This window comes from Opitutaceae bacterium TAV5, from assembly GCA_000242935.3.
In the GTDB taxonomy this organism is placed as follows: Bacteria; Verrucomicrobiota; Verrucomicrobiia; order Opitutales; family Opitutaceae; genus Geminisphaera.
In genome coordinates this window covers 1,547,957-1,604,111 of sequence record CP007053.1, presented here as the reverse complement: position 1 = coordinate 1,604,111, position 56,155 = coordinate 1,547,957, and the positions used below count along the sequence as shown (strand labels likewise).

51 protein-coding genes (2 of these 51 cut by a window edge) are annotated in these 56,155 nt (G+C 64.4%); 19 read left to right on the top strand and 32 right to left on the bottom strand.

Going from position 1 to position 56,155, the window contains the following annotated elements; all coding sequences use genetic code 11:
- Positions 1-1,195 carry the 3' portion of an S-adenosyl-L-homocysteine hydrolase gene (locus OPIT5_07325; protein ID AHF90060.1) on the top strand. Its footprint begins 257 nt before the window's first position, so only the last 1,195 of its 1,452 coding nucleotides appear in the window; its start codon lies beyond the left edge, outside the window; the stop codon is at positions 1,193-1,195.
- A 64-nt stretch (positions 1,196-1,259) separates the two neighbouring features.
- Here OPIT5_07325 and OPIT5_07320 read toward each other — a convergent pair whose 3' ends face one another.
- On the bottom strand, positions 1,260-2,198 hold the full coding sequence (locus OPIT5_07320) for a serine acetyltransferase (GenBank protein ID AHF90059.1): 939 nt from the start codon (positions 2,196-2,198) through the stop codon (positions 1,260-1,262).
- Positions 2,199-2,422: 224 nt separating this feature from the next.
- Between OPIT5_07320 and OPIT5_07315 the strand changes: the two genes are divergently transcribed.
- Entirely contained in the window at positions 2,423-3,262 is an 840-nt protein-coding gene (locus OPIT5_07315; GenBank protein ID AHF94169.1) for a hypothetical protein, read from the top strand.
- Positions 3,263-3,313: 51 nt separating this feature from the next.
- Here the strand turns inward: OPIT5_07315 and OPIT5_07310 are convergent, their stop codons facing one another.
- Positions 3,314-4,120, bottom strand: coding sequence for an AraC family transcriptional regulator (locus tag OPIT5_07310; protein AHF90058.1), 807 nt, complete (start codon positions 4,118-4,120; stop codon positions 3,314-3,316).
- 95 nt (positions 4,121-4,215) lie between these two features.
- Here OPIT5_07310 and OPIT5_07305 point away from each other — a divergent pair, with 95 nt between their 5' ends.
- The gene (locus OPIT5_07305) at positions 4,216-5,547 is read left to right on the top strand and encodes a dehydrogenase (GenBank protein ID AHF90057.1); all 1,332 of its coding nucleotides are present in this window, start codon (positions 4,216-4,218) and stop codon (positions 5,545-5,547) included.
- Positions 5,548-5,835: 288 nt separating this feature from the next.
- Here OPIT5_07305 and OPIT5_07300 read toward each other — a convergent pair whose 3' ends face one another.
- Positions 5,836-6,666 (bottom strand): peptide ABC transporter ATPase, encoded by an 831-nt coding sequence (locus OPIT5_07300; GenBank protein ID AHF90056.1) that lies wholly within the window; start codon positions 6,664-6,666, stop codon positions 5,836-5,838.
- 203 nt (positions 6,667-6,869) lie between these two features.
- Between OPIT5_07300 and OPIT5_07295 the strand changes: the two genes are divergently transcribed.
- A complete protein-coding gene (locus OPIT5_07295; protein AHF94168.1) occupies positions 6,870-7,463 on the top strand; it encodes a hypothetical protein in 594 nt (197 codons plus the stop codon).
- 682 nt (positions 7,464-8,145) lie between these two features.
- On the top strand, positions 8,146-9,567 hold the full coding sequence (locus tag OPIT5_07290) for a hypothetical protein (protein ID AHF94167.1): 1,422 nt from the start codon (positions 8,146-8,148) through the stop codon (positions 9,565-9,567).
- A 45-nt stretch (positions 9,568-9,612) separates the two neighbouring features.
- On the opposite strand, the gene dppD is transcribed toward OPIT5_07290, so the two are convergent.
- The 6 genes from dppD to OPIT5_07260 all read right to left on the bottom strand — a co-directional run bounded on the left by dppD (position 9,613) and on the right by OPIT5_07260 (position 17,410).
- Positions 9,613-10,452 carry a peptide ABC transporter ATP-binding protein gene (dppD, locus tag OPIT5_07285; GenBank protein AHF90055.1) on the bottom strand — a complete coding sequence of 280 codons (840 nt, stop codon included), beginning with the start codon at positions 10,450-10,452 and terminating at the stop codon, positions 9,613-9,615.
- Positions 10,453-10,629: 177 nt separating this feature from the next.
- Positions 10,630-11,799: an ABC transporter permease gene (locus OPIT5_07280; protein AHF90054.1), complete on the bottom strand. Its 1,170-nt coding sequence runs from the start codon at positions 11,797-11,799 to the stop codon at positions 10,630-10,632.
- Positions 11,800-11,806: 7 nt separating this feature from the next.
- On the bottom strand, positions 11,807-12,781 hold the full coding sequence (locus OPIT5_07275) for an ABC transporter substrate-binding protein (GenBank protein AHF90053.1): 975 nt from the start codon (positions 12,779-12,781) through the stop codon (positions 11,807-11,809).
- Positions 12,778-14,784 carry an ABC transporter substrate-binding protein gene (locus OPIT5_07270; protein ID AHF90052.1) on the bottom strand — a complete coding sequence of 669 codons (2,007 nt, stop codon included), beginning with the start codon at positions 14,782-14,784 and terminating at the stop codon, positions 12,778-12,780. The genes OPIT5_07275 and OPIT5_07270 overlap by 4 nt, the downstream gene beginning before the upstream one ends.
- 289 nt (positions 14,785-15,073) lie before the next feature.
- Positions 15,074-16,660 carry a sodium:melibiose symporter gene (locus OPIT5_07265; GenBank protein ID AHF90051.1) on the bottom strand — a complete coding sequence of 529 codons (1,587 nt, stop codon included), beginning with the start codon at positions 16,658-16,660 and terminating at the stop codon, positions 15,074-15,076.
- Between the two features lie 333 nt (positions 16,661-16,993).
- The gene (locus OPIT5_07260; protein AHF90050.1) at positions 16,994-17,410 is read right to left on the bottom strand and encodes a glyoxalase; all 417 of its coding nucleotides are present in this window, start codon (positions 17,408-17,410) and stop codon (positions 16,994-16,996) included.
- 180 nt (positions 17,411-17,590) lie between these two features.
- Here OPIT5_07260 and OPIT5_07255 point away from each other — a divergent pair, with 180 nt between their 5' ends.
- From OPIT5_07255 to OPIT5_07235, 5 genes are all read left to right on the top strand, one after another.
- A complete protein-coding gene (locus tag OPIT5_07255; GenBank protein ID AHF90049.1) occupies positions 17,591-17,842 on the top strand; it encodes a hypothetical protein in 252 nt (83 codons plus the stop codon).
- Entirely contained in the window at positions 17,829-18,281 is a 453-nt protein-coding gene (locus tag OPIT5_07250; GenBank protein AHF90048.1) for a twitching motility protein PilT, read from the top strand. Before OPIT5_07255 ends, OPIT5_07250 begins: the two co-directional genes overlap by 14 nt.
- 68 nt (positions 18,282-18,349) lie before the next feature.
- On the top strand, positions 18,350-18,487 hold the full coding sequence (locus OPIT5_07245) for a hypothetical protein (protein ID AHF94166.1): 138 nt from the start codon (positions 18,350-18,352) through the stop codon (positions 18,485-18,487).
- A 118-nt stretch (positions 18,488-18,605) separates the two neighbouring features.
- A complete protein-coding gene (locus tag OPIT5_07240) occupies positions 18,606-18,824 on the top strand; it encodes a hypothetical protein (GenBank protein AHF94165.1) in 219 nt (72 codons plus the stop codon).
- A complete protein-coding gene (locus OPIT5_07235; protein ID AHF94164.1) occupies positions 18,821-19,171 on the top strand; it encodes a hypothetical protein in 351 nt (116 codons plus the stop codon). Before OPIT5_07240 ends, OPIT5_07235 begins: the two co-directional genes overlap by 4 nt.
- Before the next feature lie 1,031 nt (positions 19,172-20,202).
- Here the strand turns inward: OPIT5_07235 and OPIT5_07230 are convergent.
- From OPIT5_07230 to OPIT5_07215, 4 genes are all read right to left on the bottom strand, one after another.
- Positions 20,203-20,835: a hypothetical protein gene (locus tag OPIT5_07230; protein AHF94163.1), complete on the bottom strand. Its 633-nt coding sequence runs from the start codon at positions 20,833-20,835 to the stop codon at positions 20,203-20,205.
- A 38-nt stretch (positions 20,836-20,873) separates the two neighbouring features.
- Complete coding sequence (locus OPIT5_07225) at positions 20,874-22,469, bottom strand: endoglucanase (GenBank protein ID AHF90047.1); 1,596 nt, start codon at positions 22,467-22,469, stop codon at positions 20,874-20,876.
- A 56-nt stretch (positions 22,470-22,525) separates the two neighbouring features.
- A complete protein-coding gene (locus OPIT5_07220; GenBank protein AHF90046.1) occupies positions 22,526-23,215 on the bottom strand; it encodes an N-terminal cleavage protein in 690 nt (229 codons plus the stop codon).
- A 95-nt stretch (positions 23,216-23,310) separates the two neighbouring features.
- Positions 23,311-24,387 (bottom strand): glycosidase, encoded by a 1,077-nt coding sequence (locus tag OPIT5_07215; GenBank protein AHF90045.1) that lies wholly within the window; start codon positions 24,385-24,387, stop codon positions 23,311-23,313.
- 363 nt (positions 24,388-24,750) lie between these two features.
- On the opposite strand from OPIT5_07215, the gene OPIT5_07210 reads away from it, so the two are divergent.
- The gene (locus OPIT5_07210) at positions 24,751-24,966 is read left to right on the top strand and encodes a hypothetical protein (protein AHF90044.1); all 216 of its coding nucleotides are present in this window, start codon (positions 24,751-24,753) and stop codon (positions 24,964-24,966) included.
- Positions 24,967-25,025: 59 nt separating this feature from the next.
- On the opposite strand, the gene OPIT5_07205 is transcribed toward OPIT5_07210, so the two are convergent.
- Positions 25,026-26,063 (bottom strand): transcriptional regulator, encoded by a 1,038-nt coding sequence (locus OPIT5_07205; GenBank protein ID AHF90043.1) that lies wholly within the window; start codon positions 26,061-26,063, stop codon positions 25,026-25,028.
- Positions 26,064-26,307: 244 nt separating this feature from the next.
- On the opposite strand from OPIT5_07205, the gene OPIT5_07200 reads away from it, so the two are divergent.
- Both OPIT5_07200 and OPIT5_07195 read left to right on the top strand, forming a co-directional pair.
- On the top strand, positions 26,308-27,648 hold the full coding sequence (locus tag OPIT5_07200) for a hypothetical protein (protein ID AHF90042.1): 1,341 nt from the start codon (positions 26,308-26,310) through the stop codon (positions 27,646-27,648).
- Between the two features lie 67 nt (positions 27,649-27,715).
- A complete protein-coding gene (locus OPIT5_07195; protein AHF90041.1) occupies positions 27,716-28,492 on the top strand; it encodes a pantothenate kinase in 777 nt (258 codons plus the stop codon).
- Positions 28,493-28,526: 34 nt separating this feature from the next.
- Here the strand turns inward: OPIT5_07195 and OPIT5_07190 are convergent, their stop codons facing one another.
- From OPIT5_07190 to OPIT5_07140, 11 genes are all read right to left on the bottom strand, one after another.
- Positions 28,527-31,067 (bottom strand): histidine kinase, encoded by a 2,541-nt coding sequence (locus OPIT5_07190; protein AHF90040.1) that lies wholly within the window; start codon positions 31,065-31,067, stop codon positions 28,527-28,529.
- Between the two features lie 10 nt (positions 31,068-31,077).
- The gene (locus OPIT5_07185) at positions 31,078-32,586 is read right to left on the bottom strand and encodes a serine phosphatase (GenBank protein AHF90039.1); all 1,509 of its coding nucleotides are present in this window, start codon (positions 32,584-32,586) and stop codon (positions 31,078-31,080) included.
- A gap of 3 nt (positions 32,587-32,589) precedes the next feature.
- Positions 32,590-32,967 (bottom strand): chemotaxis protein CheY, encoded by a 378-nt coding sequence (locus OPIT5_07180; GenBank protein ID AHF90038.1) that lies wholly within the window; start codon positions 32,965-32,967, stop codon positions 32,590-32,592.
- 92 nt (positions 32,968-33,059) lie between these two features.
- The gene (locus tag OPIT5_07175) at positions 33,060-33,725 is read right to left on the bottom strand and encodes a phosphoprotein (GenBank protein AHF90037.1); all 666 of its coding nucleotides are present in this window, start codon (positions 33,723-33,725) and stop codon (positions 33,060-33,062) included.
- Between the two features lie 14 nt (positions 33,726-33,739).
- Complete coding sequence (locus OPIT5_07170) at positions 33,740-34,075, bottom strand: anti-anti-sigma factor (protein AHF90036.1); 336 nt, start codon at positions 34,073-34,075, stop codon at positions 33,740-33,742.
- 4 nt (positions 34,076-34,079) lie between these two features.
- Positions 34,080-34,616 carry an anti-sigma regulatory factor gene (locus OPIT5_07165; GenBank protein ID AHF90035.1) on the bottom strand — a complete coding sequence of 179 codons (537 nt, stop codon included), beginning with the start codon at positions 34,614-34,616 and terminating at the stop codon, positions 34,080-34,082.
- Positions 34,617-34,640: 24 nt separating this feature from the next.
- Entirely contained in the window at positions 34,641-35,039 is a 399-nt protein-coding gene (locus OPIT5_07160; protein ID AHF90034.1) for an anti-sigma factor antagonist, read from the bottom strand.
- 231 nt (positions 35,040-35,270) lie between these two features.
- Positions 35,271-36,083: an ABC transporter ATP-binding protein gene (locus OPIT5_07155; GenBank protein AHF90033.1), complete on the bottom strand. Its 813-nt coding sequence runs from the start codon at positions 36,081-36,083 to the stop codon at positions 35,271-35,273.
- Positions 36,084-36,088: 5 nt separating this feature from the next.
- Positions 36,089-37,021 (bottom strand): ABC transporter permease, encoded by a 933-nt coding sequence (locus tag OPIT5_07150; GenBank protein AHF90032.1) that lies wholly within the window; start codon positions 37,019-37,021, stop codon positions 36,089-36,091.
- A 5-nt stretch (positions 37,022-37,026) separates the two neighbouring features.
- Complete coding sequence (locus tag OPIT5_07145) at positions 37,027-38,262, bottom strand: anti-sigma factor antagonist (GenBank protein ID AHF90031.1); 1,236 nt, start codon at positions 38,260-38,262, stop codon at positions 37,027-37,029.
- 31 nt (positions 38,263-38,293) lie between these two features.
- Positions 38,294-39,334: an ABC transporter substrate-binding protein gene (locus OPIT5_07140; GenBank protein AHF90030.1), complete on the bottom strand. Its 1,041-nt coding sequence runs from the start codon at positions 39,332-39,334 to the stop codon at positions 38,294-38,296.
- Positions 39,335-39,538: 204 nt separating this feature from the next.
- Between OPIT5_07140 and OPIT5_07135 the strand changes: the two genes are divergently transcribed.
- Positions 39,539-41,260, top strand: a complete 1,722-nt coding sequence (locus OPIT5_07135; protein ID AHF90029.1) for a xanthine permease — start codon at positions 39,539-39,541, stop codon at positions 41,258-41,260.
- A gap of 10 nt (positions 41,261-41,270) precedes the next feature.
- Here OPIT5_07135 and OPIT5_07130 read toward each other — a convergent pair whose 3' ends face one another.
- The gene (locus OPIT5_07130) at positions 41,271-42,794 is read right to left on the bottom strand and encodes an L-threonine dehydratase biosynthetic IlvA (protein ID AHF90028.1); all 1,524 of its coding nucleotides are present in this window, start codon (positions 42,792-42,794) and stop codon (positions 41,271-41,273) included.
- A 499-nt stretch (positions 42,795-43,293) separates the two neighbouring features.
- Between OPIT5_07130 and OPIT5_07125 the strand changes: the two genes are divergently transcribed.
- A complete protein-coding gene (locus tag OPIT5_07125) occupies positions 43,294-44,847 on the top strand; it encodes a chloride channel protein (protein AHF90027.1) in 1,554 nt (517 codons plus the stop codon).
- A gap of 173 nt (positions 44,848-45,020) precedes the next feature.
- Here the strand turns inward: OPIT5_07125 and OPIT5_07120 are convergent, their stop codons facing one another.
- Entirely contained in the window at positions 45,021-45,578 is a 558-nt protein-coding gene (locus OPIT5_07120) for a membrane protein (GenBank protein AHF90026.1), read from the bottom strand.
- A gap of 136 nt (positions 45,579-45,714) precedes the next feature.
- On the bottom strand, positions 45,715-46,515 hold the full coding sequence (locus OPIT5_07115) for a TatD family hydrolase (protein ID AHF90025.1): 801 nt from the start codon (positions 46,513-46,515) through the stop codon (positions 45,715-45,717).
- Between the two features lie 201 nt (positions 46,516-46,716).
- Here OPIT5_07115 and OPIT5_07110 point away from each other — a divergent pair, with 201 nt between their 5' ends.
- The 3 genes from OPIT5_07110 (at position 46,717) to OPIT5_07100 (ending at position 50,493) form a co-directional block, all read left to right on the top strand.
- Positions 46,717-47,460 (top strand): N-terminal cleavage protein, encoded by a 744-nt coding sequence (locus tag OPIT5_07110; GenBank protein ID AHF90024.1) that lies wholly within the window; start codon positions 46,717-46,719, stop codon positions 47,458-47,460.
- A gap of 131 nt (positions 47,461-47,591) precedes the next feature.
- Positions 47,592-48,296 (top strand): hypothetical protein, encoded by a 705-nt coding sequence (locus OPIT5_07105; protein ID AHF90023.1) that lies wholly within the window; start codon positions 47,592-47,594, stop codon positions 48,294-48,296.
- Positions 48,297-48,375: 79 nt separating this feature from the next.
- Entirely contained in the window at positions 48,376-50,493 is a 2,118-nt protein-coding gene (locus OPIT5_07100) for a 9-O-acetylesterase (protein ID AHF90022.1), read from the top strand.
- On the opposite strand, the gene OPIT5_07095 is transcribed toward OPIT5_07100, so the two are convergent.
- From OPIT5_07095 to OPIT5_07080, 4 genes are all read right to left on the bottom strand, one after another.
- Positions 50,442-51,524, bottom strand: a complete 1,083-nt coding sequence (locus OPIT5_07095; GenBank protein AHF90021.1) for a LacI family transcriptional regulator — start codon at positions 51,522-51,524, stop codon at positions 50,442-50,444. The genes OPIT5_07100 and OPIT5_07095 overlap by 52 nt on opposite strands.
- A gap of 61 nt (positions 51,525-51,585) precedes the next feature.
- Positions 51,586-53,940 (bottom strand): glycosyl hydrolase family 39, encoded by a 2,355-nt coding sequence (locus OPIT5_07090; GenBank protein ID AHF90020.1) that lies wholly within the window; start codon positions 53,938-53,940, stop codon positions 51,586-51,588.
- A 268-nt stretch (positions 53,941-54,208) separates the two neighbouring features.
- Entirely contained in the window at positions 54,209-55,747 is a 1,539-nt protein-coding gene (locus OPIT5_07085) for a carboxypeptidase (protein ID AHF90019.1), read from the bottom strand.
- A gap of 14 nt (positions 55,748-55,761) precedes the next feature.
- Positions 55,762-55,854 carry a hypothetical protein gene (locus OPIT5_07080; GenBank protein AHF90018.1) on the bottom strand — a complete coding sequence of 31 codons (93 nt, stop codon included), beginning with the start codon at positions 55,852-55,854 and terminating at the stop codon, positions 55,762-55,764.
- Positions 55,855-55,976: 122 nt separating this feature from the next.
- On the opposite strand from OPIT5_07080, the gene OPIT5_07075 reads away from it, so the two are divergent.
- Positions 55,977-56,155: the 5' portion of an alkyl hydroperoxide reductase gene (locus OPIT5_07075; protein AHF90017.1), read on the top strand. Its footprint extends 439 nt past the window's final position; 179 of the gene's 618 nt are visible here — the first part of the coding sequence; it begins with the start codon at positions 55,977-55,979; its stop codon lies off the right edge, out of view.

Here is a 56,155-nt window from a genome sequence, read left to right as displayed (position 1 = left end):
CGTCCGCTGGGCCTCGTGCAACATTTTCTCGACCCAGGACCATGCCGCCGCCGCGATCGCCGCGACCGGCGTCCCTGTCTTCGCCTGGAAAGGCGAAACGCTCGAGGAGTACTGGGATCTCACCTGGCGCGCGCTCAGCTTTCCGGGCGGGCAGGGGCCGCAACTTGTCGTTGATGACGGAGGCGACGTCACCCTCCTCCTTCACAAGGGCTACGAGCTCGAGCATGGCAGCGACTGGATCCACACGCCCTCCGCCTCGCACGAGGAGCAGGTCATCAAAAATCTTCTCGGGCGTATCCACGCATCAGATACCGGCATCTTCACCCGCATCGCTTCCGCCTGGCGCGGCGTTTCCGAGGAGACGACCACCGGCGTCCACCGCCTCTACCAGCTCCACCAGCAAGGCAAGCTCCTGGTGCCCGCGATCAACGTCAACGACTCCGTCACCAAGTCGAAATTCGACAACCTCTACGGCTGCCGCGAATCGCTCGCCGACGGCCTCAAGCGCGCCACCGATGTCATGATTGCCGGCAAGGTCGCCGTCGTCTGCGGCTATGGTGATGTCGGCAAGGGGTGTTCGCATTCGTTGCGCGGTTTCGGCGCGCGCGTCATCGTCACCGAGGTCGATCCGATCAATGCCCTCCAGGCCGCGATGGAAGGATTCGAAGTCAACACCGTCGAGAGCACCCTGGGCGTCGGGGATATCTACGTGACGACCACCGGCAACCGCGACGTCATCACGCTCGAACATCTTCTGGCGATGAAGGACCAGGCGATCGTCTGCAACATCGGCCATTTCGACAACGAGATCCAGGTCGACCGCCTGCTTGCGTTGCCCGGCCTGAAGCGCATCACCATCAAGCCGCAGTATGACCAGTTCGTGCTGCCCTCCGGCCGCAGCATCTACCTGCTTGCCGAAGGCCGCCTCGTGAACCTCGGCTGCGCGACCGGCCATCCGTCGTTCGTGATGTCCAACAGTTTTTCGAACCAGGTGCTCGCCCAGCTCGATCTCTGGACAAACCGGGACAGCTACAAGGTCGATGTCTATCGCCTTCCCAAGCATCTGGACGAGGAGGTTGCGCGTCTGCATCTGGAAAAGATCGGCGTGAAACTCACCCGGCTCAGCAAGGAACAGGCCGATTATATCGGCGTTCCCGTCGACGGCCCGTACAAGCCCGAGCACTACCGGTACTGAGGCTGAGGCCGGACGTAGCTGCGAATTTACGTTCGCAGCTGCGGCTACGGCAAATGCACCCGTTTCAGATCGACCAGTTCCAGGCCTGCAACTCGTCCTGGGTGCGGGATTCGACGGCTTTTTCCTGTTTGCGGCGTGAACGGATCACGAGGTTCTCGCCCTTGTAGTACGCGATGCTGTGGGCGGGGATCGATTCGAGCAGCCAGACGTTGGCGCCGATGATGGTGTGCTCACCGATGCGTGTGTCGCCTCCGAGGATCGTCGCGTGCGAGTAGATCGTGACGTGGTCGCCGATGTCGGGATGGCGTTTCACGCCCTTGATCGGGTTGCCGTTGTTGTCGACTTCGAACGACTTCGCGCCGAGCGTCACGCCCTGGTAGATTTTTACGTGTTCGCCGATGGTGGCCGTCTCGCCGATGACGACGCCGGTGCAGTGGTCGATGAAAAAGTGCGAGCCGATGCGCGCGCCCGGATGGATGTCGGTGCCGGTTTTTTCATGCGCGTATTCGGTGAGCATGCGCGGGAGGAGCGGCACGGAGAGATTGTAGAGGATGTGGGCGATGCGTTGCAGCGAGATCACGAGCACGCACGGGTAGGCGAGGATGATCTCTTCCAGGCTGCGCGCCGCCGGATCGCCGTTGTAGGCGGCCTGCACATCGGTCTGCACGATGGCGCGCAATTCGGGAAGACGCCGCAGGAGCTGCATTGCCACGTGGCGGGCGTGGCCGGCCGGGTCTTCGTAGTTGGCGAAGCGCAGGCTCTTTTCGACTTCGATCACCAGCCGGTCATGGACGGCCCGGAGGCGGCGTGCGGTGTGCTCCGCGATGCCGTTGCGGCTGATGCCATCCTGCTCGAAGTAGCCGGGGAACAGCAGGTGCATGCAATCGACGGCGAGGCGGTTGACCGACTCTTCGGAGGGGAGGTTGACTCCGTCAAGGTGGTTGATGCCTCCGCTGGATTCGTAGGAGGCAAGGAGCGCCAGGGTGATGTCGTCGAGCGTCATGTGTACGATGTGGCAGCCGCCGGCCGGGGCGGTTGAGGGCGTCACTGTCGGCGGGAGCAGGCGGGGGATAAAGCCGATTTTTGCGGAAGCCTGGGGTGATTCTACCAATGGGCTACAGGGAAACAGGTTGCGTCTGAAGGTCAGATCGCTAACAGGAATGGCTTAGTGGCTGGCTCTGCTGTTGGCGGTGTCAGTCAGATTTTAACCCTTAACCCGAAATCCCGATGAAAACGAAAATCCGTACCGCTGGTATTGGTGTTGTTGCTGTGAAGGGTCTGTTTGGCGTGCTGGCTTGTGGCTTGCTGCTCGTGGTCGTGCCCTCTGCGATGTGGGGACAGGAGAGTGAACCCGGTTCGGAGAGCCAGCGAGTGGACGCAGAGCAGCGTCAGCAAGTCCGCGAGGAGGTGGCCCGACGACGAGCGGCGAGGCAGGCCGGGATCGCGGGACCGGTACCAACGCAGGTGACGAATCCGGGCCCGCTCGCGGCAGAGAGTGCGGCGAAACGCTATGATCTGGAGTTTCCTGGAGGCACACCGGCACAGCTGGTTGCCGCGATTCGCAAGGCATCCGAAGGACCATGCAATCTGATCATTGCGCCCGATGTGGCTGAACTGGCGATCCCGCCGTTATCGCTTGGCAGTACGACGACGCCCCGGTTGTTGAGGTCGTTGGCGCAGATATTAAGTTCGTCGAACAGAGCCACGTTGTTTTGTGAAGACAGAGCATATCAGGACGAGGCGGCAGTGTGGGTGATGGTGCAGGACCAGAATAATCGTCCTTCGACGTCATTGCGGTGCCAGGCCAGAAATATCGATTTTCTTTTGATCGGATACTCGGTGGATGAAATTACTAATGCGTTGAGCACCGCCTGGAAATTGCAGGGGAACGAACTGCCACGCTTTGTTTACGACAAGGCCACGACCCTGCTCCTGGTTTCGGGAACTGATCGGCAGTTGGGCCTTATGGACGAAGTGCTCACGCAGATGAATGACAGCGCCAAACGCCGGGCGCGCGAAAAGGCCTCGCTGGTGCCGGAGTCAGTAAAGAGCGGGAGTCTCAGGTAGGGGGCATTTGCAGATGCAGGCGTGGATATCCGCGCCGCTCTGCTCATTAGTTTATTGGAGACGGTTTTTCCCGTCCGACGTGATGGCGGCCCGGTGGCGCCAGACTCCGGGCGGCGTGCCGAAGTGGCGGGTGAAGGCGCGGGCGAAGGCGCTGGGTTCGCTGAAACCGAGATACCCGGCCACTTTTTTTTGCGGCCAGTCGAGCGTCAGGCACTCGGCCGCCGCTTCGAGGCGCATCCGTTGCAGGACGCTGCGCGGGGAGGGATGTCCGGCGCGGTGGTAGAGGCGGCGCAGGTGCGAGGCCGAGCAACCGACGGCCTGCGCAGCCTGTTCCACCGACGGAGAATCCGTGAGGTGTTCGCGAAACCAGGCGAGGCTGCGGGCGATCCGCCGGGTATCGTCCTCCTCGCGGGGCATCGCCGAGGAACCCGCACGCTCGAGCGCGAAGAGTGACAGGTCGAGCAGCAGGCGCTGCGCGCGCAGGTCTTGCAACGCATCGGGTTTCTGGACGAGCGGGAGCAGCGCGGGGACAAGTTTCCGGAACCTGCGCACGTCGGCCGGCAGGAGCGGAACGGTCAAGGCCATGCGCGGTGAAACGAGGTCCGCCAGCTCGCGCGGGGCGGTCGGGAAATGCAGAACGAGGATGGACGAGACGGTGCCCGGCGCGTCGGTCCAGCCATGCCGGGAGAGCGGGTGCGAGATGTAGAGACGGGGCTTTTCCGTCCGCACGCCGCCGGCGAGGGTGGTCGGATGGCAGGTGCCTTGCAGGATGAACTGGAATTCCCAGACCTGCCTTTGCATGGGCAGCACCGGCCGTTCACCGTAACGTCGTTCACCGTATCCGAGGTAGCGAAGCATGACGGAAAGTTTGCAGCGGACGTGAGCGAAAGTGTCAAACACTTGCCCGCACCGGTGCTGGCCGGAAGGGCGCCGATGTGGCAAGATGCCGGCTTATGGCCACTCCTCTCCGCTATGCTCTCGTCGGGACCGGGTCCCGAGCATTCATGTTTCGCGACGCGCTCGCCGGCCCGCATGCCCCGCAGGGCAAGCTGGTCGCCCTGTGCGACATCAATCCGCTGCGCGCCGCCGCCTGGCAGGCCGATCTGCCGGAAAAACTGCCCGTTTATGCGCCGGGTGATTTTGCGCGGATGATCCGCGAGGAGCGCATCGACCGCGTGATCGTCACCTCGATGGACCGCACGCACCATCGCTACATCTGTGCGGCGATGGAGGCGGGGTGCGACGTGATTTCGGAAAAACCGATGACGACCGATGCCGACAAGTGCACGCAAATCCTGCGCACGATGGCCGCGACCGGGCGCGACCTGCGGGTGACGTTCAACTACCGCTACGCCCCGCGCAACAGCAAGGTCAAGGAACTGCTCGCCGCCGGCGCCATCGGCGACGTGCTCTCCGTGCATTTCGAGTGGATGCTCGATACCAAGCACGGCGCCGATTACTTCCGGCGCTGGCATCGCGACAAGCGCAACAGCGGCGGTCTGCTCGTGCACAAGGCCACGCACCATTTCGATCTTGTGAACTGGTGGCTGGGCACGGTGCCGGAGACGGTGTTCGCCATGGGCGGGCTGCGGTTCTACGGACGCGAGAATGCGGAACTGCGCGGACAGACGAAGTTTTACGAGCGGGCCAAGGATCTGGCCGATCCGGCGTCCGACCCGTTCGCCATCGACCTGCGCTCCGAACCGAAGCTGAAGGCGCTCTACCTCGACGCCGAGCCGGCCGACGGCTACGTGCGCGACCGCAACGTTTTTGCCGACGGCATTTCGATCGAGGACGACATGGGCGTGCTGGTTTCGTACCGGAACCGCGCCGTGATGACGTATCACCTGACGGCCTACTCGCCTTGGGAAGGCTACCGGGTGTCGTTCAACGGCACGAAGGGACGCCTCGAATACGAGGTCGTGGAAAAGGCTTACGTGAGCGGTTCGGAAAAGGACCACAACCTCGCCCGCAACCTGAAGATCAGCGCGGAGGAGGGCGGCGAGGCGGCGGTGCCGGAGCCGGTGACGCTGCTGTTGCGTCCGCACTGGGAGCCGCCGGTGCGTATCCATATTCCGGAAACCAACGAAGGCGGACACGGCGGCGGCGATGCGCGCATGTTGCGCGATATCTTCGAACCGGGCGCGGAGCCTGATCCGCTGGGCCGGGCCGCGGGCGTGCGCGACGGACTGTATTCGGTGCTCTGCGGCACGGCGGGCAACCGCTCGCTGGCGACCGGCCTGCCGGTGCGGCTGGCGGATCTGGTGCCGGGGCTGCCGGAGTAGGGAGGATATTCCAAACCGGCCCGTAGCTGCGAACGTGAGTTCGCAGGCTGCCGGAGAGCACGCTGTCCGTGTGGCCTGCAAACTCACGTTTGCAGCTACAGTCGCTTCTGCCGTCAGTCCTTAAGTGTAATGAAAGTGCCCCCCCGGAGCGGCGGCATTCCTGCCGCTGCGACGAGGCGCAACGCGCCTCGCCTTCGAAGCCGCAATGCATTACGTACCTGCAAGATCCCCTGCACCTCGAACGCTGTCCGGCAAAGCAGCGGCAGGAATGCCGCCGCTCCGGGAACCTCAGAACGTCGGCACGGCCTCGAGGAGGCGGCGGGTGTAGGGGTCCTGCGGGTTTTTGTAGATCTCGTCGGCCGGGGCGGACTCGACGAGCTTGCCCCGGTTCATGACGAGCACGTGGTCGCTGATGTGTTCCACGACGGCGAGGTCGTGCGCGATGAAGAGGTAGGTGAGGCCGAGTTCTTCCTGGAGGTCTTGCAGGAGGTTGACGATCTGCGCCTGCACGGAGACGTCGAGCGCGCTGACGGGTTCGTCGCAGATGATGAATTCGGGTTCGACGGCGAGGGCGCGGGCAATGCCGATGCGCTGGCGCTGTCCGCCGGAAAACTGGTGCGGGTAGCGGCTGGCGTGATCGGGGCTGAGCCCGACGCGCTGGAGAAGGTCGGCGACGCGGGCTTCTTTTTCGCGGCGCGACATTTTGGGAAAATGGATGTCGAGCGGTTCGCTGATGATCGCGCCGACCGACATGCGCGGGTTGAGCGAATTGAACGGGTCCTGGAAGATGAGCTGGATGCGTTTGCGGTACGGAAGAAAGTCGGAATTGGAGAGGGCCGTGATGTCCTTGCCGTCGTAGAGGATTTGTCCGGCCGTGACGGGCGCGAGCTTGATGAGGGAGCGGCCGATGGTGGTCTTGCCGCTGCCACTCTCGCCGACGAGGCCGGTGGTCTTGCCGCGCTCGATGGTGAAGGAAACGTCATCGACGGCGCGGACGTGATCGACGACACGCCGGAGCAGGCCGCTGCGCAGCGGGAAATGGACCTTGAGGTGGCGGACTTCGAGGAGAGGGTACGGCTGGGAGGGGGAACTGGCGAGAGTGGCGGCAGAGTCAGACATTGGCGGTTATAGTGTACGCAAACAGGGAAGAATCAACCGGAGGGGTTGAACACTCTATTTTTCCGGAATGGTGGACAACGAGAGGCTGTCGGCCAGCCCCCAAGTAGGTGTGCGACAATTTTGCGCCGTCATTGAACCTTTTGCGACGGGGCGCATTCTACCTTTCGTGAATCGCATCGTTTTCTTATCTTCATGCCGAACCTATGCCTTTTACTCCGGAAAATGAACCCCGCCTCGTTGTTCACGCCAGGCAAGGAGATTTTGCGGCATGGGATCGCCTGCTCCGGCATTACCAGCATCCTCTTTACGCTTACATCAACGACCTCGTCCGCGACGAAGCGGCCAGCCTCGACCTCGTACAGGAGACATTTATTCGGGCCGTGCGGCACCTTCCTTCCTTGCGTGAGGATTCACGCTTCGGCGGCTGGCTCTTCGGCATCGCCCGCCAGCTTTGCCTCGCTCACTTTCGCCGGACCGGACGCAATCGCGAAGACCCGCTCGGGGACAATGGCAATTCGCTTGAGGATTTCCGCGACGCCAGTCTGCCCCTGCCCGGCGAAATGTTGCTCCGGGAGGAGGACGCCGCGGAACTTTTTGCCACCGTCGCCCGCCTGCCCGCCGCCCAACGCGAGGCGTTCACCCTGCACGTTATCGAGGAATTTTCCCTCGACGAAATCAGCCGGATTACCGGCGCGCCCCTTGGCACCGTCAAATCGCGACTCTACCACGCGCGCCGCATTCTTCGCGAATGGTTGAACGAAACAAACCGCATACCCGACGCACGATCAGACATATGAAAACACTTCGCAATCACTGGCTGGATCGTCACCGACGATTGGATACGCAAATCGACGCCATCCGCATTGATGCGCTTCGCCGGGCGCTTCCGGCGGCTTCGTCTTCTGTTCCGACGGCCATGGTGTCCGCCCCCGGCGCACTGTGGTGGACCCGTGTGATACGCACATTATGGGGGGAGCTGGTTGTCCCCTGCCGCCCGGCCTGGGCAACGCTTGCCGTTGTATGGGCGGGATTGTTGTTGTGCGACCTGACCATGAGCTCATCCAGATCGCTGCCAGCGACCGCGGGCGCTTCACGTCCGGACATCGCCAATGCCATTGCCTGTTGGATGGAGCAACGTCGCCAGATGATGGCCTTGGCCCAGAGTATATCCGGCAACACATTGCCCACCCCTCCTCCGTCGCACAACAAACACAAACCCGCCGCGTCTGCTCCCGCAGCCAGCCCCGATCACTCCCGTTGGGAAAATCCTTCCGCTGGCAGCATTTCCCGAACGATCTGCCAAACATACCGCGCAAATGTGAGAAGCAACGCGGTACCCTATATGATATGAGTACTCCACACCCTCCACCCACCTCCCCCTCTGCTATCGCCGTCAATGCGCCTGCTCACCAGCGCTGGCGATTTTTTTTGTGGAGTGCCGCCCGCACGATCCTGTTATGCAGCGCAATTCTGGCTACATTGGTGGCAATCTTTTACGTCGAGGAAAACTGGCGCGGCGGACGCGCTTGGTCCGCCTTCAAACGCGAGGCCGCCGCCGCCGGTATCTCGCCGGAGATTGCCGACTATATTCCCGCGCCGGTTCCCGACAGTCAGAATTTTGCGGCCACGCCATTGATTGCCCGTCTGTATGAGTCGTCCCCGATGTGGAAGAACGCCGAGGCGTTGTCCAAACGATTGTGCCCCGAACGCCGGACGCAGTCCAACGCCTCGATCGCTGTCGGGCACGGGCCTGAATGGGGATTGCCGGACTGGGCGGATGGAATCCGGGCCGATCTTGCTGGTATTCAGGAAAAAGAAGGCATGGATCTGGCCACTCACCTCGCCTCCGTCTCGTCCGAAATGGACGAGATTGCCCGTGCGGCGGAGCGTCCTGCCGCCGTGTATCCGGAAAGTGACTATCTTTTCAAAGCCGGAATCGGGTATTCGCCGGTGTTTGCCCTGATGACTTTCTCCCGGCTTTACGGGGTGCGCGCCATGCAGCATCTCGACGCGGGAGAGCCCGAACCGGCTGCCGGGCTTGTCTGCACGTTGCTCAGGCTCGCGCTGCTTGAAACCGGCGAGAGATCCCTGCTTTCCCAAATTTGCGGAGGCTCGCTGACAAGGGATGCGAGTTCGGTCATCTGGGAAGGAATGGCGCGCAAACTCTGGCGCGCGGAGGATATTGTCCGGTTCGATGCGCTTTTGTCCCGGCTGGATTTCATCACGGCCATGCGCAAGCAGATCGCCGTTGAAAATGCGATTTGGATAAAAGTTGTGCTCCAGGCGCCGGAGCTTTTTGGAACACGAGATTTTTCATCGCGACAAGAGGAATGGCGGTTTCGCCTGTCTTGCTGGCTGCTGGCGAACGGGCCTCGTGGATGGCGCGAGCAAACCGCGATTGCTTTTGGCCGGAAGGCGATACACCATATTGAAAATTACGATACGGAACACGGCCGGGTTGCCGTAGTGGAACGCAAACGTATGGCTTCGTATTCAAAAGACATCATGCCGTGGTCAGTGCTGCCTGATACATTTGCGCCAACCAGAAGCCGCGGACTCACGACAGCGTTCGACCAGTCCGGGGTGGTGTTGGTGCGGACAGCTTGCCGGATTGAAATGCATCGTTTGAAAACTGGCAGGTATCCTTTCACGCTCGACGAACTGCCTGGCGGGGGCGGGGGCCTGCATGATCCGGTTTCCGGCAAGCCGGTCCGTTATCGGCCCCCGTCTGAAAATTCCAGCTACGTGCTGTATGTGACAGGCGACGATGGCGTCGACGATGGTGGAGATCCGGCAATGCGGAGACCGGACAAGCACGGAAATTTTTCCGGGAGAAACTACAAGGACTGGATCTGGACTTTCGATCCTGTCTCGCCACGCCAGACAGTACCGCGCCTCTGACATCGGGGGCGTGAAGCAGGGAGCGCTGAAGGCCAGAACCGGCTTTCAAGACGCTTTCGCGATCGCATCGTAGTCGATGGTCGTGAGCCGGCGCTGGCCGGCTCCAATTTTCGGGATGCAGGCGATGAGGGCGCGGGTGTAGGGGTGTTGCGGGTGGCGCAGGACGGTTTCGGTGGGGCCGGCCTCGACGATTTCGCCGCGGAACATCACGATGACGTCGTCTGCAAAACCGTGGACGATGCCGAAGTTGTGCGTAATGAGAATGACGGACATCTGCGTGCGCGTGCGCAGATCGCGAAGGAGGTCGATGATCTGTTTCTGGATGGTGACATCGAGCGCGGTGGTGGGTTCGTCGGCGACGAGGATGCGCGGCTCGCAGGCCAGCGCCATGGCGATCATGACGCGTTGCTGCATGCCGCCGGAAAGTTCGTGCGGATACGATCCGTAGCGGCGGGCGGCGTCGTGGATGCCGACACGTTCGAGCGCGGCGACGACGCGTTCGCGGATGTTTTTGGCGTCGGGGAAATGGAGTTTGATCGCCTCGGCAATCTGCGAGCCGATGGTGAAGACGGGATTGAGCGAGGAGGACGGTTCCTGGAAGATGTAGGCGATTTCCTTGCCGCGGATGGCGCGCAGTTCGCGGGGCGGCAGGGTGAGGGTGTCGCGGCCGTTGTAGAGGATTTTGCCCGTGACCTGGCAGGCGGGAGGTTCGGGAAGGAGGCGGGTGAGCGAGAGCGCGGTGACGGATTTGCCGCTGCCGCTTTCGCCGACGACGGCAAGGGTGCGGCCGGCGTCGAGCGAGAAACGGATGCCCTTGACGGCCTCGAGCGTGCGCTCACGCTGCCGGAAAGTGATGCGGAGGTCTTCGACGGAGAGAAGTGGCATTTTTTTAAAGAGTTGAAGAGCTGAAAGCTGAAGGCTGAAGACGGAAAGGAATTAACCACAGAGGCACGAAGACACAGAGAAAAGGCCGCACGGAGGCGGAAGAGAAAAGCAGGGGCTGGTGCTTTGTGGTTTGATCTCCGTGTCTTTGTGTCTCGGTGGTTGATTCTTCGATACGTTTCATTGTGTTTTCATTTTCGGATCGACGATGTCGCGGAGGGAATCGCCGAGGACGTTGAAGGCGATGACGGTGATAAAGATGGCGAAGCCCGGCGTGAGCAGCCACCAGAAGTTGAGCATGAAGATCTTGATGCTTTGCGCCTGCGAGAGCATCAGCCCCCAGGACGAGGCCGGCTCCGCGATGCCGAGACCGAGGAAGCTGAGCGCGGCTTCGCCGAGGATATAGCCGGGAATGCTCAGGGTGGCGGCGACGAGGAGGTAGCTGGCGAGGTTGGGGAGGATGTGTTTTTTGAGGATTGCGAGCGGCGACTGGCCCATGCTCTCGGCGGCGAGCACGAATTGCTGGCGGCGGATCGAGAGCGACATGCCGCGCAGGATGCGGGCCGCGCCGGCCCAGCCGATGAAGGCGAGGATGATGACGATCACGAAAAACATCTGGTCGGACTTGAAGTACGGGGCGAGGGCCGAGCGCAACGCGAGCAGGAGATAGAGCGAGGGGATGGCCATGAGGAACTCGACACCGCGCATGGCGAAGAAGTCGATCTTGCCGCCGAAGTAGCCGCTGAGTCCGCCGACCAGCAGGCCGAGCGTGAGCGTGATGGTGATGCCGATCAGGCCGATGAGGAGTGACACGCGCGAGCCGTACACGAGACGCGAAAAGACGTCGCGGCCGGTCGAGTCGCTGCCGAGCAGGTAGAGGCGGGGGGGGACGGCTTCGCCGTCCGGTTCGGGGTTCAGGGTTTCCGGTTTGGAGTTGTCGGCTACAGATGTGTTACCGGAACTCTGAACCCTGAACTCTGAACCCTGAACTTTTCCCGCCGCGTCAGCGGCGTCGTCGAGTTGCAGGAGGTGGCGTTGCAGGGGGACGAGGCCAAGGAGCTTGTAGTCGAAACCGCGGGCGAAAAGGCGGAGCGGGAACGACTGGCCGGGGACGGCTTCGTAGCTTGGAGCACTCGGATCGACGAGGCGATACGCCTGCACGCGCAGGCCGCCATCCTGCCAGAAAATTTGGGTGGGCGGGTGATAGGTGGAGGAGAGATCCTGCCGGTTGACGGGAGCGGTGGCGAGGAAGCCGGCGAAGAGCGCGCACAGGTAGAGGGCCAGCAGCGTGGCCAGGGCGGCGGTCCCGAGAGGGCGGCGGAGGAGTTCTCTGAAAAGATGGCGGCTCATGCGGGGATCAGTCGTTGGATTCGAGGCGGATTCGCGGATCGGACCAGGCGAGGCAGAGGTCGGCGACGAGGTTGCCGAGGACGAGCATCACGCAGCTCATCATGATCGAGGCGAGCACCACGAACTGGTCCTCGCGGAGGAGGGACTGGTAGATGAGGTTGCCGAGGCCGGGATAGTTCATGACGATTTCCACGATGAGCGCGCCGCTGAGGAGGCTCGAAAAGGCGAAGCCGAAGGCGCTGATGAGCGGGTTGATCGCGTTGCGCAGGACATGCTTGAACATGACCCAGCCTTCCGGGACGCCTTTGGCGCGTGCGGTCTGCACGTATTCGGCGCGGATCGTATCCAGGAAATTGGCACGCATGATCCGCATGAGTCCGGCGACGCCGCCGATGCCGAGAACGATGGTCGGCAGGATGAGGTGATGGAGGCGGTCGAGGATCTGCGCGCCGAAGGGAAGGAAGTCGTATTCGATGGAGGTGGAGCCGCCGAGCGGGAACCAGCCGGTGCGGGCGGCGAAATACACGGCGAGCAGGGCGAGGAAAAATTCCGGGATGGAAAGCGCGGCGTAGGCGAGGAACGAACTGACGCGGTCGAAGATCGAATCCTTGTAGATGGCGGCGAGGACGCCGAGCGGGATGGCGATGCACCAGGAAAAAAGCACCGAGGTGAGCGAGAGCAGGAAGGTCGAGAAGAGGCGCTGGCCGAGGAGATCGACCACGGGAACCTTGAACGTCCAGGAGTAGCCGAAGTTGAGCTGCACGACTTCGCGCAGCCAGTAAAAATACTGGAGATACCAGGGGCGATCGAGACCGAACTGACGCTCGAGATCGGCGATGAGTTCGGCGGGCACGTCGCGCTGCATCTTGATCGGTGTCAGAAAATCGCCGGGGGCGAGCGACATCAGCAGAAACACCAGCAGCGTGATCCCGAAGAGCAACGGGATCAGCGTGAAAAAACGGCGGATGATGAAGGCGATCATGGTTTCAGTTCGGCCCAGAGGGAATCGAGGTTCCAGAGGATGCCGCCGAGCGGGGTGGGCGTGACGTTGCGCCAGCGGTTGCGGATGCCGGTGTATTCGTTGGAGGTGACGAGGAAGATCAGCGGCTGCTGCTCGGCGAGGATTTCCTGGACCTCGAAAAAGAGTTCGCGGCGGCGGTCGTATTTCAGTTCGCGGCCGATCTCGGTCATGAGCTTGTCGATACGCGTTTCCCATTCGGTGGCGGGTTTGGCCTGCGAGGGGTTCCAGACGTGGAGGCGGCCGTTGCTCATGATGATGTCCTTCGAAGCGTAGGGATCCTGGGCGCCGCCGGCGAAGCCGAGGAGGCCGGCTTCGTAGTTGAAGGATTCGGAGGTGCGGCGGACGAGGGTGTTGAAGTCGATGAACTGCAACTCCACGCGGATGCCGAGCGCGGCCATGTTTTCGGCAAACACGGTGGCCATCTCGGTGCGGAGGTTGTTGCTGTTGTTGGTCATCAGCGAGAACTCCACGGCGTGGCCGTCGGCGTCGTGGAGGCGGTCGCCGCGCCAGGTGAAGCCGGCTTCACGGAGGAGGGCGCGGGCGCGATCGGGATCGTAGGGGTAGCGGCGGACGTCGGGGTTGTACCAGCCGGCGTTTTTTTGGGAAACGTAGTTGGAGATGGGGCTGGCGCGGCCGGCGAACACACCGCGGACGATGCCTTCGCGGTTGACGGCGTGGGAAACGGCCTGGCGGAAGCGGACATCGTCGAACCACTTCCGTTTGTACGGCGGGATGTACGGTTTGCCGTCGGCGTCCTTGCCGGGGTGCTGGTTGAACCACACGAAACTGATGGCGTTGGCGGGGCCGAGGTCGTGGAGGGTGAAGTCGAAGGTTTTCGATCCGCGCGAAATCCAGGTGACGTTGTCGGGCTGGATGCCCTCGACGTCGGTGAGGCCGCGGGCGAAGGCGACGTTGCTGGCATTGGCGTCGGCGACGATGCGGGTGACGATGCGGTCGATGTAGGGGAGGCGGTTGCCGGCGGTGTCGCGTTTCCAGTAGTTGGGGTTGCGGCGGAAGACGATGCGTTCGCCGGGGCGGTAGGAATCGAGGATGAAGGCGCCGGTGCCGACGAGTTGCGCGGGGTGATTGATGGCGGTGTTGATGCTCCACTGGTCGAGGAGCGTGCCGTCGTCCGCAAAGGGTTTCAGGATGTGGCGAGGGAGGATGGACTGGCCGCCGCCGAAGAGGAGGAAGGGGGCGTAGACGGTGGGCGTGGTGAAGCGGACGGTGTGGTCGTCGATTTTCTCGACGCGCACTTCCTCGCCCTCGACGAGGTGGAAATAGGCGGGGCGCGAGGGAAACCTGAGACGGGGGCGGCCGGTCTCCTTGTCGAGGACGGGCTGGCCGGTGGCGGGGTCGGTTTCTTTTACATAAAAGGTTTCCCAGGTGAAAACGACGTCGTCGGCGGTGAAGGGTTTTCCATCGCTCCAGGCGACGCCGTGGCGGAGGTGAAAGGTGTACCGGAGGCCGTCGTCGGAAATGTCCCAGGAGAGGGCGAGGTTGGGGATGATTTCGCCGGTGGTGGTGTCGACGCGGACGAGGCTTTCGAGGAAGAGGCTGATGGAGGAGGAGGAGGACTGGTCTTCGCTGATGAGCGGATTGAGCGTGGCGATGTCGCCGGGCTGCGTCTGGACCATGAGCAGGTCGGCAGCGGCGCCTGAACGGCGCGGTTCGGGGTTTGGGGTTTGGGGTGTGGAGTTGTCCGCAGGGTTTGTGGCATCGGCATCGGCGGCGGCCGATGGCGGGGTGAGGGAGGGATCGGGCGGGAAGGGGGAAACTTCGGCGTCGGCAGGGAGGGGGGCGAGGGTGATATCGGCGGCGGGCGGGGCGGAGCGGGTGCAACCGGAGGCGAGCAGGAGGGAGACGGCGAGGAGACCGGCGGCGAAAGCGGAAACGGAGGCAGGCAGCGGGAGGGAGAGGCGGAAGGCAGGGCGGGCGCGGTGTGGCAAGCCGTTTGGCGTCATGGTTTCTCGCAGCATTCGATGTGATCGCAGGTTGACCGGATAGAGGGAATGACGCGGGGCGGGATGGCAAACGTGTTGTTGAAATGCATTTTTCGGGGCGGGCGCGGCAAGGGCGACAGGCGTGCGCGGGTTATACCCGTGTCCCGGATATTTCTGGTTTTACACAAAGGCCGCAAAGGACGCGAAGAAGATAACGGGTAATCCCTTGCGCTGGTATGCGTTCTTTGCGGCCTGGTGCAGAAATCCGGAGTCCCTGGGGTTGGTTGGCCGGAATCGTCGGGAAGGCCGGCTATAATGCTCCGCGGCGCGCTTCCAGTTCGGCGCGGATTTGCGCGGAGCGGGCGCGGCCGAGGGGGTAGAACCAGGCGGAAAGCATGGCAACCGACCAGATGATGAGGGGGAGAGTCAGGTAGAGGAAAAACATGCGGTTGACCACTTCCTGCGGCTGGTCGCCGATTTTCGGATTGAAGCCCGAGATTTGCAGGACGACACCGCCGATGCCCATCGACGCGGTGAGCGAGGCCTTGATGAACCAGGAGTAGAAGGCGTTGATCGCGCCCTCGCGGCGGCGGGTGGTGTGGATCTCGTCCCAGTCGGCCACGTCAGCCTTCATCGAGGGCAGGAACAGCCAGACGGCGGCGATGGCGCTCGACTCGAACACGCCGGGGATGATTTGCCAGTAGGGATGCGCGGGCGTCATCAGGAACCAGTTGAGCAGGTGCCCGGTCATGCTGCTGGCGAGCATGGTCATGACCATGGTGCGTTTGTCGAACTTCTCGCCGAGCCAGGTGAAGAGGGGGATCGACGCGATGCCGGCCACGACGATGACGGAGCCCTTCATGCCGGCGATCATCGCGCCCTTGGCGAGATCGCCATGGCAAACGTAGTAGAAATTCACATACTGACCGAGCGAGCCGACGGAGCTGGAACCGAGGACGAGGAAAAACGAGATGCTGATGAGCGCCCACAGCGGCGTGCAGCGGATGGATTCGCCGATGCTTTTCCAGAACGGTTCGGACGCCTGTTTGCTGGCCTCGGCCTTGTAGTAGCGTTCCTTGACGAAGAGTGCGGGCAGCAGGCCGAAGCACACGATGCCGAGGGCGATCAGCCAGCAGACGAGGCGCATGCCGACGACGATGGGTTTCTCGCCGGGATGGGGGTTGGTGAAGGAGGTGAGCCAGGGCTGGATGCCGGACAGCAGTTTTTGCAGGAACGCGGGTTTGCCTTCGAGGGCCTTGGGGTCGCCGAGGGCGAGCATGCCGACGAAGATGACAAAGAGCAGGAGCCAGCTGCCGGCGAGGGAGGAAATCTTGCCGAAGAGCGTCATCCACGCGGTGAGGCGGGTGCGTTCGTCGTAGTTGGGCGTGAGCTCGAGCTGCATGCCGTAGTAGGGCATCGACCAGACGGTGAAGCTGGCGAAGAAGATCATGCCGACGAGTATCAGGTAAATGGATGCAGCCTTTTCGGGGGCGGCGAGTTCGAGTTTGGCGATGAAGGGGATCCAGTCGGCCACATGCACGAGCCAGGAGGTGCCGTCGCGCACGCTTTCCGGGAAGTGCCACATGATCGGGTACAGGCAGGCGGTCGTTATGGCGGCCACGAACATGAAGGGACGGCGGCGCCCCCAGCGGGTGCGGGCGTTGTCGGAGAGGTTGCCCATGATCGGATCGGTGAGCGCGTCCCAGGCGCGCAGCACCATGAGGATGAGGCCGAGGACAACGGCCGGCATCTCGAGGCCGATGTTGAAAAAAGGCATCCAGAGCGTGCCGGTCATGAGGCCGGTGGCGACGTAGTCCATGTTCACGCCGGCGGCGAACGAGAGTTTCTGGACAAGGGGGATGCGGTCGCTTTCGGAGATGCGGGCAGGAGAGGTCATGGGAGTCGGGAGGGAGGTGTTGGCCGGTTATTGCGGATCCGGGACGGGAAAAGGCCGTAAAAGGTGGATGGAGGCGGGCGCGGGAATGCGAAGCAAGCGAGTGCAACGCATGCGCAAAATCGGGAATCACAGAAAAATCTGTTCCGGCTGCCGGCGGGTAAAAGGGCGAAAGCGGGGCGAATTTGTCCAGAAGCGGAACAAATGCCGGGAGACCGGTGGGAACAGTCGAAAGCAAGGCGACGCTTGTACAGCGTCTTGGCGAAGGAGGGGCGATCGAAGGGGTATCACGCGGGTGACGCGGTCGTCACCCGCCGGGGGGGGGGAGACGCAGAATCAGTGCGTGTGGGCGTTGCGCTTGTGGATGATGATGCCGTTGCCGTCGGGATCGGCGACGACGGCCATCCGGCAGACGGGCGACTCGGTGGGTTCGATGATGAACTTCACGTTGTGGGCGCGCAGGTGGGCGATGGCCGCCGGGTAGTCTTCCACCTCGAGAGCGATGGCCGGACCGCTGCCCGGCTTCCAGTCGGGATCGGACTTGGTGATGGCGAGGGTGTGCGCGCCGAGGTCGTATTCGATCCAGGAAAACTGCGCGTCTTCCCAGATGGAGCCGGTTTTCAGGCCGAGGATTTCCTCGTAGAATTTCCGGGCGCGGGCGACGTCGGTGATCGGGTTGACGGTGAACGCGTATTCGATGGCGCGGAAGGAGGGGGTTACGGAGGGTTGCGGTGTTTCGGTGGTGGTGCTCATAGGGAATCAGAACCTGGCGTATGGGGCTGGATGAGCCAAGCGCAAGGTGAGGCCACGAGAGGGCGAGGGCAGAACAGATTTCAGGCTGGAACCCGGCTCGGGATAACACGGCATGCGATGAAGTCTTCGCTTGCGAAACAGAACGCCCGGATACATTTTTGTCTCACACCATCCGGATTTATGCCTGCTACTGCTACCATACGCGATCTGAGAAATCACTTTCCGAAGATACGGCATCTTGTGGAAACGGATGGAGAGGTGCTCCTTTCTGAAAACGGCCGGACAAAGTATCGCCTCGTCTTGCACACGCCACCGAAGGTCAAGCCCCCCCCGCATGTGGACTATTGGGCGCGTTTGACTACCTGGCAGCCGCAGCCAATCAGCACGGCCGAGGCGCAGTCTCTGATCGACGACAATCGTGGCGACCGCTGACAAAACTTACGTTGATCCGAGCGCGCTTCTGAAGCTCTACATCAACGAGCCACAATCGCGGGTGATGGCTGCCTGGCGCGCGCGAGTGGGCGGATCGTTGGCGGTAACCCATCACGGACGGGTAGAGTTGACCAATGCGCTGGCTCTCGCGGTCCACCGCGGTTTTTTGGATGAACAGGCGTTCGGGAGCGCGTTGGCGGCGCTGGATGACGATTTCCAGCAAGGCCGATACCGGCAGGCCGACTTGCTCTGGAGGGCGACGCTCAACCGGGCCTGCCAGCTCAGTCGCGACCACAGTCGCACGCTGGGAACGCGGACACTGGACGTGCTCCATGTGGCCAGCGCTCTGGAGCTGGAGATGCGGCAGTTTGTGAGTTTTGATGTGAAGCAGCAAAACCTGGTGCGGGCGGTCGGGCTCAGGTTGATCGTGCCGGCGTGAAGGGAGGGGCGGGCGCGGCCTCGGGCGCGGTGCTTGTCTTTGCTGCATTCCTGGGGCAGGTTGCCGACATGGGCGCGTTAGCCATTCAGGTTCCGGAACCGGTGTTGCTTCAATCGGGGCAATCGCGGGATGAACTCGCCAGGGAGGCGCAGGTGGAGTTGGGTGAACAAGTCATGGGTGAGCTCCGGCGGCGGTATGGGCTGTGATGAAGCCGTATGCGCTGCACCCCGGGGCGCGGGTGGATTTGCTGGCGGCTCTGGCGTTTTACGAAAAGGAGAGTCGAGAAGATTGACCGGAAGTTGGTTCAGCCTAGCCTTCCACCCCATGAGTCTTGCCACGTATCCGGATTTACAGAAGTTGACACGCAAACAGAAATTTGAACTGGCTGAAGATCTCTGGCTTTCCGGCGTGAGTGATCGTCTGCCTGTTCCGGCTGAACACAGGAAAACGCTCGACTCGCGTTGGGCGGATTATAAGGCGGGGAAAATAAAGCGCATCACGCGTGAGGAATTGCAGCGCAGGCTTGATCGGGCGCGGAAATGAAAAGCCAGCCTGTCGAATACCTTGAACGTATTGAGGATGATTTGCTTCAGGCATTCGATTTTTACGATTCGTGGCTGGCTGATGGGGCAGAGAAGTTTACCGAGAAGTTTGACGATGCGATCCGCTGGATCGAATGGAATCCGGAATTGTATCCGAAAAAATACAGATTTTACCGGCGTGTCATTCTTCAGCGCAGTTACTATGCGGTTTATTATGTGATCGAAGAAAGGGTCACGACGGTGGTGGCAGTGCTTGATATGCGGCAGGAGCCCAAACGGATTCGGCAAATGCTGGAAGCGAGACGCAAGTTATTGCGAGCGAAACGAAATCAGAAATGGAGGCGTTGATTTTTTAGCGTTTGTCCCGTGCGGTGTCGCTGGCCTGATGGTGGGGAGCGGCGAGGCGGGCGGCGGAGAGAATTCCGGGCGTATTGACTCCTTAAGTACGGGCACAATCTTGGATCGGCGACGATCTTTTCAGGGAGGAGGGGAGGGGCCGTCAATCGGCAGAATCAACAAACAACGGCCCGGCCCCATCGTGAAATGTTTGTCCCGCCCCGCCTCCCGCCCGGACATTGGAGGTTCTCCTACAAATGTCTTTGGTTGTTATGCCTCCATATAACGAATGAAATCAGCAATGTGAGAATGCCAAGAAACATTGCTCCTGTCGCAGGCTCGGGAACGGCTGCCAGATCAAACTGGATACCGAAGCCATTTCCCTTGCCAAGCAATGCACCCGCAGAACCGCCTGCGAATGCATTGGGGTTCTCGTATGCCCAGCGGAGACCGGCACCGCTTTCGACGGTGAATGCCACCTTGAAATAAACCTCCTGGCTTGCTGCAAATGAGCTAACGACGCCTGTGCTAAGGGAGGGCCAACCGGGAAAGCTGGTTCCACTCTTGTCAGCTCCATCAATGTGAACCCAGCTCCCGGCTTCACTCAATTTATAATAATAGCTTAACGAAACGGATTTGTCTGCGGCCCCGCTTTTCCCGAATCCGGCTTCAAAATTAAAGCCTGTTGCCTGATAGCTGGTGTTCGTGAAATCAAACTTGATGACCACGTCTGTGGCGTTTTGTGCTATCACATAGCCTTCCGAGGTTCCATTTGAATAAGTCACCGCAGTTCCTATCTCATCGGCGTAGGCGAGTATTCCTGCAGACCGTGAAGTGTGTGCTGACCCTGATGGATTATTATAGGTCGTCTTGAAAGTATAAGAGTTTCCACCGTCGATTTCAAGCGGATCGACGGTTACGGCGGCGTTTAGAGGTGAGAGTATTAATGCGGTGTGCAGAATCCCTGCGAGTGTCATCGGAATGTATCTGGTTTTCATATTAGTATGGTTTGAGGCTGGATTATTAATTGGGAGAGCGTGTTTTTATTTGAGTTTGAATTGCATGGCGAAGCCGTGGCCTTTGGTCAGGAGGGCGGAATCGTCGGGTGCCTTCGCACCGCCTTCCTTTCCTTCAAGGCCCCAGCGGATTTTGGCCTTGGGTTCCTTTTCAATGGTGACCTTGTAATAAACAATGTCGTTCAACTGACTGACGGGGAAGGTGGTGAAACCGGAATTGAGTGCAGGCCAGCCATCAAAGCGATCCTGGTCAGCGGAGGGAATCGGCGTCCATTCCCCGGTGTCACCGAGTTTGTAATAACTTTTCAGCGAGGCATGGCCTTCATGGACGCCGATGGCGGTTTCAAACACCAGGCTGGCCGGTTTCGCACCCGTCTTGCCGAAATCAAATTTTATGATCAACTCGGCGAATGTGACATCGGGCTTGGTCTGGACCCAGCTTTCCGCTGTGCCGTTCACATGCGTCAATGCAGGGGCGGGTTCGGCTTGGGAGAGAATGCCGCCTGTGGTGCTGATGCGGGTTTTGCCTGTGTCCTGAAACGAGGTCTGGAACAGGTATTTGCCGTCGGTTATGTCCGCCTTCTGGACTTCGACCCCGGCTACGGCAATGCTTGCGGCGCAGGATGCAGCGAGCATCGGGAGGAGGATTTTGGTTATCATACGTTTTGTCATGACGGGTTCAGGGTCGTTGATGGTTTTTATTTTCCGGGTTCGCGTGAAAACGGGCGGTTTTTGGAAAAGTATTTCAGGAGGACCTGAAGCCGGTCGGTGGGCGAGGTGGCGCGGGTGTGGTTGCGGATGTCATACGGTTCGTTTTCGTGCTCGACGCTCCAGCCCGGCCATTCGCGGAAGGCGTGGTAGGTCCAGTCCCAGCCGTATTCCTCGAATATCGAGATGCAGTCATCGAGATATTGCGCCGCGCCCGGTGCCCAGCGGATGGCGCTGAACTCACCGACATAGATGCGGGCGTTGTTGGCTCGTTGAAATTCGCGCACGGGCGCGAGGTAGCGGCGCAACGCTTCCTTGTCCACTTGCCTCCCGTCAATGACGCCGGGGTAATGGAGGGCGGAGTTTTTCAGGTTCTTGTCCTTGGCGATGCCCTGGTCCGTTCGCACTCCCTGATGCGTGTAGGTGCCGGGCCAATACATGTGGACTGAATAAATAACGTTAGGGATGTCCACCGGTTCGAGCCATTTAAAGGGCTGGGCCGCGTTCCATTGGTCGGTCTCGATAATGACGGGGGTTCGGGGGTCGATGGCGCGGATGGCTTTGGCTGCTTTTATCTGGATGCCGAGCCAGTTTTCGAGCGAGGAGGGGGAGGGGCGAGTCTGGACGGGTTCGTTGAGCAGATCGTAGGCGCACAAGGCGGGGGCGTCCTTGAAGCGCCGGACGATGGTTTCCCACACGGCAATAAACTCATCCTGGGGAGCTTGTTCCAGAACGAGGTTCAGGGTGCCGTCGGGCAGGCGTCCACCGGGGAGCGCGTGCAGGTCAATTATGACGCCGATGCCGTTGCGGTGCGCGGCGGCAAGGGCGCGTTCGAGGTCGTTCAGTTCGGCGGCCAGCCATGTTTGATAGTTTATAGACGCGGGTTTCTGGCCGAGTTGCCAGCGGATGGCGTTGGCACCATAGCGTTTCAGCGCCTCGAAATCGCCCTCGTTATATTGATTGGGCGACATCATGCCGCGCAGGATGGTTTTGTTATAGGTTAGCTTCTCCGGCGCGAGCAGGGTTGCCGTTTTGCGAGCATTCACCTTGCGAGTTTTGATTTCGATGTCCCTGAAAAAGCCGGTGCCCTCGCACGCTTCCAGGCCGATGGTGAGGGCGGCGGCTTGCGCGTCTTCCGGGATGTAGGCAATGACACCCATGTCCGCCCACGGGAAGGTGCCTCGCAGATTGGCGGCATCCTGGTGGGTTTTGCCGCCCTCGGCGGCTTGATAATAGAGCTGGAATTTGAGTCCATTGTAATTTTGGGCGACGTTGTTGATAGCCGTCCCCCGCACTTTTCCGGTGGCGAGGATTTCCACGCCGCGAGCGGTGATGGGAATCGTGATGCGTTTGGTGTTCCGTCCGCCGGAAATCTCCACTTTCAGGCAGGGTTTGCCGTCCGCGTCGTCGGCGGTGACGATGCCTCCCTGTGTTTCCAGCCGTTTTTTGAGGATGGGGTTGTCAAGCTCCATGCTGTAATAGGGGAGGTAATCTTTTCCTGTTTGGGCGGGGAGGGGGACGGCCATCAGCAGGACTGCGGGGAGGAGCATCCGTGATATTAACGAGGCGGGGGGAATGAGCTTCATGATATTATTGGCGGGTGACATTGCCTTGAATGTGCGAGCGGGGGATGTGATGAAGCTCAGGGGGACGGTGGTGTTGTTGGCGGAGGTTGCATGATCCACATGCCGGAATCCCATGGTTCTATGGTTGAGCGAAGCTGGGTTCTGCCGTCGAGAAACAGAATCAGCGTCTTGTCGTCGTGTTTCATGATGTTGGCGGGATTGTAGGCCGCGTGCATTCCGATACTGCTTCCACTTTTGCCCAGTATGTTTTCAAACAGAAAGGCCATGAGCTGGGGATTTTCGAAATCGGAGAATCTTTTGGGACGTGGTTGTATGATCCCCAGGAAGGGTGTTGCTTCGCCCGAGCAGTAATAGTTCATTGTATAGCTGCCCTCCAGGTAGGCGTCAGGATTGCTCTGGGAGGGCTCATGGGGGCAGTAAAATATGTTTCTCTGCGTTTGATACCCGGCGACCCAAGGCTGGTTTATGTAACGCTGCAAATGGCAGGGGAAGTGTTGCATACGGCCTGTTTCGCGCGGGTCGTTTCCCGGGCAGATTTCGTCCTTGTTATCGAGCGCGTAGAGTTTGAACGCGTTGAATATCTGCCGGAGGTTGGATTGGGCGGTGACGTTTTTAGCCTTTTTGCGCACCGCTCCGACCGTGGGAATCATAATCGCGGCAAGAATGCCGATAATGGCGATGACGGTGAGCAATTCGATCAGCGTAAAGGCGGTGAGGGGGGAGCGGCTGACGACGGAAGTTTTCATGGCATGGATGGAGGTTTTCGGGTTGGTTCAGGGGGGGGGTGGCATCCGGCGAAGCTCCGGAAGCAGCGGTGTCGGGTGGGGGCACGGGAGAGGATTTACTGTTTCACCAGCTGGAGGCGTATCGGATTTTTGGTGAAGCAGGCGTCGATGAGGTCGCCGAGTTTTGCCTCGGCGAGGCCGATGCAGGTGTCGGCTGCACCGTAGTAGATGCGGACGGTTTGGTCGCTGTCGGTGTCGGGTTCTTCAACGATGGCGTTACAGGTGAAGGTTACGTTGCCGACACGGCCGGTGAGTTCGTAGTCGTGCTCGGGCCAGAGGACGGCGTCCTCGCCACGAGCGATGACCTTTGCCGGGTTTTGCAGATCGAGCAAACACACGCCGAGGCGGTAGATGAGGCCGGCGCCTGTATTCGTGACACCATGATAGATTTCGAGCCAGCCCTTGCCGGTGCGGATGGGGACGCAGCCGGCGCCGACCTTGAGACTGTCCCAGAGGCCGGGGCGCGCGCTCATGACGGGTTCGGTGCGTCCCCAGTAAATGAGATCGGGCGAGTAGCTGAGCCAGATGCCGCAGGTGTCGTTGGGGTCGCCGAAGGGGCGGTCGAGGCGGGCATAGAGGCCGTTGATCTTTTCGGGGAAAAGCACGCCGTTGCGGTTGCCCTGCTCGCTGACAATGCCGATGCGCTCGAATTTTTTGAAATCGCGGGTGCGCACGAGACCGAGGCGGCAGCCGGTGGCTTCGCTGCTGCTGGCGTACATGAGGAGATAACTGCCGGGGTTGCCGGGTTCGGGCGTGATGCGCGGATCGTAAACGCAATCCTCGGCATGCGTGTGGTCGGGCGCGGGCCAGTCGAGCGGTTCGGGATCGACGGTCCACTGGATGCCGTCGCGGCTGCGCGCGAGCCAGAAAACCACGGGTTGCGCGAGCGTGGCGGCATCGACGATCATAAGGTACTCGTCGCCAACTTTGATCGCGCCGGGGTTGAAAGCGTACATGACGCGGCCACCGGGGAAATCGGCAGGCGTGAGCAGCGGATTGAGGGGATGCTTCTGGAAAATGCGTTGCGAGCCGGAACGGCCGGTGCTCCGCAGGCCGGGCAGTGGCGGGGCGGGTTGGTGTCCGTTGCGGGCGGCGGTCGGGGAGGAAAGGGGTGGCGGTGGCGTGGCGATCATTGACGGGAAGGAAAAGAATAACGGGTGGCAAAAGGGATGAGGCAGGGAGGGGCGAGAAAAACAGGACGGGAAATCGAGGACGGATGGAACCAAATAGAAACTGTTTCATTATGTCAACAGATTTTTTGAGAGGAAAAAGAAATCGGGAGTGATACCGGTATCTCTGACGGGCAGTTTGAGGAATACCCCGGGGAAAATTCAGAGCTTGGAGACGTTGGTTATGCTACCGGGCGAACACGTGTGGAGGGTTGACGCGAAGATATGTGGGTGTAGCTTTTGTGTAACCAAACATATTTGCTCATGGCTACAGCATTAGCACAGATTCACTTGAAAGCCTCACCCGGGACGAAGTCGTTTCTTCAAATGGCGGCGGAACTTTCCGGCGCGGCTAATTTGACCGACTACATTCTCCGGGCGGCCATCACGCGCGCCCGTGAGGACATCGCGGAACACCGGACTTTTGCGTTGAGTGATGAGGCATGGGCAGTGTTCGAACAGCGGCTGGAGGCACCCGTCCGCGAGCTGCCTCATCTGTGTTCCTTGCTGAATTCCCCTGATGTTTTCGACCGCCCCGCTTGACCGTCCGGAGCCTCTGCAGGGGCGTCATCGAGTGGCGGATTTTGAAACCGGCGGGCAGGCTACGGCGCCGGGGCAGTCGAGCGGCGGACGATGAGGGAGAGGGGAAGCGTCACGGTCTGGCAGCTGGCGGCAGCCTGGATGGCGGGGCGTCGTGCGGTGCTTTCCTCGCTGTTGAGCATCGAGAAAAGCATTTTTGCGGCTTCGGTGCCCATCGTGTGCGCGGGGATGCGCATCGCCGTCATGGGCGTGTCGAGAAAAGCCGTTTTTTCCGTCTCCTCGAACGCCACGATCGAGAGATCGTCGGGGATGCTCAACCCCATCTCGCGGGCTTCAAGCTGGAAGCCGACCGCGAGGTCCTCGTTGGTCACGATCACGGCGGTGGGGCGCTCGGGGAGCGAGAGCAGGCGGCGGGCGGCGCTGCGGCCTTCCTCGATCGTGGTCGTGTCCATCTCGATACACTGGGCGGGAGCGAGATCGCTCCGGCGAGTTTCCTTCAGGGCCTCGGCATAGCCGGCGTAGCGTTGCCGGTGGCCGTGGTCGGCATGCTTGAAGGAGACCATCGTGATGTGCCGGTGCCGGAGCGAAAGGAGGTAACGGGTGGCGTTGAGGCCGGCGTCGCGGTCGTCGAGCAGGATTTGCGAGACGCCGTCGTCCTGCGTCTTGTAGCCGACGATGGCGTGCGGGATCTGCGCGAGGCTGAGCTTCTCGGCGAGCGAGTAGCCCTGGAACATCGTGACGATGAGGATGCCGGCGACGCCCTCGTTCATGACCATCTGTTTCAGGTCGCGGTTGTTGCGGATTTGCGGGACAAAGGGGCGCAGTTGCAGGCCGAAACCGGAGGCGAAGGCGGTGTCGCAGATGCCGCTGAGGATGCGCGAGGTGTAGCCGCTGTCGAGGGCGCCGCGATGTTCGGGCACGAGGACGAGGAGGCGGTTGCGGTCGATGGCTTTCCAGCGGGGCTGGAAGGCGGAGGTCTCCATCGCCTTGCGGATGCGGGCGACGGTTTCCTCCTTCACGCCGGCGCGGCCGTTGATGACCCGGGAAACGGTGGCGGGCGAGACGTCGGCGGCTTTCGCAATGTCGTAAATCGTGGCCATGCTGTTTCTGAAACAATTTCAAACCGGTTTCAACGCAAGCGCGGAGTGGAGGAGATTCTTTTACGGGCTGATGCCTCCGATTTGCACCCGTCTGCGTTAATCCTGTCAGGATGCGAGGTTTTGAAACCGGCGGTGACCGGCGCAGAGGAGCGGCTTCTTTCGCGGGTTTGCCGGAAAATGGTCATGCCCGGGACAAAAGCTCGCGGTGGCCGGGGAGACGGTGGAAGGATCGGCGGGATTTCCGATGAGCAAGCAGCAGTGGCTTTTTGAAGACATGTTTCCCGAATCCGGACCCGATGACGCCCGCAAGGCCGGAAGGGCTTCCGCACCGGCCCGGCCGGCGACGGGGCTGAAGATCGTCGGCAGCACCGGACAAAAGCTGGGCAAGGCGCAGCGGGCATTCAACCGGCTGGTGGCGCGCGTGGAGGGCTTGCGCAGGGAGATGGCGGCAGAGTCCGCCCGGCTCGACGCGGCCCTGGCGTTCTACACAGGGGAATTGCACCCGCTGATCCGCCGGGAAGCGGAGGCGCGCAAGGCGCTGGCGCGGCTGATGTTTCCTTTCCTGAAAAAGGCAAAGCCGCCGCTCGGCAAGCGGCAGAAGGAGGCGTTGCGCGATCTGGTCTGCGACCAGCTCCGCTCGATCGGGGAGGTCGAGGGCGGGCTGGCGGACAAGGACCTGCAGGAAATCTTCGCATCGGTCGCCGGGCAGACCGTCGAGGAAGCGAAGCGGGAGGCGTTTGCCGAAGCCCGCGAGGGCATGGAGGAGTTTCTGGATGACATGGGGGTGGACGTGGACTGGACGGGTTTTTCGGCGGACATGAGCCCGGAGGAGGCGGCGCGATTCCAGCGCGAGCTTTACGAGAAAATGCAGCAGGCGGCGGAGGCGGGCAACGGCCCGGGCCGCGCGGGGAACCGGGATGCCAGGCAGGGGGCGGGCGACCGGCCGCGCAGGAAAACGAAGAAGGATCTCGAACGGGAGGAACGCGAACGGGCGATGGAGGAGGCGCGCACGCGGAGCATCGGCAGCATCTACAAGCAACTGGCGCGCGCGCTTCATCCGGACCTCGAACGCGACGAGGAGCGGAAGGCGGAAAAAGAGACGCTGATGAAGGAGCTGACCTCCGCCTACAAGGCAGGCGACCTGCACACGTTGCTGCGGCTGGAACTGGAGTGGATTCACCGCGAGGAGGACCACGCGGCGCGGCTCACGGACGAAAAACTGGCGATTTACAACGAAGTCCTGAAAGAGCAGGTGGCGACGCTGGAACAGGAGTTTTATTCGCTGGCCGCGCATCCGCGCTATGCGGTGTTGCACCGGTACGGCGTCGGGCCCGGCGGCACCCGCAGGTTTGACGGTGAGGAAGAGAAGGCGCGGCTGGAGGGGATACTGGCGTCGTTGCGCGAATCGGTGAACGAACTGCACGGGAAAAACGCGGTGAAGGAAATCCGTGTTATCATTCGCACGCAGCAGGAGTTCGCGCGGCGGGAGCGCGAAAGGGGGCGATTCATGGCGGTGTTTGACGACGCTCATGATGGCTGGGGCCCGGATCCGTTCGAGGACATGGACGAGGATGACGACTGGTAGTCGGGAGGCGGGCGGAGGTTTTCCCGCTCGCAATCCGGAGTGCGCTTTCCGCTAGTGTAGCGGCCGCATGCTTCTCTGCGTCGATATCGGCAACACCAACACGCATTACGGGCTCGTGACCAACGGGCGCACCGCGCACCAGTCCGACGTGGCCACGCGCGCGATCGACGATCCGGTGCTCGGGTTGCCGCAGCGCATCCGGGAGTTGCGCGCGACGGGCAATGCGATCGATGCGCTCGCGTTCTGTTCGGTGGTGCCGGCGGCGACGCCGCGGGTTTGCCGGGTGGCGGAGGAGGCCGGGTTGTCGTGGTGGCAACTGACGCATGCGAGCAGGCTGGGTGTGCGCATCACGTATCCGGAACCGGCCGAGATCGGCCAGGATCGTCTGGCCAATGCGGTCGGGGCGCACGCGCTCGCGGGCAGCCCGGCGGTGGTCATCGACCTGGGGACGGCGGTGACGTTCGACATCGTGACGAAATCGGGCGGCTACGAGGGCGGCATCATCGCGCCGGGGCCGGCGCTGGTGACGCGTTACCTGCACGAGCGCACCGCGCAGTTGCCGCTGGTCGAGGATCTGGCAACGCCGGTGGAGAGCGTGATCGGCCACTCGACGTCGGAAGCGATCCGGATCGGGGCGATGGTGGGTTATCCGGGGTTGATCCAGGCGCTGCTCGACGCGGTGCTGGCCGAACTGGCGCGGCGCGGGGAACCGGCGCCGGTGGTGATCACGTCGGGCGGAGCGGCCTCGGTGGTGGCGGGACGGCTGCGGCAGCCGACGCGCGATATCCCCGACCTGACGCTGCTCGGGCTGGCGGCGGCGTGGGAGCTGGAAAACGGCGGGTGAGCGGATTGCCGCCGGCAAGGCGCGCGGACGGGGCTCAGGATTTCGTGAGCTTGCTGATCTTGCCGCGGATGTCGGCGAGGAGTTCCTCGTGGCTGACCGCGCCTTTTTGCACGATGTTTTCCACGCAGGCGCGGAGGAGGTTGTTCTCCTCGGGGGTGAGCTCCTTGGCGGTCACAACCACCACAGGCACGTCGCGGCCGTCCTCGCGGCTGCGCAGCTCGCGCAGGAACTCGAAGCCGTCCATCACGGGCATCATCAGGTCGAGCAGGATGAGCGCGGGGCGGCCGGCGGCGAAGGCGTCGAGACCGGCGCGGCCGTCGGCGGCCTCGACGACCTGCCAGCCTTCGCGGGAGAGGAGGGTGGCGAGCATGGCGCGGTTGTCGGGCAGGTCGTCGATGACGAGCGCGGTGCGCGGCCGGTCCGGCAGGGCATGCCGGGCGAGGATGCGGGCGAGGCGGGCGCGGTCGACGGGCTTGGTGAGGTAGTCGGCGGCGCCGAGGGCGAAGCCGAGCTGGCGATCCTCGACGATGGAGACCATCACGACGGGGATGTCCGCGGTGGCGGGGTCGGCCTTGAGCGCGGTGAGGACGGACCAGCCGTCCATGCTGGGCATCATGACGTCGAGCGTGATGAGGCGGGGCTGGAGTTCGCGGGCGAGGGCGAGGGCGTCGCGGCCGTTGGTGGCGGCGCGCACGGCGTAGCCTTCGCGGGCGAGGTTGCGGCCGAGGAGGTCGAGCACGGCGGGATCGTCGTCGATGGTGAGGATCAGCGGGCGGTGCATCGCGAAGGGGGGCACGGTCGCGGCCGGGGCGGGCGCGGGGGCGGCGGGGTCCTCGACGCGCGCGGGGAGGGTGGCGGTGAACGCGGTGCCCTGGCCGGGCTCGCTGGCGACGGCGATGTCGCCGCCCATGAGCTGGCAGAACTTGCGGCTGATGGCGAGGCCGAGGCCGGTGCCGCCGTATTTGCGGGTGGTGGAGGCGTCGGCCTGCACGAAGGCCTGGAAGAGCTTGCCGAGTTGCTCGCGGGTCATGCCGATGCCGGTGTCGGCGACGCGGAAGGTGAACCAGTCGCGGTTCTGGTGGCGCTTGCGCGCGACGGCGAGAGTGATGCGGCCGGCGTGGGTGAACTTGGCCGCGTTGCCGAGGAGGTTGAAAAGGGTCTGGCGGACTTTGGTGATGTCGGCATGGAGGCTGCCGAGGTCGGGGGGGCACTCGACGACGAGGGTATTCCGGTTTTGCTCGACGAGAGGGCGGATGGTGGCGGCGACTTCGGAGACGAGCGCGTGGACGTCGGCGTCCTCGAGGTAGAGGGTCATCTTGCCGGCCTCGATTTTGGAGATGTCGAGGACGTCGTTGATGAGGCCGAGGAGGTGCTTGCCGGCGGTGTGGATTTTCCGCAGGTCGGGGATGGCGTCGTCGTTGCCCGTGTCCCCGGCGTCCTCGATGAGCATTTCGCTGTAGCCGATGATGGCGTTCATCGGGGTGCGGAGTTCGTGGCTCATGTTGGCGAGGAAGGCGCTCTTGGTGCGGCTGGCCTCCTCGGCGAGCTCGCGGGCGGCGGTGGCCTCGGCCTCGAGGCGCTCGGCTTCCTCGAGGGAACGGGAGAGGCGGCGGGCGAAGAGGAAACCGAGGGCGAGGGCGCCGAGGAGGGCGGGGGTCATGAAGCCGAAGGCGGGCAGGATGCGGGCCCAGGTGTGCCGCCGGATGTCGGGCCGCCAGGTGGCGGCGAGGAGGTGGAAGCGCCAGAGGGGAAAATCCTCGCCCTGCCAGTGCCAGGGACCGTCGGTCCAGGAGGAGGTCCCGGAGCCGGGATAGCGGGCGGAGGCGGCGGCGATGAGGGCGTCGTCGGCGTCGCCGGTCTTGAAGAGGACGCGGTCGTGCTCGCCGATGAGGGCGAAAAAGCCGTGGTCGAGGAGGCGGGCGTCGGCGAGTTGCTCGCCGAGGCGGTCGAGGGTTTCGACGAGGTAGCCGACGTAGTAGACGCCGATGATGCGGCCGGAGGGGGCGCGGACGGGTTCGTAGCCGGTGATGTAGGAGCGGCCGAGGATGTCCGCGACGCCGTACCAGGCCTCGCCGCGCCGGATCGCGGCGATGGCCGGGCCGGCGGGGTCGAGCACGGTGCCGACGGCGCGGGTGCCGTCGGCGCGCCGGATGTTGGTGGAGAGGCGCACGAAGTTGTCGCCGTCGCGGGTGAAAAGGGTGGCGGTGCCGCCCATGAGGCGGACGAGCTGGTCGACGATTTCGAAGTCGAGGGCAACCGGGGTGGAGCCGAAGCGGAGGTCGGGCACGGTGCGCGGGCCGAGGTCGACGGGCGCGCCGGCGGAGGGAGCGCCGCGGAGGGTGGCGAGGTGCTCGAGAACGCGGAGGGAGGCCTTCACGCGGTCGAGATAGAGGGCGTGGGTGTTGTTGAGCTCGCGCCGCACTTCGCCGATACGCGAGGCCGTGTCCTGGCCGAGGGTATCCTCGACATTGATACGGAGGCTGCGGTAACCGCCGCAGAGGGCGAGGACGACGAGGGCGCCGATCAGCAGGAACCAGCCGGCGAACCGGGTGCGAAGGGAGCGGTGCAGGGTCATCGGGCGGGCCTCAGAGGGTGAAGCGGACAATGGAGAAGTCGTCATCGAGAGGGCCGGCGCGGCCGAGGCTTTTCACGTGGGCATGGAGGCGGTCGAGGTCGGATTCGCCGTCGGAGACGGGCCGGGCGAAGAAGGCGTGGAAGTCGGCGACGGGCCAGAGGGTGCCGTCGGCGCGGGTGATTTCGAAGGTGCCGTCGCTCACGAGGTAGAGGCGGACGGGGTCGGGGAGGGCGCGGGTGAAGGTCTTGTAGGTCGTGCCGCTCATGCCGCCGAGGATCATGCCGGCGGCCTTGAGGGGCTCGACGGTCGCGGGGGCGGAGCGGTCGGGAGAACCGGTGACGAGAAGGGCCGGGGGGTGGCCGGCGGTGGCGTAGCGCAGGGTGCGGGTGGAGGGCTGCCAGACGCCGTACCAGAGAGTGAAATACATGTCGTTCTGCTTCTCCATGAGGAAGGCCTCGTTCAGCCCGGTGAGCAGGGCGCCGGGATCGCGGAAATCGACGTCGGGAAGGGCGCCGTTGCGCAGGACGTTGATGGCGGCGACGGAGAGGAGGGCGGCGCCGACGCCGTGTCCGCACACGTCGAGGAGGTAGAGGGCGAAGTGGTCGTCGTCGATCCAGTGATACCCGAAGGAGTCGCCGCCGAGTTCGGTGGAGGGGATCAACCGCCAGTCCACGGGGATGGTGCGCGAGAGGCCGGGGGGCGGGAGGATCGAGCGCACGTAGTTCCCGGCCTCGGCGAGTTCGGCCTGAAGGCGGGCCTGGGTGTCCTCGATGGTCTTGATCCAGGTGCGCTCCTGGTCGCGGAAGCGTTTTTTCTCCAGGCCGGCGCCGATGCGGGCGCGGAGGAGGGTCGGGTTGAAGGGTTTCGGCAGAAAATCCTCGGCGCCGCGCTCGATGCAGCGGACGACGCTGGCGAGCTCGTCGAGGGCCGAGATCATGATGACGGGGAGGTGGCGGAGAGCGGGGTCGGTCTTGATGGCGTCGAGGGCGCCGTAGCCGTCGAGCACGGGCATCATCATGTCGAGGAGAACGAGGTCGAAGGGCCCGGCGCGGAGGCGCTCGAGCGCGGCCTGGCCATCGGCGGCCGTGGCGACGGCGTGGCCCTGGCGTTCGAGCTGGCGGGAGAGCATGTCGCGGTTGCCCTCGTTGTCGTCGACGACGAGGATGCGGCCGGGGACGGGCGCGGGGCGATCCTGCGGAAAGGAGGCGGAGCTTTCGGCGAGGAGCGTGGGGAAGTTGCCGGGGAGATTCCGGAAGACTTCCATGGAGCCGGCCGGGACGGTCTGCGCGCCGGCGTCGACGACATCGCCGGCGAGCCTGAGGCGGTCGTCGGTGAGGTTGTCATTGATGAGGTTGAGGAGGTGCCTGGCGGCGTCGCGGATTTTTTCGAGGTCCGGGGCGTAGGCGGCATGGCCGGCATCGTCGGCCTCCTCCATGAGCAGCTCGCTGTAGCCGATGATCTGGTTGATCGGAGTGCGGAGGTCGTGCCGCAGGTGCGAGAGCGGGGTGGGTGAGGACATGGCTTACGGAGGCGAGCCGGGACCGGCGAATTTCTCGATCTTGGGGAGGAGCCGGGCGAGGTCGATGGGCTTGGTGTCGTAGTCGTCGCAGCCGGCGGCGAGGGCCTGTTCGCGGTCGCCGGCCATGGCATGGGCGGTGAGGGCGATGACGGGGATGTGCCGGGTGGTCTCCCCTGCCTTGATGCGGCGGGTGGCCTCCCAGCCGTCGATGACGGGGAGGCTCATGTCCATGAGGATGAGGGCGGGTTGTTCGCTGGCGGCGAGGTCGACGCCTTGCCGGCCGTCCACGGCGATGACGATCTCGTAGCCGCGGCGGAGGAGGCGGCGGGAGAGCATGTCGCGGTTCATTTCGTTGTCTTCGACGAGGAGGATCCTGGGCATCGGGAGCGGTAGTGCGGGCGATCTCCGCGGGGAGGCGGGGGCAAGGCTTTGCCGGCGCGCGTGCGGAGACGGGAGTGGTACGTTGTTTCAAACTACATGCCCATCGGGTGCGCCGACATGAGCACGCGGGTGAGCAGGTCGAGGGAGGCGCCGACTTCGCGGCCGACCTGGTCCATGCGGGCGAGGTTGGCGAGGCGGGTGGAGCGGGCGGCGCAGGCGGGGTCGGTGAAGATGTGCTGCGCGAGGTGGCAGGCGGTGAGGAGGCTGATGAGCACGGCGTCGCGCGGATCGGGGATGTCGTCGCCGAGGATGAGGGCGGAGAGGCGGGTCTTCACCTCGGTGCGCTCCTGGTGGTTGACCGTGGGGTAACGGCGCGTGCCGAAGACCCGGAGGATTTTCTTGTCCTCGCGGCGCAGGATGCCGTGGCCGACGAGGCGGGCGAGGGCTTCGTTTTCCAGGGTGGGGCGCCAGGAGGACAGGACGCCGAGCCAGTGAGCGACGGGCAGGGGCCCGGGGGCGGCCTTGATGGTGTCGAGCGCGGCGTCGAGCATGCTGTCGCCGGTGGGCTCGTCGCGGATGACAGTGAGTTGCTCGAGGTCGGTGTCGATGCGGCCGGCAAGGGCGAGGTCGGCGAGGAGGGCGCCGGCGAGGGCGTAGTTGAAACCCATGACAGGCATGGGCAGCAGGGCGCCGGTGCGGTCGTCGAGGCCGAGGAGGACGAGTTCCTCGACGAAGGTGAGGTGGACGGGAGGAGTCATGGCGGGAGCCCCGGTCAACGCAGCGCGGCGACCGCCTGGTCGACGCCGGGGTGGACAGAGAGGACGCTGTTGAAGCCGGAGAGTTCGAACACCTCGCTGACGGCGGGGGTGAGCGCGGCGAAGGCGGCGACGCCGCCCGCCGACTTGAATTTTTTCGCCGCGCCGAGGAAGACGCGGAGCCCGGCGCTGCTCACGTAGGAGAGCGCGGCGCAATCGAAGACGAGCTGCCGGAGGCCGGAGGCCAGCAACGCGTCGATCTTCTGTTCCAGGGCGGGGCTGCTCAGCCCGTCGAGCCGGCCCGCGAGGGCCAGTACCGTGGCGGAATCCAGTTGTTTTTCGGTGATGTCCATAAGGTCAGGAAAGGGGGCGGAGAGTGCGTTCGAGGGTGAGGATGTTCCTCCCGTCGCGGCGTTCGTAGCGCGCGCGGTCCACCAGCTTTCTCACGAGGTGGATGCCGAGGCCGCCGACGGGGCGCGCTTCGAGCGGCGCGCCGGTATCGACGGGCGGGCGGGCCAGCGGGTCGAAGGCGGGCGCGTCGTCGTCCACCATGACGGTGATCCGGCGGCTGTCGTCGGCCGAGAGCGTGACGTTGAAGGTATGGGGCAGGCCGTCGCGGTAGCCATGGTTGATGACGTTGGTCACCGTCTCCTCCAGGGCGAGCTGGAGCGCGAGCGTGTCCTGGTCGCCCGGTCGCAGCGGGGCGCAAAACGCGTCGATGAACGCCGCGAGCCGTGGCAACTCCGCGAGGTCGTTGCGCAGGGTGAGGACTTGTTGGCGGGCCTGAGTCAAGGGGGGGGTGGCAGGATGTGGTCGGTCCACGCATGGCGTCGAACGGTGGTGGAGACAATCATTTCCTGTGCGTGTGAAAACGGACCGCAGCCGATGCTTCATGGCGTCGCCGGCCGGCAGGGAGGGTCATGCCTTGGCGCCGCCGGCAAACAACCGGTCCGGCGGCCCGTCGCTGTTGTCCGCGAGACGGCGCAGCGCCTCGGTCTGGTCGGCCGCGTGGAGAAAGAGCGGGTTCATGCCCGAGATTTCCAGCACTTCGTTTACGAGAGGCGTCACGCCGGCGAGCACGGCCTTCGCCTGGTTCTGGCGCAGCTTTTTCGCCAGCGTCATCAGCTCGCGCAGCCCGGCGCTGCTGATGAATTCCAGTCCGCTCGCGTCGAGGACTACGCCGGTGGCCGTCGCGGACAGGTGTTCCGCGAGCCGGCGACCGAAGGCCGGAGCCGAGTTGCCGTCGAGCCGGCCGGCCAGCCGGATCGTCAGGGGGCCGGCTTCGTGCTGAAAAAAATCCGTGTCGAGTGATGCCATGGGAAATGAAGCGGGCGCGGTCTGTCGGCGAGATCGCGGCGGGGACGGATTGTCCGGCTGCATCCCGGCGCTCCAATGCGGAATGCACGAAGCGGGCACTATTTTTAACGGAACGGGCACGGAGCGCGCGGAGGGGACTCCCTGCGTAGCCGCGAACCGTAGCTGCGAACGTGAGCTCGCAGGGTTCGGGCGCCGTTGATTCACCTGAAGCGGGCGCGGCGGGTCGCAGCGTCAGACATACAGATCGCGCAGCATGGCGGCGGCGGAATCGTCGAGCTGTTCGCGGCGGCGCACTTCGTCGAAGCGGTCGAGCAGATCCTCGGGGCGCAGGCGTTTTTTATCGGCCCCGCGGAAGTCGTGCAGGACGCGGCCGCGGTGCATCATGATGATGCGGTCGCCGAGGCTGACGGCTTGCTGCATCGAGTGCGTGACCATGAGCGTGGTGAGCTTGTCGCGGCGCACGATCCCGTCGCTGAGTGTGATGACCTGGTCCGCGCTCTTCGGATCGAGCGCGGCCGTGTGCTCGTCGAGCAGCAGCAGGTGCGGGCGGAGCCAGGTCGCCATGAGCAGGGTGAGCGCCTGGCGCTGGCCGCCGGAGAGCGAGCCGATGGCGTTGTCGAGGCGGTCCTCGAGGCCCATCCTGAGCGAGGCGATGCGTTCGCGCAGGGGTTTTGTCAGGCGCGGCGAAAGCGCCCGGCCGAGCCCGCGCGGGTGTCCGCGGGCCGAGGCGAGGGCGAAATTCTCGGCGATGGACATGCCGGGCGCGGTGCCGCTGAAGGGATTTTGGAAGACGCGGCCGATGAGGCGCGCGCGCCGGTGCTCGGGCCAGCGGGTGACGTCGTGCCCGGCGAGTTCGATGCGGCCTTCGTCCACGGGAAAAGAGCCGGCGACGGCGTTGAGGAGCGTGGATTTGCCGGAGCCGTTCATGCCGAGGACGATCACGAACGAGCCGTCGTCGATGGCGAGGTCCACGCCCCGGAGGGCGCGGACTTCGTTGACGGTGCCGGGGTTGAAGGTCTTGCGGAGGCCGGTGAGCGTGAGCATGGCGGTCAGGCAGTGCGGGTGACGGTGCGGCGGCGGAGTTTCTTCAGCAGGCCGGGGAGGACGAGCGCGGCAAAGACGAAGAGGGCGGTGATGAGCTTGAGGTCGTTGGGGTTGAGGCCCCAGCGCAGGGCGACCGCGACGAGCAGGCGGAAGAGGACCGAACCCATGATCGTGCCGGCGATGGTGAGGCCGAGGCTGCGCGTGCCGGTGAGCGCCTCGCCGATGATCACGCTGGCGAGGCCCCACACGATCATGCCGATGCCCATCTGCGCGTCGGCGAAACCCTGATACTGCGCGAGGAGGGCGCCGGCGAGGGCGACGAGGCCGTTGGAGAGCGCGAGGCCGAGGATGATGTAGCCTTCGACGTTGGCGCCGAGCGCGCGGATCATCTGCGGGTTGTCGCCGGTGGCGCGCATGGCGGTGCCGATGTGGGTGCGGAAGAACGCGAAGAGCGCCGCGCCGCCGAGCACCGCGCCGCCAAGCGCGAGGAGCAGCATGGCGGCGTCGGCCGAGTTCACCGGCCAGCCGAGGACGTTGATCGTCGGGCCGCGGAAGAGCGTCGCGCCCAGCGCCTCGCTGTAGCTGGCGAAGGTGTGCGCCTGCATGAGCGGCACGTTGCTGCGGCCCATCACGTGGAGGTTGACCGAGTAGAGGGCGGTCATCACGAGGATGCCCGCAAGCAGGGAATTGATGCCGAATTTCGTGTGGATCAGGCCGGTGATCGCGCCAGCGAGCGCGCCACCCGCCGCACCGGCGAGGGTGGCCAGGACGGGGTTGACGCCGTGGACGAGCAGCGTCGCGGCGATGGCGGCGCCGAAGGTGATCGAGCCGTCGGTGGTGATGTCGGGGATGGAGAAGACGCGGAACGACACGAGCACGCCCAGTGCGAGCAGCGAAAGGATCAGGCCGATGGTGAGAGCGCCGAGGAGGAGAGTCATCGAATTTACGATTCCGGATTTGTGATTTGCGATTGGACCGGCGCGATCCAGAGCGCGCCGCGGTAAAAGGCGCTTTCGCCGGCACCGTTGAATTCGCGGGGGTCGGCGAGGAGGTGGAGCACGGCCTGGAGGGCGTGGCCGTCGAAGAGTTCGGTCACGGCGGCTTTTTGTTCGATGCGGCCTTTGCGCAGCGGGCGGTAGGGAAACGCCGCGGCGTGCACATGCGCGTGGAGCCCGGAGTCGCGGCCGAGCGGGCGCAGCAGCGGGTCGAGCGGCGTGCCGGGCCGGGCGACGACGCCGACGAGGAGCGACGTCGAGTCGCGGAACGCGCGTTCGCTGGTGAACGAGAGCCAGTCGCGGATTTGCGGAAACGCGAAGCGCTCCCCGGCATCCGGGGGCGCGGGCGACCGGCGCAGCGCGGCGCCGACGAGGCCGGCGGTTTCGGCGAGGGCGACGAATGCCGCGGCGGGCGCGGCGGCGAGTTCGAGCGCGGCGCCCGCCAGTTCGGCGAGCCCGACCGTGCGCGCCCCGGCGGTGGCCTCGAAGCGGGCGAGCAGCGGGAACGCGCCTTCGCCGGACAGTCCGGCGAGCAGCCGGCCTTCGGGCACGAAGGCGCCCTGGCTCACGGCGAAGTCGGGCCGGCTGGAGTCGTCGGAGGGCTGGAACGCGGCCACGCCGGCCACGGCGAGGAACTCGCCGAAGCGGGGCGCGCAGTCGGCCCAGGTGGTCCCGAGCGCGCCGACGCCGAGCGCGAAGGCGTGGGCGCCGAACCCGGCCGGCAGCACGCGCGCCGGGTCGGCGCCGTGGTGCAGCACGCCGGCGTCGCCGACGAGGGCGAGGCGCATGGCGGCGGGAAGCGTCTCCTGGCGGAAGAGTTCGTAGCGGGCGCTGGCGGAGGCGTGCGCGGAGCCCGTTTCACCGTCCGCGGGGGTCGCTTCGGGATCGGCGGCGAAGAGCAGGTCGAGCCCGGCGAGTTCGATGACGGAGCGCGTGGCCGGCGAGCTGCGTACGACGCCGAACCGGCCGTTGATGGCGCGCAGTTGTTTGTAGAACGAGAGCAGCACGCGCAGGCCGGCGGAGCTGATGTAGCCGACGCCGGCCATGTCGAGGAAGAGGTGGTGCTCGCCGTCGCGCACGGCGGCGGCGAGGGCATCCTGGACGTGGTTGCACCAGTTGGCGTCGAGCCGGCCGACGAGTCGGAGGGTGAGCCGGTTGCCGGTTTTGTGGCGGGAGATGTCCATCGGTGGAGGCGTGTGGCGGGTTGCGTCGGGATTATTTCAGGATCTGGCCGGTCTCGGCGAGCAACCCGGGCGGCAGGGTCAGGCCGACGGCGGCGGCGTTGGCGGGGCTGGCGGAGGTGGTGATTTTCGCCGGATGGATGGGGATGCGCGCCGGGTCTTCGCCCCGGATCACGCGCTCGATCAGCGCGACGGTGGCCGCACCGGCATCGCGCTGGTCGCGGCCGAACGTGAAGGCGGCGCCGAGCGGAATGGCCGCGTTGTCCAGGCTGAGCAGCGGTTTGCGCGCCTGGCGCGCGGCGCGTGTGATCGCGGCAAAGCCGGAGGAGGAAAGATTGTCGGGGATCTGGAGCACGGCATCGACGGGACGCGAGACGAGCGCGAGCGCGGCGTCGGGGAGATCGTTGGCGGTGTTGGCCGCCACGAGTTCGAGCGCGAAGCCGTGCCGGCGGCACGCCTCCTCGAGGCTTTCTTTCATCGCGACGGAGTTGGCTTCGGCGGGACAATAAATGCTGCCGATCCGCCGGAAGCCGGGGAAGTGTTTCCGGATGAGTCCGAGGGCTTCGTCGCACGGCGCGGGCACGGCGACGCCGGTGAGGTTGGGCAGGTGATCGGTGTCGCTGGCGCCGGCCCCCGCGGCCGCCGGGCTGGCCACGAGGGAAAACACGATGGGGATGCGCCGGACGCGCTGGACGGCGGCCTGGAGGGCGGGTGTGGTGATCGGCACGACCAGGTCGGCGCCGTCGGTGAGCGCGGCGTCGATCAGGGTGTTGAGCGTGGCCATGTCGCCCTGCGCGCTGCTCTGCCTGAGATCGTAATCGCGACCGGCGAGGAGCGGACTGCGCTTCCAGGCGGCGGCCATGCCCTCGAGCACCTGTTCGACGGAGGGGGTCTCGTTGTAAAAGATGACGGCGATTTTCCACTTTTTGCCGGCGGGAGTCGCGGCGTTGTCCGGGCCGGCCGAAGGTGAACCGGCGGGCTGCTTGCGCGAATCGAGATCCGAGAACAGCAGCAGCGCGGCGGAGCCTGCGATGAGCAGAAGGGCGAGTGAGAGGCGTTTCAGGATGGCCAGCATCGGGTGGTGAAGAGGAGTCGAGGCGTGGTCGTGCGCGTATCCGCCAGGGGAAGACGGTATCCGCGATGACAAGAAAGGGGCGTCTGCGCAACAACGGGTTTGGCCGGTCCGTCGCGCCTGATGGAGCGCCTGCGGGTGAAGGTTGCAGGGGTCATGCCGGTTTTATCGTGACTTCATTTTTGCGTTCACTCAGTCGTCTCTGCCATGCGTCCGACGACCGAGCAGTTTGGCGTCGATGACCGACCTCCGTTCGGCGTCACGTTTTTCACCGCGATCCAGCATCTGGCCGCGATCGCCCCGCCCGGGCTGGTGCTGCCGGTGCTCGTCGCCCGGCACGCCCGGGCCGACCAGGCCACGATGAACGCCATGCTCGCCGGCTCCATGCTGGCGCTGGGCATCGCCAGCCTGCTCCAGTGCGGACGCTGGCGCGGCGGGCTCGGTTCCGGGTTTCTGGCGCCGGCGATCTTCACGGCGGCGTATCTGCCGCCGTGTTTCCACGCGGCCGAGCGGGGCGGCCTGCCGCTGGTCGCCGGCATGATGATCTTCGCCGGGGCGTGCGAGGTCCTGCTGTCGCGCGTGCTGGGCCGGCTGCGGCCCTGGTTGCCGACGGAGATCGCGGGGCTGGCCGTGACCATGATCGGCGTGGTGCTGGGCATACTGGGTTTCCGCCTGATGTTCGGCCTGCCGGAGACCAGTGCCGGGGCCGGGCCGGCGATGACGGTCGGCACGGTGATCGGGCTTTGCTCGCTGGCGGGCATCTTTTTCGTGAACATCTGGGGGCCGCGTCCGCTGCGCATTTATGCGGTGCTGATCGTGCTGGTCGTGGCCTGGGCGGCGGCGGCGTGGCTGGGCGAGATCGATCCGGAGGCGTTGCGCGAGGGTTTCCGTCACGGCGTGCTCGGGCTGCCGCGGCCGCCGCTGGCGCTGCCGCAGTTCGACGCCGGGCTGGCCTTCGAATTCGCGGTGACGGCGCTGGCCTCGAGCCTGCGCACGGTGGGCGACCTCACCACCTGCCAGAAAATCAACGACCCCGGCTGGCAGCGTCCCGACATGGTCTCGCTCAAGCGCGGGCTGCTGGCCGACGGTCTGGGCAACATGATCGCCGGCGGGCTCGGCACGATGGGGCTGAGCCCGTTCTCCGGCAGCATCGGGATCTCGGTCGCGACCGGGGTGAAGGCGCGCCGCGTGGGCCTTGCGGTCGGGATCATCTTCATCGTGCTGGCGTTCTTCCCCGGCGCGATCGCGCTGTCCACGTCGATCCCCATGCCGGTCTCGGGTGCGATCCTGCTGTTTTCCTCGTGCTTCATTCTGATCAACGGCCTGCAGATCATCCTCTCGCGGCTGCTGGACAACCGGAAGGTGCTGGTCGTCGGCCTGGGGCTGATTTTCGGCCTCAGCCGCGACATCTTCCCGGATTTTTTCAACCACCTGCCGCTGCTGGCTCCGCTGGCCGCCTCGTCGCTGGCGGAGGCGCTGCTCGTGGCCATCCTGCTCAATTTCTTTTTCCGGATCGGCACGCGGATGCGGGCGCAACTGACCCTGGCACCCGGCGACGGCGCGGTGGATCGCGTGCACGCGTTTTGCCAGGCACAGGGCGGGGCGTGGGCGGCCCGGCGCGACGTGATGCAGCGGGTGACGCTGGCGCTGGCGGAGTTTGCCGAAACCGCGGGCGAGGTGGTCGAGCCGGGGCGGGAGGCGGAGATCGAACTCGCGTTCGACGAGTTTCACATCGACGCGACCATCCGCTACGCCGGCCGGGCTTTGGAGAAGGCCGACGCCGGGCCTGGTGCCGCCGGGCCGGATCTGCCGGAGGGCGGCGAACTGCCCGCCGATCTCTCGCTGCGGATCATCGGCCGCATGGCGGACAGGTTCACCAGCGGCCGGCAGGGCGGGATGCAGTGGCTGAAGCTGGGCTTCGAGCACTGAGCGGCGCGGTTCAGCGGGCGTCGGCATGGCGCAGGAAAAGTTTGCAGGCCGGGTTGTCGGACTCGTCCCGATACGGATAGCCGAGCGTCTTCAGGCAGGACTCCAGCGCGGGCTTGTCCGCATCCGTCACCTGCAGGCCGACCAGCGCATGGCCGTAGTCCGCGCCGTGGTTGCGGTAGTGGAAAAGGCTGACGTTCCACCGGGGCGGCAGCGAATCGAGGAACTGCATCAACGCGCCCGGCCGCTCGGGAAATTCGAAGCGGTAGAGCACCTCGTTTTCCGCCAGCGGCGAGCGCCCGCCGACCAGGTGCCGCAGGTGGAGCCTGGCCGCCTCGTTGTCGGTGAGGTCCAGCGCGCCGAAGCCCTGCCGGTTGAAATACTCCGCGAACCTCGCGCCCTCGCCGCGGCCCTGCACCTGGATGCCGACAAAGAGGTGCGCCCGCTGCGTGCCCGCAATGCGGTAGGCCAGCTCGGTCAGGCTGCGGCGGCCCACCAGCACGCAGAACTCCTTCAGGCTGCCGGGGCCCTCGGGAATGGTCACGGCGAGCACGGCCTCGCGGTGTTCGCCGACATTGGCGCGCTCTGCGATGAACTGCAGCCGGTCGAAGTTGACGTTGGCTCCGCAGGCGATCGCGACGAGTGTCTGCCCCGTTATCCGTTCGCGTTCCACCCAGGCCTTCGCGCCGGCGACGGCCACCGCCCCGGCGGGTTCGAGCACCGCACGCGTGTCATCGAACACGTCCTTCGTCGCGGCGCAGATCGCGTCGGTGTTCACCAGAATCACCTCGTCGAGGTATTCGCGGCAGAGGCGGAAGGTCTCCTCGCCCACTTCGCGCACCGCCACGCCGTCGGCAAAAAGCCCCGCGTAATCCAGTTTCACGCGCCGGCCCTCCTGGAGCGAACGGTGCATGGAGGCGGCGTCCACCGGTTCCACGCCGATGATTTTTACCTCGGGCCGCACGCGCTTGAGGCAGGCCGCGACGCCCGCCGCGAGCCCGCCGCCGCCGATGGCGATGAACACCGCGTGCAGCGGCCCCTGGTGCTGGCGCAGAATCTCCAGCCCGATCGTGCCCTGGCCCGCGATCACGTCGGGATCGTCGAACGGGTGCACGAACGTCAGGCCTTCTCGCCGTTCCAGTTCGCGGGCGTGCGCCTGCGCGTCGTCGAACGCGTCGCCATACAACACGACCTCGCCGCCGCGGGCCTTCACGGCCTGCACCTTCACCTGGGGCGTCGTGAGCGGCATGACGACCACGGCGCGCGTGCCGAGCCGTTTCGCGGCGAGGGCGACGCCCTGGGCGTGGTTGCCCGCCGAGGCGCAGACCACGCCGCGGGCCAGCGCCTCGGGCGGCAGTTGCGCCATCTTGTTGTAGGCGCCGCGCAGCTTGAAGGAGAACACGCTCTGCAAATCCTCGCGTTTGAGCAGGAGCGTGTTGTCGAGCCGCGCCGAAAGACGCGCGGCCTTTTCGAGGGGGCTCTCGATGGCGACGTCATAGACGCGCGCGGTGAGGGCTTTCTGAAGGTAGTCGATCATGGCGCTGCTGCGGAAACAGATCCCGCGCGGGATATCCATGGACCGCGCCACGACGCTCCAACGAGGAATGCACAAAACAGCCACTTTTTTTAACGAAACGGGCTGGCCGCGCCGGCCTGTGCGGGCTCCCGAGAGGTGAGGCCCTGCCAGATGACCGCTCGCTGCGCGCTGGCGGCCGAGCGTTCGCCTTGCATCGGGGCCGGGGATCGGGTGATGCTTCCCGGCCTTGGCGGCCGGTTTCTTCGGCCGCTTTTCTCTTTTTCGACCGGATTTTCGCCATCGTATCGCTTGATTCATGACAACACGTCCCGTTTCTTTTGCCCGCCGTCCTTTTGCCCCGCTGCTCCGGCGCTGGAACCGGGTGCCGAAGAGCGGGCGCGAGGTGATCCTGGTCGGCGTGCTCGGAACGGGGGTGGGTGTCATCGCGGTGGGGTTTCACGCCGTCGTCGAACGCATCCACCACTTCACGATCGGCAGGTTGGCGGAGCACGGGATCGGGGTGTTCCTTGCCGGGTCGTTCGCGGCGGTCGTGGGGGCGAGTTTGCTCGCCACGTTTCTGATCAAAGGGTTTGCGCCGGAGGCGGCCGGTGGCGGGGTGTTGCCGACAAAACTCTCGTTCTGGAAAGATTTCGGTTACATCCGTCTGCGGACCGGCGTGGTGAAATTTCTGGCGTCCGCAATCACGCTCGGCGGCGGCGTGAGCCTGGGGCCGGAAGGGCCGGTGGTGCAGGTGGGCGCGGCGGCGATGTCCGCCGGAGCGGGCGCGCTGGGCGTGCCGAAGCAGAAGCGGCGGCTGTTTTGCGCGAGCGGGGTGGCGGCGGCGATCGCGGCGGTGTTCAACGCTCCACTGGCGGCCATCGCGTTCGTGCTCGAGGAGATCATCGGGGAGCTTTCGAGCCGGCTGATCGGCGGCGTGCTGCTGGCGGCGGTGGCCGGGGCGCTGGTGGCGCACGCGTTGATCGGCCCGCAACCGGCATTCCAGGCGGGCGCGCTCGACGATCCGTCGTGGTGGGGCGTGTTGCTCTGCCCGGTGGTGGCGGCGCTGGCGGGCGCGGGCGGGGCGGCGTTCCAGAAAGGCGCGCTGGCGACGCGCGGACGGATGCGGGGGCTGACGTGGTTGCCGCGCTGGCTGACGCCGACGGCCGGGGCGCTGGGCACATGGGTGCTGGGCGTGCTGGCCTTCTGGTGGACGGGGAGCACGGGGATTTTCGGCATCGGCTACGACGCGGTGACGTCGGCGATTTCGGGCGATTTTGTGTGGCACGCGGCGCTCGTGCTGGCGGTGGCGAAGCTGGTGGCGTCGTTCCTGGCGGTGGGTTCGGGCGGGTGTGGCGGGATCTTCGCTCCGAGCTTTTTTATCGGCGGCATGTTCGGCGCGGCAGTGGCGGCGGGGGCGGGCCTTTTCCTGCCGTTGACCGGTTCGGACAAGGCGATGCTGGCGATGGCGGGCATGTGTGCGGGATTCGTGTCGGTGATCCGCACGCCGGTGACGGCGATCCTCCTGATTTTCGAAGTGACGCACCAGTTTGTGATGGTGCCGTTTCTGCTGGTGGCGGCGCTGGTGAGCCAGGTGGTCAGCCGCCGGCTGGAAAAGGAAGGCATGTACGAGTGCATGATGCGTCAGGATGGCGAGGACCCGCATCGTGTGTTGCCGCCGCGCGATTACCGGAAATGGCGTGAAATGCCGGTGGGCGAGCTGGCGAATTTCCGGCCGGTGGTCGTCTCGGACCTGTCGGAGGCGGGACTGAAAACGGCGCTGGAAAACTACCGGTTCAACTGTTTCCCCGTGCAGGGCGCGGACGGGACGATTACGGGATTGCTGACGCGGCCGGAGGCGATGCTGGCGCTGGCGACGAAACAGCCGCCGAAACTGGAGCCGGCGGTGTGGGCGGAGGCGTCGCTGCCCCTGGGCAACGCGCAGATCCGGATCATCGATTCACCGTCCAATTTCCTCTGCATCGGCGTGGAGGAGCATCGCAAGCTGGTCGGCATTTTCACGCTGCACGACCTGCTGCGCGGGCAGGAAACGCTGGTGGAGAGTGACCGCGGGTAGAAAAGTTCACCCTGTTGTCAGGGAGAGAAGAATAGCCACAAAAAACACAAAATTTCATTCTGCCTGACGGAAATCTTCCGTGCGCCTATAGGCGCGGTGGAGAGCTTCATGCGTGGCGAGTTTTTCGTGTTTTTTGTGGCTATTCTTGCGGCATGAAACAGCAACAGCCGGAATCAGGTAGTAGAAACGGCGCCGTTGCGGGCGAAGCGTCGCAGGCGCAGGGAGAGCACCACGAAAAACAGGCCGACGAGAATCGCGTAAATGCCGGCGATCCAGATCAGCCCGATCCCGGCGGCGAAAGGTGAAAACACGACGAGCACTCCGAACACCACCGAACACACGCCGCCGAGGACCAGCGCCCATTCGTTGGCGATCTGCCTGCGCAGGCTGATCGCGGCAATGATCTCGAAAATGCCGCGGCAGATCGCCCACCAGCCGATCCAGTAAATGACGACCGCCATGGCGAGGCCGGGCCGGGCAAAGACAAACACGCCGGCCGCAATGCCGACGATGCCGATGATCACCAGCCACAGGATATGGCCGGCGCTGCGCCGTCCGTGAAACGCGGCGGCGAGCGAAAAAATGCCGTCCGCGAGCGCCCAGGCGCCAAACACGAGAACGAGCGAAAGTCCGGCCAGGAGCGGGTTGGCGAAGGCGAGCAGGCCAAAGGCGATGGTGAGGATTCCGCGAAGAAGAAACGTCCACCAGGAACGGGCGATTGTCTGGAGCATGGCAACCAGGATGACCGTTGCGGCGGAAAAAGCGAGGCGGCAGTGTTCCGGGAGCGACGGACAGACGACCGGCCGGGCCGGCTGCCCCCGGTTATTGCCGGGAGCGCGGGCGGTGCGCCGGTGTCATCGGGTTACACTACAGCCCGAAAAACTGTCGGGCGTTCGCCGTGGTCGTGGCGGCCAGGGTGGCGAACGGGACGCCAAACACCTCTTCGGCGGCGTAGTCCGCGGTGTGGCGGAGGAAGGCGGGTTCGTTGGGTTTGCCGCGGTGCGGCATCGGCGTGAGATACGGGGCGTCGGTTTCGATCATCAGCCGCGCCAGCCCCTGCACGCGGGCGGCTTCGCGGACATTGCCGGCGTTTTTGTAGGTGAGGACTCCGGTGAAGGAACCGTGGCCGCCGCGCCGGAGCAGTTCGCTCATCTCCGCGGGACCTTCGGTGAAACAGTGAAACACCACGCGTTCCCATGGCACGCCGCTCGTATCGATCATGGCGATACACTCGGCAAACGCCCCGCGCGAATGCACGACGAGCGGACAGCCGAGCCGGCGGGCGATGTCGAGCTGGGCGGCAAACGCATCACGCTGCCACGCAAAGATGCGTTCGGCGGCGGCCGGGTCGTTTTTCGGAAGATGAAAACGGTCGAGCCCGCACTCGCCGAGCGCGACGGGAAGGGGATTTTCCTTTTTCCAGAACGCCTCGATCTGCGCGACCTCGTCCGCCCAGGTTTCGCCGACGGAACACGGATGGAGGCCGACGGTGTAGTGGACGAAACCGGGATGGTCGCGACTGATGTCGCGGTAGAGCGTCCAGTCGTCGGATGCCGTGCCGATGGTGATCATGGCGGAGAGCCCGGCCTCGCGGGCGCGGGCGAGCGCGTCGGGCAGCGTGCCCTTGCGGTGGAAGGTTTCGAGGTGCGTGTGCGTGTCGATGATCATTCGGAAAAGGGCTGTGATTTAACGACAATGGTGGCGGGAAAGGGAAGACCAGGAAAAAGCCCACCGTGCCTCCTCCGACGCAGGCAAATGCTACGATAGCATGGAGCGAGGCTGTCCAAATCCTGCATTCCGACCAGAAAGGAACCAGTCAACCGCGCTCCGGCGCATTCTTTCCGGCCATACCTCAAACTGATCAAATCCATGCATTCCGCTCCAGAATTTCTCCACCGCGCCATGACTCCTTCCCCGATCATTCCGCTTCCCGCCGGGGCTCCGCGTTGCCCCGGGAAACCGGCGCCGGGTTGTCGCGGATTTACGCTTATCGAACTGCTCACCGTCATCGCTATCATCGGAATCCTCGCGGCCATCATCATCCCCACCGCCGCCCGGGTGCGGGCGCAGGCCCGCGCCGCGCAATGTGCTTCCAATCTCCGCCAGGTCGGCACCGGCATCCAGATGTATGCTGCGGACAACCGGGGCCGGCTGCCCCCGGGGATCGGGGACGGCACCGAGGTGCCTGCCGGCGTGGCTTTCACTTCCCGTCTGGGGCCTCTCGCTCCGCTGCTGGGCTACAGCAGCACCATGGCGATCCCGGCTTTCCAGAAAGCCGCACCCTTTTCATGCCCTGCGGCCCAGGTGGTTGATCCGGTGACCAACAAGATGTCTCACGGTTACATGATCAATCTGGAGCTTTTTGGCGGCAGCGGTTTTCGTTATCGCATGCTGAGCGAGATCGAGAGCCCCTCGAAAAAACTCGCGACAGGGGACGGTTATTCCGGCACCGCCGCCCCGGCGTTCGCCTCCAGGGACGGTTCCTATATCAAGATCTGGAGCTCCGTCCTCAAAAACGTTCACGGCGAGAAACTGAACGCCGCTTTCCTCGACGGCCACGTCGAGCGGATCGCACTCTCCGGCATCGTAAAAGAACAGATTTTGCCACAATAACGAGCGGACCCGCGCGTCGCCCGAATCATCTCGTCCCCCCTCTCCCCCGGCCAGTCCCTCCCTGCGCTTTTCCGGACCGCACGTGGTCCGGCCATCCCCTGATATATCCATAAATCAGATACAAATCCGTTATGAAAACCGAAAACCTGCTCACGCTTGGCATGGCCTTTTTCCTGGCCGCGCTTGCTTCCCGCGCCGACACACTGGCGTCATATACATTCGACTACACCACCAGCGAAAGCGAGGCGTGGAAGGCCATCGGAGTGCCATCCTCGCTGGCCGCCACCGATATCGGTTTTGGCAACGCCGGTCTGCAAGGTGAAGCGACTATCCGGCACAGTCCGGGCGACGCAGCCGGCTGGTATGTGAAAATCCGTAGCTCGGCGCTCACCGATCGCCAGACAACGGCAATAACCGCCGGGAACTACATCGATTTCACGCTCACTGCCGCGCCCGGATACACATTCAGCGTCACCGGATTAAGCTTCGATGCGTTGATCGAGGGAAGCGGTCTGTATATCTATACCGGAGCCCAATTCAGCACGGACGGGACGAATTTCAGCAGCTCGATTTCCATGGGGCCAGTCAACTCGACAGCGTTGAAAAGTTTCACGACCGGAATTCTCGAATACAGCGATCTCACCCGTTTCACGGTGCGGCTTTATCTGTCCCAGGTGAACGGAACCGCCAGCAAATACCTCTATCTCGACAACCTCAAAATCGATGGAACCGTGTCGCCTTCCGGCATTCCCGAGCCTTCCGCCTGCGCGGTGATTGCCGGGGCCTGTGGTCTGGTTGCGGTTATCGTCTGCCGCCGGATGCGGATCTGCCGGTGACCGCCTGAAATCGTTGGCAGTCCGCGCGCCTCCTCGCGGGCGCCCGTTTGCATTTTACTTCCGGTTTTCCCGACTGCCCATGCGTTTCTCCAAAACCCTGACTCTCCTTCTTCTTTCGCTGGCCGCCACCGCCGCTGCGCCGTACATCCTGCACGCCGACGTCACGCTCCCCTCCGTGTTTTCCGAACACATGGTGTTGCAGCGCTCCGCCCAGACGCCCGTGTGGGGCCGCGCTGCGTCGGGCGAGAAAATCACCGTCTCTCTCGACGCCAGCGTGTCCGGAGGCCCGGCGGGATCAGGTACCGTGAAGTCAACTACGGCAGGCGCCGACGGACGCTGGCGGGTGAACCTCGATCTTTCCGACGCCGCCCGTATTCCCGCCGGTCCGCACCGTCTTGTCATCACGGCCGGCAATACCCTTTCGATCCCCGATGTCCTCATTGGCGAAGTCTGGCTCGCCTCCGGCCAGTCCAACATGGCCCGCACCATGAGCTCCAGCGGTTCCCGGGAAGAAATTGCCGGCTCGGCCAACGACCGCCTGCGTTTCTTCACCGCCGCGCGCCAGACCTCGCTCACTCCGCTCGATGACGTGGCCGGCAAGTGGACCGTCGCCGCGCCCGACACCACGCCCGGCTTCTCCGCCGTCGCGTACTATTTCGCGCGCCAGCTCCAGGCCGAGCTCGGCGCGCCTGTCGGCGTCATCCACTCCAGTTGGGGCGGCACCGGCGTCGAGGCCTGGACCAGCCTCGACGCCCTGAAATCCGATCCGGCGCTCGGCAAGATCGCTGTCACCGAAATCGAGACTGCCGGGAAATTCCCGGAGAAAAAGGCCGCGTGGCTCGCCGCGCTCCGGCCCTGGCTCGCCGCCAACGGACGCGAGGACCGCCCGACGCCGGCCGCCGACCTTGCTGCCTTCACCACACTTCCTGCATCCGCCGGCGCCGATGGCTGGAGTGCCGTCAAACTCCCGGGAAAACTTCCCGGCGAACGCATCCTCTGGGTGCGTCGCGAGATCACCGTGCCGTCTTCTGCCGCAGGCAAGCCCCTGGTCCTTGATTTCGATGAGATCGCGGGCATCGACACCGTATTCCTCGACGGCAAACCCGCGGGCGGACGTACGCTGGAAACCTTCGATGGCGACGGATTCCGTCGCCTCAATGTCCGTCGCACGTATCGTGTCCCGGCCGACGCCGTCACCGCCGGCCGACATACGCTGGCCATCCGCATCTACGCTCCGCTCGGCGGGTCCGGCATCAATGGCAGTTACTTCACGGCCGGTTCGCAAAAGCTCGGCGGTGAATGGCTCCTCAAGACCGAGCGCGCTTTCGCCCCGCTTACCCCGGCTGCCCGCAACGCCAGCCCCGGCTCGCTCAAGGCCCCGCTCCGTCCGTGGAACGTTTCCTCCTCGCTCTACAACGCCATGATCCACGGCCTCGCGCCTTATGGCTTGCGCGGCTTCATCTGGTATCAGGGTGAAAACAACGCGGGCAATCCGGGCCGTTACCGCACCGCCTTCCCGCTCCTCATCAACGACTGGCGCGCCCGCTGGGCGGATTTCGCGGCGGCGGAGTCCACGCCGCCGCTTTCCTTCTACTGGTGCCAGTTGCCGAATTTCCAGGCCAAGACCGACAACGCCAACGCCTCCCCCGGCTGGGCCGGCATCCGCGAGGCGCAGACGCTCACCTTGAAACTTCCCCGCACCGGCCAGGCCGTGCTCATCGACGCCGGCGAGCCCGGTGACATCCACCCGCAAAGCAAGCGCGAGGCTGGCGCCCGGCTCGCCGCCCTCGCCCTCGCACACGACTACGGCAAGCGGGTGGAATATTCCGGCCCCGTCCATGATTCGATGCAGGTCGAAGGCTCCGCGATCCGTGTCCGTTTCGCTCACGTCGGCGGCGGACTCGTCGCCCGCCCGGTTCCTGCCGAATACCTTTACGCCAGCGTGCCGAAACGGGTGACGAAGCCTCTCGGGCGCAACAGCCCCGAAAGCCAGCTCGAAGGTTTTCTCATCCGCGGAGCCCCCGGCGAAAAATGGGAGTGGGCCGATGCCCGGATCGACGGTGACACGGTGGTGGTTTCCTCTCCCCGCGTGCCGAAGCCGCAGGCCGTGCGCTACGCCTGGTTTTCCAATCCGACGTGCAATCTCTACAATGCCGCCGGTTTCCCCGCCTGTCCTTTCCGCACCGATACGGACTGAAGGCCCGGCGCGGTGGAGCCCTCGCGCCATTTGCACTCGACGAGCACGATCTTCGGTTTGTCGGGCAGACCGCGCCGGTTGAGATTGAGTTGTTCGATCACGAGATCCAGCGCCGCGGCCCCCACATCCTGGCGCTGTTCGTCCACGCTCGCGAAGCCCGGTTTTGTGATGTCGAGCAACGCGAATCCGCACGCGCCGGGCACGTCCACGCCCGCCTCGCGCAACCAGTCGCAAGCCTTGTCGAACGAGATCACGGCGTCAGGTTGGTGGCGTCTGTACCACCGCAGCAACGAGGCTGCGTCCCAGCGGACAGCCACGAGCGGAGGGACGCGCCGTGCGGGCGGCAACTCCCGCTGCTCGAGGAGCGCCCCCGCCAGCCACAACCCGGCGATGCGCCGGTGATTGATCTCCGACATCGCCATGCCCACGCGTTTGTAACCCAGGCGGTGCAACGCCTGGAACGCCGTCCGCGCCGCGTGCAGGTGATGGCAGCAGGCGCGGTGCAGATCGGGCGTCGTCAGTGTATAACCGCCGCAGGTGGCGGCGGCGAAGTGTTCCCAGTCGAGCCCGAGCGGATGGCCTACGCGATCGAGCGGGGAGACGAGGACGCCGCGGATGCCGCGATGGCGCAGGATGCGGCCGAGGCGCGCGCCGTTCATCCCCGGCGCATCCAGCCAGAATTCTTCCAGCCGGTAGCCGAGCGGTTCGCCGTGCGCCTTCGCGCCCTGATAAAACGCGATCGAGGCCGAGTTTTCGCGCCACGCATCCGCGGCGGGCCCGGTCGTGATCCAGGCGATGGTCTCGTTGGCGGTGAACTGGCTGGCGCGTACCCGCGTCATCAGTTGAGAGAGTGCGGCGTCAGGACGGTAGCCGAGCCTGTCGGCGATTTTTTTGATACGCTCGCGGGTTTCCGGCGGTAGCGACGGGCTGTTTCTCAGTGCGCGGGAAACCGTCATGACATGAACGTTGGCGGCCTGCGCGACCTGGGCCATCGTTACACGCTTGCTGAATTTCATGCGTCGATAGCCCATGTACAGGCATCCCATGGCAAGCCGTTATCCGGTGACCCGGGACCGGAAGAGATACGCTCGGCTAACCGGAACTTTTTTCTTCCTCCGTGCGCAGTTCCAGCGAGACGGACAGGATCCAGATCTTTTCGGAACTCACGATGCGCGGATCGTCTTTCACCCGGATGGCCTCGGGATCGCGCGAAACCTCGATTGTGTTGTCAGCCTTCAGCAGATTCACGGGCAGTTCGATTTCGTTGTAATTGGTGGCCAATACACGGTGAGACTGTCCGTTGATCCTCACGACAAGAGGCACTCTCCGGTCCACAATCCGGCGGGGCCGGGCGTAGGGAATGCCTCCGACCGACAGCTTCAGGATGGATTTTTCGGCCTGCCTGAAGCGGTCCGGAAGGGACACCTTCAGCACGAGTGGCGGGGCGTCGCCGGTGACATCGACGGCGGGCAGCTCCTGAAAAACGGAATCGCCATAATAATCCTTGCGGGAGCGCACCGCCTTGGCTGGAAGGGCGGAGCCGGTGTCACCCGTTATGGAATACATGCCGTAAGGCTCCATCCTGAAATGCACGCGCCCGTTATCGACCGGAACAGGTGTGCCGGTCAGGGCGACCATTCGCGTCGCCGGATCGTATTCGAGGCGCTCCAGGTCCACGGTTCCGTTGTGGTTTGAGACAGGGAGACCGGCGAGCGTGAGGTTCACGGTTTGCCGGGAGCCCCGCTTGTTTTGCATCACGATGTTGAACCGGCCGCCGTTGCGGGCCGCCACCAGGTTAACCCGGTCGCTTCCGCTTTCACCCGGCAGCCTTTCGCCACGGAGATGACGGAGCAGGTAATAGAACCGGTAAACGGGATTGGGCTCCAGGTCGCCGTCGGTGAAGAGGCCGAAAAATCCTTTCCAGTCTGTGATGTAGAAATACGAGAGCGACTCGATCCGGTCGGGCAGGTCGAGGGCGCTGAGCAGCATGTCGGCGTAGTTGACGGTTACATACCGCCAGCGGCCCGCAACCGGGTCCACCTGCTTCGCGACCCGAAGGATGACGTTGCTCTCGCTGCCGGCGATGGGAAAGGGGCGTCCCAGGGTGTTGTGCGCGTAGTTGGCCAGCAGGTTGGCCTCTGCTTTCAGGCAATCCGGATCGACGCCGTAGTAGTGCGCGTCGAAATGATCGGCGAGAGCCCCGCATTCGTCGATGAACCGCTTGCTCCAGCTATCCCAGAAGCTGGCCTCGTCGCCTTTCTCGCCGCGCGACCAGCCCAGTACGCCGCCGCCGGTGATCACGGGACCACCCACCTTGATGCCGGGGTTGAGCCGCTTGATCGGCGGCACGGCGGCCTTGAAAAGCTCCATATAGGTCCGGGATTTTTCGCGCCACGGCACCGGGAGGTAACGTTCGGCGTTGGGCTCGTTCCAGATGTAGGCCCATTTGACGAGGCCGCCGGTGTGGTCGTTGATGGCCTTGAGCGTGTGTCCGGCGAGTTCGCCCCATTCCGCCGGATCCATGGGCGGAAAAAACCGGGTCTCGGTTTTGAAGCGCCCGGTGCCGGTACTCCTGAAGTCGTTTCGTCTCATCCAGGCCGGCGCCTTGACCAGAGACATGTTGGCGAACGCACCGGCTTCGCCCACCGAGTCCAGTCCGGAGCGTTTTCCGGCGAAGGCGCGTCCGAAGGCTTCACTTTCGAAAAACTGGCGGTCGAATTTTCCCGGAGCCAGGGGGTCCTCGGGAACCGGCAGGGTGCTCATGAAATCCTCTGTCCATACCGGAATCACGCCGAGGTTGAGCGGCTCGATGTATTTTCTGACGAACTCCTTTCCTCCGGTGATGTTGCACACGGAAAACATCGTGTCATGGATGCGGGATACGCCGTTGATTGCCAGCACCTCGTCCAGCGCTACGGAGGCGGACAGGGCGGGTTCTGCGTCTTTGACGTTTTCGGGGTCGATCCGGTCTGCCTGGAATTCGGCGATGGCGGGGTAAGGGATGTCACGTTCGGCAAACCCGGCTTCCGTTTCCAGTTTCAGCGCGACCAGCCCGGTGTCCGGCACCCGGTGCTCGACCCACTCGCCGGCGGGAGTGCGCGGATCGTCCACCGTCACCAGTACGCGGTCGAAGACGGCGGAGTCGGCACGGGTTCTTCCGACAATCCGGTAGGCGGTTGCAAAGGCATGGGGATGTTGAAAAAAACGGATGCGGTTGATGGTCGTCGGCTGGTCGAAGGTCAGCACGTAGTCCACCCGGGGATCGTCTGCCGGGGTGCGGCCCGATGTGCGAGGGCGGGCCCAGGTGTCGATGTTTCCGTCGGCGGCACTGGACGCCGGGAAATCCTGGTGGAATTCGGCCGGGGACTGGATACCCGCGCAGAAACCGGAGAGAGGGCCGACGCAGAAAAAAAACAGGCCAGGCAGGATGGTTTTTACAGGTTTCATCGTTTTTCAGTCCGCGTGGTTTGGGCCAAAGGGAAACCGGACGGGCAAAGGCGGTCGGGGAAATGCATTGCGGGATATTCGGATGCCGTCGGTCTCCCGGCCAGCCGTGTGTCGTGCTAACGTAGCATGACGCCAGGCACGTTACCCGGACCGCAAGGAACGGGAAGTGCGGGTTTTTGTAACTACTCCGCACGGAGATGAAGCTATCCGTTCCCGATCCGGTTTTAGCGTCCTTCAGCGTCCTTTAGCGGTTAAGCATTTTGTCCGGTTATAGATACAGACTGCCGTAACGCTCTTCCAGATACGCGAGCAGCGGCGCGGGCGAGAGGTCCGTGCCGGTGACGTGGCGGACGAGTTCGGGCGCGGTGAAACGGCGGCCGTGGGCATGGATATTTTCCCGCAGCCAGCCGAGCAGGCGGCTGAAATCGCCGCGGGTAAAGTCGTCCTCGAGACCGGGCAGCGCCGCCCGCACGGTGGCCCAGAGCTGGGCGGCGATCATGTTGCCGAGGCAGTAGCTGGGAAAATACCCGAACGCGCCGCCGCTCCAGTGGATGTCCTGCAGCACGCCTTCGCGATCCGTCTCCGGCGTGAGGCCGAGGAGTTCTTTCGCCAAGGCGCGCCAGGCTTCGGGCAGGTCGCGGACGGCGAGTTTTTGCGAGAAAAGGCGGCGCTCCAGCTCGAAGCGGAGCAGGATGTGGAGGTTGTAGTGAACCTCGTCGGACTCGACGCGTATCAGCGTGGGCGCTACGGAATTGATGGCGCGGTAGAGGTCTTCCGGGGAAACGCTGGCGAGCTGTCGGGGGAAGTGCTCGCGGTAGCCCGGCTCGAAGTGACGCCAGAAGGCGCGGCTGCGCGCGACCTGGTTTTCCCACAGGCGGCTTTGCGATTCATGGACGGCCATGCCGGCGGCCTGGCCGAGCGGGGTGCCTTGTAGCGGGAGCGGCAGGCCCTGCTCGTAGAGCCCGTGGCCGGTCTCGTGGATCGCGGAAAACAGGGCGTCGAGCGGCTTGTCCTCGTGGAAACGGGTGGTCATGCGGATGTCCGCGCCGGCGCCTTCGCAGAAAGGATGCAGCGACACGTCGATGCGGCCGCGCCGGTAGTTGAAGCCGATGGCGGTGGTGACTTCGGTCAGGAAGGTTTGCTGCGCGGCGGTGTCGAAGCCGGTGAGGCGCGCCTCGATGCCGGCGGCAGCGCGGGCGGCGGGCGAGGCGTCGAGCCGCTGCACGAGAGGGACGAGGCCGGTTTTCAGGTCGGCGAAGAGGGCGGCGGTGAGTTCGCACGTCATGCCGGGATCGTGCTTGTCGATGGCGTAGTCGTAGGGTTTCTGGCCGAAGCCGAGGACGTCGGCCTCGCGGCGGGCGAGGTCGAGGTGTTTTTCGAGAAACGGGGCGAAGGCGGGGAAGTTGTTGTCTTCCCGCGCGCCGGCCCAGGCGTGGTAGGCGGCGCTGGTGAGGCGGGCCTTTTCGGCGACGAGGTCGGCGGGGAGGCGGGCGGCGCGGTCGTAATCGCGACGGGCCTCGCGGACGTTCACGCGCTGGTCGGCGTCGAGGGCATCGGTCTGGCGTTCGAGGGCGTCGAGCAGGCGGCCGGTTTCGGGATCGGTGGCGGCGGCGTGCTGGAGCTCGGCGAGGAGGGCCATCTGGTCGCCGCGCTGGTCGGCGCTGTCGGCCGGGAGGTTGACCTGCTCGTCCCAGCCGAGGAGGCCGGAGACGGTGCCGAGGAGGTGGACGCGGCGCAGTCTGGCGAGAAGCGCGTCGTGGAGGGCGGAAGGAGAGGTGGCAGGAGCCGGGTGGGCGGTGGTGTTCACGTGAATTTGAAGAATCAGAAAATAAGGCAGCCGACGGTGCCGAGGACAACCAGCGCGGCGATGACCAGCAAGGCGTGGCGTTCGCGGGTAGTGAGTCGCATGAGCATGATGGGGAGGAACAAAGCGGGTATGCGGTCCGGGCACGAGCCTGGACTGTCCGGAAAACTGCCCGGACGACTGGCGCCGGGAGCCGGAACGATTATCTTCGCCCCCTTATTCGTTCACCACTATGAAACACCTCTCCAAACTCCTCCGCTCCGGCGCGGCCCTTGCCGCGCTTGTTTTCGGTTCCGTGACGTTCGCCGCTGTCGAGTCCGGACAACCTGCTCCCGACTTCACCCTGACCGACATCAACGGCAAGGACTGGTCACTCGCCGACCTGAAGGGCAAGACCGTCGTCCTCGAATG

What these genes read in the sequence shown, in the direction of transcription:
- OPIT5_07315 (AHF94169.1), top strand. Translation starts at nt 2,423, where the DNA reads ATGAAAACGAAAATCCGTACCGCTGGTATTGGTGTTGTTGCTGTGAAG.
- OPIT5_07270 (AHF90052.1), bottom strand. Translation starts at nt 14,784, where the DNA reads ATGACGCCAAACGGCTTGCCACACCGCGCCCGCCCTGCCTTCCGCCTC.
- OPIT5_07210 (AHF90044.1), top strand. Translation starts at nt 24,751, where the DNA reads ATGGCGGCGGAACTTTCCGGCGCGGCTAATTTGACCGACTACATTCTC.
- OPIT5_07300 (AHF90056.1), bottom strand. Translation starts at nt 6,666, where the DNA reads ATGTCTGACTCTGCCGCCACTCTCGCCAGTTCCCCCTCCCAGCCGTAC.
- OPIT5_07110 (AHF90024.1), top strand. Translation starts at nt 46,717, where the DNA reads ATGCATTCCGCTCCAGAATTTCTCCACCGCGCCATGACTCCTTCCCCG.
- OPIT5_07150 (AHF90032.1), bottom strand. Translation starts at nt 37,021, where the DNA reads ATGACTCTCCTCCTCGGCGCTCTCACCATCGGCCTGATCCTTTCGCTG.
- OPIT5_07130 (AHF90028.1), bottom strand. Translation starts at nt 42,794, where the DNA reads ATGATCGACTACCTTCAGAAAGCCCTCACCGCGCGCGTCTATGACGTC.
- OPIT5_07195 (AHF90041.1), top strand. Translation starts at nt 27,716, where the DNA reads ATGCTTCTCTGCGTCGATATCGGCAACACCAACACGCATTACGGGCTC.
- OPIT5_07190 (AHF90040.1), bottom strand. Translation starts at nt 31,067, where the DNA reads ATGACCCTGCACCGCTCCCTTCGCACCCGGTTCGCCGGCTGGTTCCTG.
- OPIT5_07120 (AHF90026.1), bottom strand. Translation starts at nt 45,578, where the DNA reads ATGCTCCAGACAATCGCCCGTTCCTGGTGGACGTTTCTTCTTCGCGGA.
- OPIT5_07160 (AHF90034.1), bottom strand. Translation starts at nt 35,039, where the DNA reads ATGGCATCACTCGACACGGATTTTTTTCAGCACGAAGCCGGCCCCCTG.
- OPIT5_07240 (AHF94165.1), top strand. Translation starts at nt 18,606, where the DNA reads ATGAGTCTTGCCACGTATCCGGATTTACAGAAGTTGACACGCAAACAG.
- OPIT5_07220 (AHF90046.1), bottom strand. Translation starts at nt 23,215, where the DNA reads ATGAAAACTTCCGTCGTCAGCCGCTCCCCCCTCACCGCCTTTACGCTG.
- OPIT5_07305 (AHF90057.1), top strand. Translation starts at nt 4,216, where the DNA reads ATGGCCACTCCTCTCCGCTATGCTCTCGTCGGGACCGGGTCCCGAGCA.
- OPIT5_07155 (AHF90033.1), bottom strand. Translation starts at nt 36,083, where the DNA reads ATGCTCACGCTCACCGGCCTCCGCAAGACCTTCAACCCCGGCACCGTC.
- OPIT5_07185 (AHF90039.1), bottom strand. Translation starts at nt 32,586, where the DNA reads ATGTCCTCACCCACCCCGCTCTCGCACCTGCGGCACGACCTCCGCACT.
- OPIT5_07255 (AHF90049.1), top strand. Translation starts at nt 17,591, where the DNA reads ATGCCTGCTACTGCTACCATACGCGATCTGAGAAATCACTTTCCGAAG.
- OPIT5_07135 (AHF90029.1), top strand. Translation starts at nt 39,539, where the DNA reads ATGCGTCCGACGACCGAGCAGTTTGGCGTCGATGACCGACCTCCGTTC.
- OPIT5_07200 (AHF90042.1), top strand. Translation starts at nt 26,308, where the DNA reads ATGAGCAAGCAGCAGTGGCTTTTTGAAGACATGTTTCCCGAATCCGGA.
- OPIT5_07140 (AHF90030.1), bottom strand. Translation starts at nt 39,334, where the DNA reads ATGCTGGCCATCCTGAAACGCCTCTCACTCGCCCTTCTGCTCATCGCA.
- OPIT5_07090 (AHF90020.1), bottom strand. Translation starts at nt 53,940, where the DNA reads ATGAAACCTGTAAAAACCATCCTGCCTGGCCTGTTTTTTTTCTGCGTC.
- OPIT5_07320 (AHF90059.1), bottom strand. Translation starts at nt 2,198, where the DNA reads ATGACGCTCGACGACATCACCCTGGCGCTCCTTGCCTCCTACGAATCC.
- OPIT5_07165 (AHF90035.1), bottom strand. Translation starts at nt 34,616, where the DNA reads ATGAAGCATCGGCTGCGGTCCGTTTTCACACGCACAGGAAATGATTGT.
- OPIT5_07215 (AHF90045.1), bottom strand. Translation starts at nt 24,387, where the DNA reads ATGATCGCCACGCCACCGCCACCCCTTTCCTCCCCGACCGCCGCCCGC.
- OPIT5_07170 (AHF90036.1), bottom strand. Translation starts at nt 34,075, where the DNA reads ATGGACATCACCGAAAAACAACTGGATTCCGCCACGGTACTGGCCCTC.
- OPIT5_07235 (AHF94164.1), top strand. Translation starts at nt 18,821, where the DNA reads ATGAAAAGCCAGCCTGTCGAATACCTTGAACGTATTGAGGATGATTTG.
- OPIT5_07115 (AHF90025.1), bottom strand. Translation starts at nt 46,515, where the DNA reads ATGATCATCGACACGCACACGCACCTCGAAACCTTCCACCGCAAGGGC.
- OPIT5_07280 (AHF90054.1), bottom strand. Translation starts at nt 11,799, where the DNA reads ATGAGCCGCCATCTTTTCAGAGAACTCCTCCGCCGCCCTCTCGGGACC.
- OPIT5_07310 (AHF90058.1), bottom strand. Translation starts at nt 4,120, where the DNA reads ATGCTTCGCTACCTCGGATACGGTGAACGACGTTACGGTGAACGGCCG.
- OPIT5_07205 (AHF90043.1), bottom strand. Translation starts at nt 26,063, where the DNA reads ATGGCCACGATTTACGACATTGCGAAAGCCGCCGACGTCTCGCCCGCC.
- OPIT5_07245 (AHF94166.1), top strand. Translation starts at nt 18,350, where the DNA reads ATGGGCGCGTTAGCCATTCAGGTTCCGGAACCGGTGTTGCTTCAATCG.
- OPIT5_07275 (AHF90053.1), bottom strand. Translation starts at nt 12,781, where the DNA reads ATGATCGCCTTCATCATCCGCCGTTTTTTCACGCTGATCCCGTTGCTC.
- dppD (AHF90055.1), bottom strand. Translation starts at nt 10,452, where the DNA reads ATGCCACTTCTCTCCGTCGAAGACCTCCGCATCACTTTCCGGCAGCGT.
- OPIT5_07080 (AHF90018.1), bottom strand. Translation starts at nt 55,854, where the DNA reads ATGCTCATGCGACTCACTACCCGCGAACGCCACGCCTTGCTGGTCATC.
- OPIT5_07260 (AHF90050.1), bottom strand. Translation starts at nt 17,410, where the DNA reads ATGAGCACCACCACCGAAACACCGCAACCCTCCGTAACCCCCTCCTTC.
- OPIT5_07175 (AHF90037.1), bottom strand. Translation starts at nt 33,725, where the DNA reads ATGACTCCTCCCGTCCACCTCACCTTCGTCGAGGAACTCGTCCTCCTC.
- OPIT5_07295 (AHF94168.1), top strand. Translation starts at nt 6,870, where the DNA reads ATGCCTTTTACTCCGGAAAATGAACCCCGCCTCGTTGTTCACGCCAGG.
- OPIT5_07145 (AHF90031.1), bottom strand. Translation starts at nt 38,262, where the DNA reads ATGGACATCTCCCGCCACAAAACCGGCAACCGGCTCACCCTCCGACTC.
- OPIT5_07230 (AHF94163.1), bottom strand. Translation starts at nt 20,835, where the DNA reads ATGATAACCAAAATCCTCCTCCCGATGCTCGCTGCATCCTGCGCCGCA.
- OPIT5_07265 (AHF90051.1), bottom strand. Translation starts at nt 16,660, where the DNA reads ATGACCTCTCCTGCCCGCATCTCCGAAAGCGACCGCATCCCCCTTGTC.
- OPIT5_07180 (AHF90038.1), bottom strand. Translation starts at nt 32,967, where the DNA reads ATGCCCAGGATCCTCCTCGTCGAAGACAACGAAATGAACCGCGACATG.
- OPIT5_07105 (AHF90023.1), top strand. Translation starts at nt 47,592, where the DNA reads ATGAAAACCGAAAACCTGCTCACGCTTGGCATGGCCTTTTTCCTGGCC.
- OPIT5_07095 (AHF90021.1), bottom strand. Translation starts at nt 51,524, where the DNA reads ATGGGCTATCGACGCATGAAATTCAGCAAGCGTGTAACGATGGCCCAG.
- OPIT5_07100 (AHF90022.1), top strand. Translation starts at nt 48,376, where the DNA reads ATGCGTTTCTCCAAAACCCTGACTCTCCTTCTTCTTTCGCTGGCCGCC.
- OPIT5_07225 (AHF90047.1), bottom strand. Translation starts at nt 22,469, where the DNA reads ATGAAGCTCATTCCCCCCGCCTCGTTAATATCACGGATGCTCCTCCCC.